Below are 56,185 nucleotides of genomic sequence, written 5' to 3' on the forward strand. Positions count from 1 at the left end.
AAGGGCCCCTCGATGTGGATGCCGGTGATCATGCGGCGGGCCAGGTCGTCCTGCTCGCGCAGTTCCACCAGCCTGCCGATGCGGCGCTCCAGGGTGGGGATTTGGTCCGTGATGAAGGTGGCCAGGATGGACTCGCAGCCGTCCTCGGCCAGGGCCTCACAGGCGTGGTGGAGGGATTCAGCGGTGAGATTGTCGCCGTTGAAGTCGGTACCGGCGTAGCCATTGACCTGGAGATCGAAAGGTTTCATGCAGGCATTGGAGCGGTTTCGCCAGAGGGAATCAAGAGGGGGAGGTGACGGGAAGTGGTATGAATGTCACGTGGGGCAGGGCGGCGGAGGAAGGGACATTCGCTCTCGTCCTTGCCCCCTGACGGCGCAGCCTTGACCTCTTGACCCCGCCTCCCCCTTGACCTCTGCCCCCGTATCCTGTTAAATTCCAGTGTTTACAAGCTATCAGTCTCGGCATAAAACATGCTTAGCATTTCACGCCTCTCCCGAATTCGCGTGTGGTGCCAGGCTTTACCCTATCACTCTCTGTTTCCCGGCTCATGATTGATCTTATCTCCAAAGGCGGACCGCTCGTATGGCTCCTAATCGGATGCCTGTGCTTCGCTGGAGCGATTTTCATGGAGCGGCTGGCCTACTTCCACCGGGCGAGCATGAATGTAGGAGAGTTTCTGGCCGGACTGGCCAGCCTGATCCGCCGAAAGAATTTTGCCGAAGCCCTGCAGGAATGCGTGGCCACACGAGTGCCAGCCGGCCGGGTCATCCATGCGGCGCTGCTGCGCCACCATGCCCCGCGCGAGCAGCTCAAGGAAATCGTGCAGGAGGCCGGCCAGCTCGAAGTGCCGAGGTTGGAGCGCTTCCTCGGCATCCTGAACGCCATTGCACATGCCGCGCCGCTGATCGGCCTGCTGGGCACTGTGATCGGCCTGCTGGACAGCTTTACCAGCCTCTCCTCTGCCAACGGCGTCGCCACCCAGGCGGACGTGGCGCGCGGCGTGTATCAGAGCCTCATCACCTCGGCGCTGGGCCTGGTGGTGGCCATTCCCGCCTATCTCTCCTTTGCCTTTCTCAGCGCCCGCGCCCGCTCCCTGATGCACGATCTGGAACGCGCCGGCATTGAAATTGTGAACCTGATCGAAGACGCCAACAGCACGGACAACATCGTGGAATTCCGCCAGGCGGAGGCCGCGCCGCCGCTGACGAAGAGCACGCGTGGACGCGGGATGAAAGGATAAGCGCCCGCAGCGTACTTTCGGCTGGCCCAACCACCCCATGCCGCCGATACTGCGCGCACCGCCGCCGGATCAACCATGAAGCTCGAGAGTCACCTCCCCAAGCAAAGCCCCTGGCTGTACACGGTGCCGCTGCTGAACACGATCCTGCTGCTGCTGGTTTATTTCCTCCTCACCAGCAATTTTGTGGTGCAGTCCGGCATCAAGGTGGAGCACCCGGAGTCGAGCTCCCGCCTCACCGGCTTTGACCGCGCCCACATCATCACCGTGCCGGCAGGGCTGGAAAATGCCGTGTACTTTGACGGCGTGCGCTCCAGCACGGCGGAGCTTCGGGAGCGGCTGAAGGCGAACCGCGAGGGCGAGCGCCGCGCCATCATTCATGGCGCCAAGCAGGCGCCGCATGGCCGCGTCATCGAGGTCGGCAACATCGCGCTGGAGCTCGGTTACGAAGTCGCCTATTCCACCGTGCCGCCGAAGTCGTAAGCGCCCTGGTCACGATGTCCACGAAACCTCCTCCTTCCACCTCAGGGCTGATCTTCGCGTGGGACGTGCACGACCACTCCACATGGCGGCTGGTGGGGGCGCTGCTGCTGCTCATGGCCACCATGGCAGGCTTCTTTTTCGTCTTCCGCATCGTGCATCCGGTCACGCAGCGGCTGCCCGTCACGCCGCAGCACGTCATCTCGCTGGATCCAGCCAATCCGGCGGAGCTGGCGCTCATCCACCGGGCGCAGGACCGCAGCTTTGCGCTGCTCAGCGACGCCGATTCCATGTCGCCGATGGAAAGCCCGCTGCTGGCCTTTCAGCCCTCCTATGCCGGACACGAGATCAAGCTGCGCGAGCTGGAGCCAGCTCCCACCCCCATCCGCCAGCCCCGCCTCTTCACAGCAGCCGCGGACGTGCTGCCACCAGTGCCGCGCCGCACCGTGGATTCCGTGGCGATGCCCGCCGGCGCGAAGCTCCATGCCATCCTCAGCCCAGGCCTGGCCAAACGCGGCCCGGCCAGGGTGGAGCTGGACGGCATCAAGCTCACGCAGCCCACCCGCGTGCAGTTCCGCGTGGCGGTTGGCAGCGCCGGGCAGATCGTCACCGCGCTGCCGCTGAGTGCCGTGGATGATGCTGAAATCATGCAGCAGCTCCATGCCGCCGTGCTGACGCTGCGCTTCACGCCCGCCGAGGTGAAGCGGGTGGAGTGGGGGGAAATCTCTTTCCGCTGGGAGGCGGCCGCCGCGCCATGATTCCCATTCCGCTGGGTGGCTTGATCATCCTCTTCATGGCCGTCGGTGTCACGGCCGTGGTCGTGCTTTGGTTCCACAGCTTCTGGCGCGACCGCAAGCGCGAGGTCTACCGCCGTCGCATCGCCATCCAGTGCCGCATCTGCGGCACGGCCTACGCTTGCGAGGCCAAGCGCAAGATCGATGTAACGATCTGCCCGGTGTGCCGGACGCCGAACGAGCGGAACAAGCTGCAGCAGATTTAGAAGTTCTCGGTTCTCAGTTCTCGGTTCAGAGTTGGATGTGCGGCGGCATTTTGCAGGCGGGCGCGAATGCGGGCTTGCTTTTCACTCGTCCCATCGGCGACACTTGCGCGTATTCCCCAACCCTCCGTGTCTTCACGCGCTTCTCACTCCTCCGCCGACGCCATGCTCCCCGCTGCCACCGCCCAGCAGGCGTCCCAACAAATCGAATCCATCATCGCCCGTGTGTCGCAGATCATTCTCGGGAAGGAGAATGTGGTGCGTCTGGCGGTAACCTGCCTGCTGGCCCGCGGCCATCTGCTGTTTGAAGACCAGCCGGGCGTGGGCAAGACGATGCTTTCCCAGGCGCTGGCGCAGGCGCTGGGCCTGGGCTTCCGCCGCGTGCAGTTCACCAGCGATCTGCTGCCTGCGGACATCCTGGGTGCTTCTGTTTATGACCGCGACACGGCGGCCTTTCATTTCCATCGCGGCCCGGTCTTCACGCAGGTGCTGCTGGCGGATGAAATCAACCGTGCCACGCCAAAGACGCAGTCCGCGCTGCTCGAGGCCATGGAGGAAGGAAAGGTGACGGCGGATGGCGCCACGCATCCGTTGCCGGAGCCGTTCTTTGTCATCGCCACGCAGAATCCTTCCTCGCAAATCGGCACCTTCATGCTGCCGGAGTCGCAGATGGACCGCTTCCTGATGCGTCTGGCGCTGGGAGTACCGGACCGCAGCGCAGAGCGTGCTTTGCTGGAAGGCCAGGAACGCCGCGAGCTGCTGCGCGCGATGCAGCCGGCGATGTCATTCCTTGAGCTGCAGCAGTTGCAGACCTGGACGCGTGCCGTGCATGCATCACCAGCCTTGCTCGATTATTTGCAGGACCTGCTGGCCGCCAGCCGTGTGCAGGGGCACGGGCTTTCTCCGCGCGCGGGTCTCTCCGTGCTGGCCGCCGCGCGTGCCTGGGCGCTCCTCAGCGGCAGGCCGATGGTGCTGCCGGAAGACATTCAGGCCGTGGCTGTGCATGTGATGGGGCATCGCCTCGAACATGCCGCCGACGGCATGACCGGTGTGGAGCTGGCGCGGCAGTTGATCGCCGAAACCCCGGTGCCCTGATGCCATGAAGGTGCGCGTGCGCTGGAACCGACACACGCTGGCGCTGCTGGCCATCGTGGCGGGCATGTGGTATGCGGCGGAGGCGCAGTCCAACGGAGCCGCGCATCTGATCGCCCTGCTCACGGCCACGATGGGCCTGCTTTCCTGGCTGCATGCGCGGGCCAATCTGCGCGGCCTGAGCATTCGTCTGGTCGGTGCCCGGCCTGCAGTGCAGGATGCCGCCCGGAGCATCCCGGTGGAGCTGCGTGCCACGGGCGCCGCGTCTCCCTGCGGGCTGGAGGTGTTTGTTCTCGGCGCCGCAGTGCCGGTGTTTGTGGAGCGTGTGCCCGCTGGAGAAGCGGTGTATGTGGACCTGCCGCCGCCTTTGCGTCAGACGGGCGGTGCTTTGCAGTTGCGGGTGCGCAGTGTTTATCCGCTGGGGCTGTTTACGGCGGAGTGCGTGGTGGAGACCGCATGGGTGCGCCGGGTGCACCCCGAGCCAGCCGGAGATCTGCCGCTGCCAGCGCCGGACACCGCCCGGCAGGGAGATCTCGTGACCACCGCCGCCTTCCGCGGGCATGGAGCCGGAGGGGACGATTTCGCCGGCCTGCGTGAATGGCGTGCGGGAGACTCGCCGCGGCACATCGACTGGCGCGCGGTGGCGCGGGGCGGCCCGCTGATGGTGAAAGCCTGGAGCAGCGGCGTGCAGGGCGTCGTGGTGCTGGACTGGACCAAGATGCCGCTGGAGGAAGGAGCGCGCGCGGCGCAGATCGCGCAGTGGATGGAAACCTGCGAGGAGGAAGGCAGGCCGTATGAGCTGCGCGTTCCCGGAGCCATCATCCGCGCGGGCCATGGCCCAGCGCATCTGCGGCGCTGCCTGGATGCCCTTTCCACGCAGACGAGCACCGGCGCGGGAGCCGCTGTGTCGAATGATTTGAAGGCTGCGAAGGCGGAAAGTCCGGTGAGTCTGGAGCAGTCCGTCTTTCTGCCCGCGCGTCCGCTGCTGTTTCTGAGCCTGGCATTGCTGATGGCCATTCTGCCGCTGCATGGCTACATCGCCATGAGCGGGCTGGTGGTCTGCGCCCTCTGCCTCATCTGGCGTGGCGTGCTGCGCATGGGCGTGCCGCACCTGCTGGTGCGGATCGCCGTCATCATCGCGGGGGCCGTGGCGGTTTATTTCAGTTACGGAGAGCTGGAAGGCATGGAGCCGGGCATCGCGCTGCTGCTCGTGCTGGCCGGCGCGAAGGTGCTGGAAAGCCGTACGCCGCGTGAGTTTCAGGTGCTGGCGCTCATCGGCTGGTTTCTGGCCTTCTGCGCGGTGCTGCTGGGCAGCCATCTCTCCCGTGCCGTGTGGACGGTGGTGATACTGCTGTTCATCACCGGGTGCATGGTGCGTTTCCGCCGCAGCATTCCGGGCGCGCGCGCGCCGCTGCGTGTGACGGCGGTGCTGTTTGCCCAGGCGCTGCCGCTGGCGGTGCTGCTGTTCTTCGTGTTTCCGCGCGGGCTGCTGGATCTGGGCTCCGCGCTGGGACGCAGCCGCTTCGGCCAGACGGGCATCGACAATGTTCTGGAGGCCGGCAACATCGCCCGCGTGGCCCAAAGCTCGAACGTGGCCTTCCGAGTGCGTTTTCCTGATGGAAACCTGCCCGCGAATGAAGCCCGCTACTGGCGCTGCCTCACCCTGTGGAATTGCGAAGGCCTGCGCTGGACGCGTGGAGACCGCCTCAGCTATCTGCCGCAGCTTCCACGCCTCAAAAAAGGCGGGGACGTGCGCCAGATCATCGACCTGGAGGCGCATGGCAAGCGCTGGCTGCCCGCGCTGGACCGGCCGCTCGTGGCCCGGCTGCGGGGAGAGGAGCTCTCGCCAGAGTTTGACCAGTCGCTCGTCTCTCCCGTGTCCGTGCAGAACTCGGAACGCTTCGAGGTCATCTCGCGTTATTTCCTGCCAGCGGAAGGCGAAGCGGTGCGTGATCTGCCCGAGGACCACCGCGAAGCCGCGCTGCAGCTTCCGGAAAACATCTCCCCCAAACTCAGGCAGCTCACCGACTACTGGGAGTCGGTGACCCAGACGGACGAGCAGCTCGTGAACCTCGCGATCAGCTATGTAAAAACCCAGGGGTTCAGCTACTCGCTGGAGCCTGGGGTCTATCAGGGACCGCAGGCAATGGAAGACTTTTTTCTACGCCGCCGCGTGGGCTTTTGCGAGCACTTCAGCGCCAGCTTTGCCACGCTGATGCGCATGGCGGGCGTGCCGTCACGCATCGTCGTGGGTTATCTCGGCGGCGAATACTCCGACCACAACGGCGGCTACCTCATCGTGAAACAAAGCGATGTGCATGCCTGGACGGAGGTGTGGCTGGAGAAATTCGGCTGGGTCAACATCGACCCGACCGCAGCGCTCGCGCCCGACCGTGTGAACATCGACCTCAGCGCTCTCCTCGCCGGCGGTGCGGAGGAGGCGGAGCGGCAGCGCCGCACCCTGCTGGGGCGCACTTTGCAGCGCCTGCGGTTGTGGTGGGACAGCGTCAACTATGGCTGGCAGAACCAGATCATTGACTACAACCAGGAGTCCCAGCGCGGCCTGCTGGAAAGCATGGGACTGCGGCAGAGCAAGCTGGTGCTCCTCATTCCGAGCGCCGCCTTTGTGCTGCTGGGCGCGCTGCTCATCACCTGGTGGCTGCGGCGTCCTGCGAAGCATGCGGACCCGTGGATGCGGCTCTGGCAGCGCCTGGGCCGGCGGCTGGCCGGTGCAGGAATACCGGCAGGCACTGCGAGCGAAGGGCCGCTGGCCTTCGCTGAACGCGTGGCCCGCACGCGCCCCGACCTCGCCGCGCAGATGACACGCATGACCGAAATGTATGTGAGCGGCAGGTATGGAGGAGCCGACCTCCTCGCCGTCTTCAAGCAGGAGATGAAGAGGTGGCGCATTCAGCCGCGCCATGCGCCGCGGGCAACGACCGCGGTCGTGCGATAGAGCGAATGGCGATCCAGGAGCGAAAAAGTCGCTCCAGCTTTTAAGGCGTTGAGAGGCTCTCCACCAGCTTTTGTGCCTTGAGGGTGTTCGGGTGGTCCTTGCCCAGCACCTTCAAGCGCCCATCGTATGCGCGCCGGGCATAAGCGAGGGCTTCCGCGGTTTTCTTTTCCGCCTGCAGGCACAGCGCCAGGTTGTAGCAGTTTTGCAGCGTGTCCACATGCTCCGCACCGTACACCCGCTCCCGGATGGCGAGCACCGCGCGGTGCTCCTGCTCGGCCTCGTCCGCCTGGCCTGCATCCAGCAGCGCCTTGGCGAGCTGGCTCCTGCTGCTCAGTGTGTTGAGATGCTCCGGCCCGAAGGCATGGGCCTGAAGTGGAATCAGGCCGCGGTTCACCTGCACGGCTTCGGCGAATTTTTCATTGTAAACCAAAACGGAGGCCAGAATGCTCACGGCGTAAAGCGTGGTGCTGTGTTCAGGGCCGAGGCGGCGCACGCTCACGGGGATCACTTCGCGGATGATGGCCTCGGCTTCGGCATATTTTTCCGCATGGATCAGGATCGTGGCCAGGCTGCAGCGCGCCTGCAGCGTCTGACGGTCATCCGGCCCGCTCATCTTCTCACGGCTCGCGACCACCGCGCGCTGCTCCTGCTCCGCCGCGGCATATTTCCCGAGTTCCAGCAGGCAGGTCACCAGCCCGCTGCGTGCCAGCAGGGTGTCGTGGTTTTCGGCGCCGAGCAGTCCTTCTTCCAGGCTGATCAAGCCGCGGAGTTCCAGCTCCGCCGCAGCGTGGCGGCCCTGCGCCATCAGGGCGCGGATGCGCGTGCCCTGGTCGAGAACGTAGTCACGCAGCTCGGCGCCGGAACTCTGGGCCAGAACGGGGCGCAGATTCCGCAGCAGTGTATCCGCCTCGGACCTCTTTTCCCGTTTCATCAAGAGTCCTGCCAGGGCGATCTTGGCGCGCAAAGTGTCAGAATGCGCAGCTCCGAGCTTCGCCTCACAGGCCGACACCTGCGCCCGTGCCGCCTGCTCTGCCTCCGCGTCTTTGCCGGCCTCCTGCAGCGGCTGCCTAATCCTGGTGTCCTCTGCCCGGATACCCCACGCGATGAGAAGGAAGAAGGTGAAGATGAGATAGAGGTTCATGCCAGAACGACGCATCATTAGACGTCATTTTTATGAAAAGTGTCAATGTCTGAATAGGTCAATAAGGATATTGTGGTGGTCATCGGGAAATATAAAACTTTTTTGGTCACAATCCCAGCCGTGAGGAGTACTGGAGGCGAGATCCCGCAGCGCGCGGCTTGATCTGAACCCATTTTATCCAGCAGACGACCATGAAACACCCGATCTACCACCCGGACGATGTGCCCGTCAACCTACCGCCTGCCCAGAGCGCCGAAGTGACCACCCGCGTCGGCTTGATCAAACCCACCGCAACCCCTGCGGCGGAGGCTGAGATTGGAATTCAGGGTTGTCAAACTTGGCCCGTTCTGCAAGCATTTACATAAATACACCTATATCCACAGGGCTGTCTGCCGTTTTTTCAGACATCCGGCTCCCTTGGCGAGAGATCCAACCCTATGCATTTCACTTCCATTAAAAAGGCATTTTATTTCACGCATGGCAGGTTTTCCCGAATCTGGCTGCTGTTTCTGGTGATGCCGTATCTGTCCTCATGCACCACCACGCACACTGCGGGGTTGATCAAAAGCGGGCCGATGGATTTTGACCTGGAGAAACGGGTGATGTGGGAAACGAAGCTGAGCGGCACCGCGGTTGGGGTGGTGGGCGGGATGGTGGCAGGGGCTCTGGTGGGGGGATTGATCAGCGCCGCGACCGGCGGCATGGGCGGCACCCAGCAGGCGGGACTCATTGGAGGCACTGCCGCCGCCGGCGCGGTGGCGGGCGGCTTTTTCGGCTACCAGAAAGGCAAGGAGAAAGGCCAGAAGATCGTGGCGACGGCCAAGGAGAAAGAGCAGTTCCAGCGGCTGGTGCAGGGCGCGAAGGAGTACAACAGCAAGGTGGCCGGCTACAATGCAAACCTGCGCCAGCAGCTCGCGGACGCCAAAAAGGCGAAGGACAAGAAGAAGCTGACCGCGCTGAGAAAAGACGCCGGGAGCAAGCTCCAAAGCGTCAGTGCCAGAATCCATGACCGCAGCGCCTTAGTGGAAAAGATCGTTCCCGAATCCCGCGCACCGTACTCGAAGACTGTGCCTGAACTCGAGAGAGAGCAGAACAAACTGAAGAAAACCCTTCAAGACATTGGTGCGGCCGAGGCCCCCATCAGCCTCTAAGACCTGAAAGCCCATGTTCCTCCTTCGTCTCGGCGGCGTTTTACTTTCCCTTTTCCACGTTTCCTGCGTGGCCGGAACTTCGCTGGTGAGCGATCTGAACCGCCAGAGCCGCGGCCTGCAGCTCGAGGCGCTGCGAGAGAACGAAACCGGGAAACAAATGCTCGCGGACCGAAACCGGCTGGCGGCGGAGCTGGCCGGTGGAGAAGAGAAGGAGGAAGCGCCGCGGCACGCGGCCCCCTTTTTCCCACCAGAACCGGCGCGCGGCCAGCCGAGATACGCGGAGCCTCAAATCAACGCCTCCTCCGCATGCAAGGCCGAGGGGTTGTGAGGGAAGGCCGATGCCAAACCCAGGCCGCCGGGTGAGGGCGTGCGACAGACTTTCGAAAACACACTTTTGAGTCACAAAGAAAATCCCCCAGCGCACTTGAGTCAGAACCCAGCAATCCATCCATGAAGAAACAATCCATCTCCCTGTCCTTCCTCGCCTGCCTCGTTGCATTTTCCCTCGTCAGTTGTGTCAGCGGCCCCATGTACCCTGAGGTGAAACAGGCCGGCCACCTCACGCCGAAAGCGGGCAAAGGACTGGTGGTGATTTATTGCCCCGGCGGCTTTGCGGGAAAGGCGGCCAAGATGCCCGTGTGGGTGAATGACCAGATGCTGCCGAAGCCCTACATGCGCAGAGGGGGCTTTTACACCTATGACGCGGCTCCGGGGGCTGTGACCTTTTCAAACACGCCGCCCAAAACCAAAGGCCAGATCGGCAGGAGCATTGTGGCTGGTGCCGTGGGCGGCACCGTGGCGGGTGGTCCCATCGGCACCGTGGCAGGTGCAGTGGGCGCCGCGGTCGGGGCGACGATTGGCAGCGCGCTGGCTCCCAGCAGAAAAGTCACCACGGTCAATGTCAGCCCGGGCCATGTCTATTATCTCAATACGTGGGGGCGCTATGTGAAGCAGACCACCAGGGAGGAGGCGGAGGAAGAGTATGAGCTGACGGAGTGCCACTGGCTGAACTCCTCCCAAAGATGACCGCCCCACCCCGGTGCCTGCGAAAACGACGCAGGCCCGGCTTTTCCACCGCGAGCCTCAGCGCCTCCCGTGCCTGCGCTGATGCCCGCCTCGTTTGATCATTCATCTCCCAGGGACCCGCATGAAAGGTGACAGTGAAATTCGAGCCCAGCTCCATGCTTTAACGCGGGAGCCTTGGTTTGAACTGATCATTGCCGACCTGGCCCAGGAGATCCCGGAAAACGAGGTGAATGAATTCACCGTCCTCAATGCGGCGGCCCTCTGGATTCAGCGCAATGTGGACCCTACCAGTGCCCAGGAGGCGCTGGCGAAGTTGTTTCTGGGCAGGCCCATGCTCATTCTCTCCCGCATGCTGCCGCAGGCGGACGCGGAGGACGTCGCCTCGCGGGCCCTGCTGGAGTTCCTGCGCAAATGGCCCACCGAGTCCCAGCGCCCGAAGGCCAATGCCACCTACCTGCTCAGGCTCATCGCCATGAACCGCGCGCGGGACGCCATCCGCCGCCAGAACCGCCAGCGCACCGAGCCTCTGGATGATGAAACGGCCGGACGGGTGGATCCGAGCGCCCAGACCCATGAAGCACCGCAGTTCAGTGATGAGATGATTGCGGCGCTGAATGAATGCATCCAGGCCCTGCCGCAGCCGGAACGCGAGCTGATCGCCGACTTTCACATCAACGGCCTGGACTACCAGGGAATCGCCCGCCTGCACGGGCTCACGGAGGAGGCCGTGCGGCAGCGCACCAGCCGCATCCGCCGGCTGAAGCTCAAGCCCTGCATTGAATCCAAGCTGCCTGCCGCATGAATTTTTTTGTCACATCGGCTGCCAGCCGGCGCCTTCGAGCCGGAGTCTTATCATTTGATCCACCATGAACCTTTCTGAAGAACGCCTTCTGCAGATGCTCCAGGAGTGGGGCCGGAGGGAGCGTGAACGGCTTGAACTGGACCGCCCCCCCGCTCCTGAAGAGGAGCGGGCCGGTGGCAGCATCGCCCCGGCCTCTGCGCCAGCGCCCCGCGCTGAAAAACTGACGCCTCGCCGCGTCGTCTGGTTCTCGGCTGGCATCAGCGCGCTGGCGGCCTGCATCGTCACCATGATGACGTTGTGGGTGGCGGTGCCCGGCGGGACCACGCGCGAATACGCGCCGCGCACGGCGGCGGTGAAGGCGGAGCAGACGCGGCTGGCGGCCACCGCCTCCTTTGCCAAAGGCTGGCGGCGCGCTGGCATGGTGGTCAGTGTCAGTGACTACTCGGCCTTCCGCTCGGCGGCCTTGCCGGATCTGGACCTGGCCCTGCCGGATGCGGCTGCGGCGCGCCGTGTCATGCACACGCAGATGCGCGCCCCGCTGGAAAACATATTGTCCCTGAGCAACCGCGCCGCGTCGGAGGTTGCAGTCATGTCAGGCATCCGCTGGCTGAGCCAGTTCAACCAGCCCAACGACCTTGTCGTCATTCATGTGGCCTGCCACGCTCTGGTAGGGCCTGATGGCCGGCTGCGCCTGGTCTTGAGCGACTCGCGGGACGAAAAGGGGAAGGTGACCGGCCTGCCTGCCGAAGACATGCTGCGTGAGCTGGAGTCCCTGCCCGGCATGGTCATCCTGGTGGCGGACACCTGCCACAGCGGTGCGCTCGCGCAGGTCAGGCTGGCGCCGCGGCATGCCATCGTGGCCTCCGCGGGGGAAAAGGAGCTGGCGTTCGATTCCGTTTTCGGGAACGCGTGGCTGGGCGGTCTGGAGTCTGGCAAGGCGGATGCCAATCTCGATGGCGCGGTGACGCTTCAGGAGGCGTTTGATCATGTGATTGCGGAGTTTGCCAGACGTCCCGGTACGCAGCGTCCGCAGCTCCTGCTCGGCAGTCCAGCTCTGGGGAAGGAGGCCGTGCTGGCGCTGCATCCCCAGCTCAGCGCGCTGCTGCCCCAGGCCGGTGCGCCGATGGCGCCGCCAGGTGTGCTCGAGTTCGTGCCAGATGGCGCGTGTGAGCTCTGGCTGGGCGGCCGCCGTCTGGGCGTATGCTCGGCACCGGTGGCGCTGGTGACCGGACCCGGTGTGCAGAGCCTGCGCGCCGTGCGCAATGAGTGGGGCGCGCAGCGTTCCGAATGGGTGGACCCCATGCCGGTGGAGGTGCCGCCCGGCAGGCGTGTGCAGCGTGCCGCGGTGTTTTCCGCACCACGCAAAACCTCCAGTGGTCAGCTCCCCCTGCTCAGCACCAATGCCGATGCCCGGGAGGGAAACCCCTTCCCGCAGATGCAGGCCTTTGGCGATGTGCCGGTGCGCTACGAGCAGCATCCAGACGGCAGCCTCCTGGTCCAATTTCCCAGCGCGCGCCGCGCCGCGCCGGCCGGCATGGTGATGCTGGCCAGCGATGCCGTGACGGGTGTGAACCTCGCCTCCATTCTCGGCGCGGACACCGAAGGAATGGTGAGCCTGACCATTTCCGCCAAGGTGGAAACCGGCACCCTGAAGACCAAGTTTTTCGTTGGTGGCCGCATCTCGGAAAGCCTGAACACACGGCTCGAAACGGAGACCGTCTTGGATGACCGCTGGCAGACCATTCAGATCAAGGTGCCGGCGGCGAAAGCCGACAACGTCGTGACCGGATTTGGCCTCGAAGTGGGGCCTTCGGATTCGGGCGGCGAAAAAATCCTGGTCCGTGATGTCACGTTCCGCCGCTGACCACGAACTCGCAGCGAACAGAAATTGTACCACCCCATCACTCACATGAACAAATCACTGATCACCGCCCTGCTCATGACTCTGTTTGCAGCCATGGCCTCCGCGCAAACCAGTCCGCCCGCGGCACCTGCGCAGGCCCCCGCGCCAGCACAGCCTGCGGCACCGGCGCCGGCGCCGGCTGCGGCTCCAAGCGCGGACGCCGCTGCTCCGGCAAAGACGCCGCTGGAAGTCATGACGGCCAGCCTTGAGGAGGCGCGCCCCAAAACAAAACTGGTGCTCAACTCCTTCAAGGGCCTCGGCATTGATGCGGCCACCCTGGCGAAGTTTCTCGGGGATGAAGAGCCTTCAGGCGCCTGTGACCTGAAAGCCTGGGCGTCTCATGTACCCAGCGGGGTGATGCCCATCCTCTGGGATGACAGCTCCAAGCTTTACAAAGCCAGCCAGGAGGCCTGGAGCGCGGCCTCTCCGGCCATCCAGCGTTTCACCTGGTATTATCTGCGCGCATATTCCGCCCTTCAGCCAGACCTGCGTGCCACTCATTCAGCCGTCGCCGTGGGGCTCGCGGCGAACATTGCCGCTGAAGTGGTCTATCCCGAAAACCTGGCCGTGCTGCCGGACGATGTCGTGGGGCCCGCGTCCATCGTCATGACGCTGCATCTCGTGGACCCGGAATTCTTTGTCAAAGCACGCACCAGCGGCATCGGCGCTGCCACCACCGCCGTCAGCGCGGCGTTTGGAAAACTCTGTGCCGTCGGTCTCTCGCACGAATTTCAGGACATTCACAAGGACCCCGCCGCGCTCGTGCGGATGGCCTGGGACCGCGCCGTGGAGGGAAAGGCCGTCACGCTCGCGCAGATCATCCCTGGGCACCCCACCTCCCAGCAGCGCCTTGCCGAGCAGGCGGCGAAACTGTCCAATCTCACATTGCGCGCCACCATCGAGGCCGCAGTGTGCATCACACGTTACTCGCTGCTGCCCAATGCAGAGGCGCGGGAGCGCTGGCAGGAGCAGTTGAACAACACGCTGAAGTCCCTCACCGCCGAAACGGGCGCGCGCCGCGCCGCTCATCTGGCTCCGCTGTATGACAAAGCCGGCGGCGAATTCACGTCAGGCGACTACACGGCCCTCCGTCCGCTTGCAGTGATGGTCGGGGCCAGCCAGGGCAAGGAATTGTTTGCAGCCTATGCGGACAAAGGCATCGAAGGCGCGCGTGAGCTGCTCGTCGGCAGCCCCGCCTACAAGCAGATGTGCCAGCTCGCGGGGCAGGAGCCCGAACTCCTGCTCATGCCCAAGCCGGAGGTCAGGGCGGAGAGCGTTGTGCTGGGCAACATGACCTTCCGCCATCTGGTGCGCATGGCCGAGGAGCAGGGCGCTCCGCTGAGTGAGAAGCTCACCGTCGAGCTCATCGCCATCATTCCCTCCGGTGATGCGGATCCCATCCGCGGTTTTGACGCCCAGGCCTTCGTCTGCGTCAAGGACCAGGGCTCGGACACTCCCCGCTGGGTGCGGGGGGATGAGGTCATCACCGGCATGAAGGTGCTCTCCCACATGCCGCTGGGAGACCCCCAGACCGGCGCCACCGTTCTCCTGCCCAGCAAGGTGCCCGGTGCTCCGCCCTCCACGGTGCGCCCCACCTTCTGCACCGTCACGGAAGTCAGGATACGTGACCAGGTGAAGGGGACCATGACGCTGAACTTTCAAAAAGGCTGGTCCGTGGTCGTGGCTCTTCCGGAGCATGTGCTGGTGAATGCCGCCGCCACCGGCGTCTGGGTCAGATCCACCAGCCTGGATGCAGGCGTCTTCTCATGGGCGGGAGAGAGCCGTCCCGTGGACGAGCTGAAGACGAACATCATTGATCACAAAACGCCGCGCAAGCTCGTCGATCTCGCGCTCACCCACGAGGAGGATGATCTGGCCCCGATGGCGCACAACTGCGTCATCGCCCGTGCCGGCAGCGACAGCAGCGAGGCCATGACCGTGGAGTGCCGCTCCGGAGACACAAGCCTCGTCGCCGAGGATGAGGAGCTCGCCACCACCACCGGACGCGTGCCGCTCAAAAACGTGGTGGTCAATCCCAATCCCGACCGCGAGGCGCCCAAGGACGCCACCGTCGTCAGCGCCTGGTGGGAGCGTCCGCAGAGCGCCGTCTGGCCCTACCCCCAGTTCACTCCGGGGGAGGCCTGGATCGCCCAGAAGGAGAGCGTCAGGCTCACGCAGGCGATCAAACTCCAGTTGAAGGAGAGCGATGGTGCCATCCGTCCCTTCCTATGCAGCGGGGATACGAAGCTGCTGCTCACCAATGAAAAAGGGGAGGTCACCCGGCGGCGCGCCCGCAACGCGAAGAAAGGCGAGCTCCTCGTGGCTGGATTCGCTGAAGACGGCAAGACCCCGCAGACGGTGGAGGTTGCTGATGACATCGAGCAGGTCGAAATGCCAAAGCAGAACTTCGTCGCGCTTTCGCTCACCAATCTCAGGATTGCCAAGGCCGGGCCGGTGCTGGTGGAATGGAATTCAGAGCAGTTCCACACCTTCAACATTGGGGTCGCCACCGACACCAAGCTCGCGCTCGCCTCCCCCTCCGATGCGGCTGCTCCGGCGCCCAGTGCCGATGCGGATGGCGCCACACCCCAGCCTGCCTTTTTCAAGGTCGCCGACTCCGCGCCCATTTCAGACACAGCGGGCAGACCGCTCGCCGTGTATGACCCCGCGTTGAATGTCATTGCAGCGGGCAGGCTCGGGCAGGCCATCCAGTTCACCCTTTCGCGGCAGCTCGTCATCAAGGCCGGTGGTCAGCAGCTCGTGGTGGCCGGCAGCCAGGCCCTGCTGGTGGCGCATGCAAACGCCGCCGCCTCAGACAATGCCGGCCCGCCTGAGCGGGACGTGGTGCTGGCCTACCAGCTCAAGCCAGAAGACAGCATCTACTTTGCCACAAAAAATGACACCAAGGCCAGGCCGGTGAAGGTGGAGTCCGTGCAGCCCACCTTCAAGGTGGCCGCGCCCATGGCGGAGCTCATTTCCGCTTCAGCGGAGACCTGGCACAAAAATCTCGCGGCCAGTTCGGACACCTGCCTGGCCAACAGCCTGGCCGTGGTGATGGCCGCCCCACGTGGGGTGAGAACGAAGATCGCCAGCATCAAGGACCCAGGCACCGAGCAGGCCGGGCCCGGCGCGGGGACTTTCAAAGGCAACAATGCCGGAACCAGCGCGCGGCTGCAGGAAGTGGACAGCGGGGCTATTCCCAAGCTTGCGGTGGATTCCCCCGAACGCCTGGACCTGCCGCCCATGGCGGTGCAGCAGCTCAAGGACCGCGCCCTTCTCATCAAACGTCAGTTTGAGGGGGAGCGCGGCCAGTTGAAGGCTGTTCCGCGCAGCGGCATGCCTGCCAGGCTTGAGTCAGGGCTCAAGCCCGGCAAATGGCCCTTCAATGTGGATGGCGCGCAACTTGGGAACGAACTCAATGGGTGGGTGACACAGGCTCTGCAACGCCGCGCCGCCTTTCTGGAAGCTCCCACCCTGTCAGACATTCCGGACCTCTGCCTTCAGGACATCGTGCTCGCCAGCTGGCTCAGTGCGGCTGGGGCCAGGGAGTCCGCCAATCTGTTTGCGCGTGATGCCGTGGATTTCGGGCTCTATGCGGGCTTCTCCAAACAGTCGATGAAGGATTTCAAAATGCCCGGCCGCCTCGGCCTCGGCCAGGTGCTCGCCGCCAGCAAGTCCGCCGCCCCCGGCTCAGGAGACTCCAGCTCCTATTCAGTCACCCCGCATGTCTCCAGTGTGATCAAAAGCTGGGCCGAAAGCCTGAAGGCCATCAAGAACACCACCAAGGTCGAAATTCCGGTCGAAGCCCCAGTTCCCAAGGCTGGAATCGTCGAGCTCGATGAAGTGTTCGCGCTCTGGGGCATGCTCGGCGAGCTCAACGACATCGAATGGCCCTCCACCGTGGGCAAGGACTTTGACTCGTGGCTTGATGCCCACAAACCCACAACGCAGGAAAAGGCCAGGTAGGCCCGGCATGGAATCTCCGCCTTCTCCTCTCATGAAACGCCCGCCGCTGTTTGTGCGCTCTGTCTCCGTGCTGCTCTGTCTCAGCGTCGCGTCACAGGCCTTCGCGGAGCGGAACAGCCTCATGAAGCTCGAGTACGGCCTCCGCATTGCCAATGCGCGCGTGATTCCTCCGGCGGATGTGCTCAAGCAGATGGCCGCGGGGCCGGATGGGGGCAAGGCCCGCACGGTGCTGCTTTCCTACTTTGACCGCCGCTGGATCTCCAACAGCCAGGGCAAGCTCACCCCCGCTCTCTTTGATCAGGCCGCCGGTCCCTTCGATGTCTTCGGCGCCGGGTACAAGGATCTGCCAAAACATCTCACCGCCTCGGGCGGACTGCCCAGTGCCGCCCAGGACGGCGACTTTCTGAGCTACCTCCGCCGCAGGCTGCCCGCCAACAGTGTCCGCGATGAGCTGCTGCCGAAGCTGGGCCAGGAGTCTGCCGGCAGTCCGGGAGTCATCGCCAACATGCGCTTTCTCGAAGATCTGGCGCGCGATGGCGAGATGTCCGCCGTCACCACCCATTTCGAAAAAAACTACTGGGATGTCTGCTCCCCTTCGGACGCCGCCGTTTATCAGCCGCTTCTCGCCCAGGGCCATCGCGCCTCATGGCGCGGCATCCGCACGCGCGTCGGCCTGCACGTCTTCGGTCTCGAAGTGGAATCCTGGCCCGGTGCCGGCAAAACCCTTCTCGCGCTCGCTCCAGATTCAGGCAAAGGCATTCCCGCCTTCCTCCGCAAAGCCGCCGGCGAGCTGCGGGCAAAGCAGGCGCTCCGCAGCGGCGCCACCGGCCGCCTGCTGGAGATGCTCGCCGTCGCCTGTGATGCCTCCACCGCCGCCGAGGCCCTCGGGCTCACCGCCGCGAACTGCGATGTGGAATGGTTCGTCTGGTGTCATCAGCAGTCCGGCATCATCAATCATCTTCTCGGCAGCGCCGACGCCGCGCGTGCGCTCACCACGCGCATCATCGCCTTCTGCCAGCCGGATGACGACGAGGTCTTCAGCCGCCTCTTCTCCATGGTGCAGGGGCAGTACTACGACCGCAACAATTTCCCGCGCAGCCTGCAGGACAAGCTCTTCGACGATCTTCTCAAACCCAAGGCCGTGCGCGGTGAAAAAGGCGGCGGCCTCGTGCTCGCGGCCGCTCTCAACGGCGGCTGGCGCGCGGACCACCGGCATGAACTTGCGCTGCACGTCTTCACGCACGGCGAGCCTGACTCACCGGCCTGGAAAAGCGCCTCCACCACGCGGCTCGTCTTCAGCGACTCCGTGTACCGCCACCTGCTCGATGGCGTTTCACCTCCCGCTGTCAAAGCCCACGTGGAGCGCCCCCTGCTTGGTCATCTGCTCATGGAATATCTGCGCCGCTTCAAGGCGGCCAGCGACAATGAAACCGCCATGGACAAGGCCGAGGCGGAGTTCCGGCCGTTGCTCGACCACCTCGGCGACTGCCGCCGTCAGGGCGCGGACCTCTCGCGCAACGCCAGCCTGCGCCAGTTCAAGTCCGCCCTCGCCGAGGCCACGCTGGAAGTGCTCGACACCCTCCAGCCCGGTTCCAGCAACACCGAGCCCGTGCAGCGTTTTGTGCGCCGCTTCAAAATGGCCCTGCGTGTGGACCGCCTCGTGCAGCCGCTCTCTGGTCCCGCCGGCAAGGTGCCGGAATGGGTCACTGAAGTCACCCATGGCATCCGCAGGCGTGTTTTCGATCTGCCAGACTCGCACACCGGCCAGAGCGTTCAGCAGCCAAAAGGGGCCATCCTGCGCTGGGATGAGGGAGCCCTATCCTTCCGCACCGGCGTGCTGAAAGACATCGTCATGGACAGGGACTTCCGCCAGGTGCTGGCAAACAGTCCGCTCGAAGAGCATGTGTTTGAAGAGCTGCTTCTCCCTCTCGCCCGGGTGCATGGTGTGCTGCGCCTGCTCTGCCCCGGCGCGCAGGAAAGCGCCTGGCCTCATGCGGACTGGAGCAAAGGCCAGCCCCGGCGTCTCGCGCAGCTCTTTAAAGTTCTCGACACCGCGGAGTCGCTCGACTGCCATGAAGCTGTGTGCAGCCTCGCGCGGATCACGCATCCGCAGATCTGGCGTACCAAGCCGGGGGAGATTTTTACCGGCGTCTGGAGCATCAATGCCGACCTCCGCGTGCTGCGCTGGCTGCTGGAACAGCAGCAGCCGACCACCGCCGACACCCGGCCCGCCGCCAGCGACATCCAGGGACTCACCCAACTGATCTGGTCCCACTGGCCGGAGGCGGCCGCCAGCCCCGAAATCTGGGAGCAGGCCACCTGGGTGGAGCATCTGCTGACTGCCGGAGAATGGCAGTCTCATCCGTTTAAAATCGATGGCAAGGCCACGGACTGGGACGGCCCGGTGCTGCCACTGCAGGGGCGCAAGCCCTCGCTGCCATTCCGCTTCGTACCCACCAAGGCGCAGCATGCCTCCACCCGCACGGTGGACGGCCAGTTCCGCCTCGTGCTGGTGAGCCGTCTCATCAAGCTGCTCGGTTCTGATGCGGAGCCTGCGCTTCTGGAATTTGTCTGCAACGCCACCGTGCTTCTGCCCAACAGCAAGATCAATGACGCTGGCGGCGGCGAAGGCCGCTCCTACGATGCGCCGAAGCTGGAGATGCTGCAGATGATTCACCAGCGTTTGCAGAGCCAGCCCGCCATCGAGACGGCGGTGCATCTCGTGCGCTGCTACCTGCGCCTGGGGGCTTCGCTGTCTCTGCCGGCGGGGGCCAGGGACAATCCCCGCGGCGGTCTGCCTGAGACTCTGCCCACTCCTGTCGAACTGGTCGCGCGGGTGTTTGCGCCGCATCCGCAGCGGGCGATGGAACGCGGCAGCCTTCTGGAGGAGCTGCGCCGTCTCCTCCTCAGCCGCGAGCGCCGCAATGAGAGCAGCCGGATGGAAATGCTGCGCGAACAGCTCGATGCCGCGCTGGGCAACGCCAAGGCCGACGGCTCCCTGCTTCCCGCAGCGTGGACGGGCGGGGACCGCGACATCATCGCCCGCGACTACGGCGACCGCCTCAAGCAGGTGGGCGAAAACACCGTGCGCGATTTTCTGCGCGTGCGCAGCGACCTCATCGATCTGATCAAGGCTGATCCGGACGGGCTGAATGCAGCCGACGCGCTCCGCGTGCAGCGTTTCTTTGGCTGGGTGGACTGGCTGCTCTTCTTCAGCCGCTCTGACTGGAAGACTGGAAACGGCTACCTCGATCTCCATTCCGCCGGCTCCAAAGGCGGCGACTGGTGGCCCGCGCTGGCTCTCCTCTGCGCAGGCACTCCCCAGGTGCAGGACGTCTGCCTGAAGGGAGACATGATGAAGAACCGCCCGCTGATGCTCGATCTCTTTCGTCTCAATGAGGCCGCGCTCGGCACCCTGGCCGCCATCATGGCGGAAAAAGACGCCGCGCGGCGCAACCAGATGCTGAACTTTGAGCACGAGCTGTTCTGGACCGAGCTCAATCTCGGCATCCTCGCGCGCACGGAGCATCATGACACGGCGGATGCACGCACTCTTTCGGAGAACGCCTTTCACGGCGCCGTCAGAAACATCGCCATCGCCACCCGTTTGCAGAAGGAGCCCGACGACAAGGTGGTGACGGACCGCCTCTTTGTCACCCTCGACTCCAGCCTGCGCAGTGACCGCCGTGGCGAGCCAGTCATCAGCCTGGATGGCGCGGTGCGCCTGGCTGCCGCCTGCGCGGAAGACCAGGGCCTGCCCGCGCAACTGCAGGAAAAAATGCGTGATGCTGCCAACGCCATGAAGACGGCCGCCGCCGGATTCCACGAGGCCGGCCTGCTGGGCGGCGCCGCCACGCCGGGAAAGGTGATGGATCTGCTCTTCCATCTGCATGAGGCCGCCCTGCAGGAGAAGTCCGCGTTCTGGCGCGGCTTTTATGAAAAGGCCCTCACCGTCCCAGGGGCGAAGAGCCAGTCCTTCATCCTGGCGCCTTCCTTCCGCAAGGCGCTGGCGCAGCCCTTCTTCCGTCAGTCGCTCGAAGGCCAGCGCACCGGCATCGACTCCGTGGTGGAGCGCTGGCGCGGCGTGGCCAGCACCGCTTTGCCAGAAAACGGCTGCGCGCTCACCTCTGCCTGCCGCGGCGGCTGGGGGCAGGCGATTGATGACCTGCTCAATGGCGAGGGCCGCGAAGACGCCAAGGCGCCCTTTCTGTGGCAGGTGGTGAATGAGTTTGAAAAAAATCACAGCGACATGCTGAAGAAGCCGCCCCAGGAGTTTCTCACCCTCTCGGCCTGGCTCATGCGTTTCTGGCGTGATGATGATCCGCAGGAGCTGAAGGACTATTTCAATCCGACCATGGAGGTGGCGCAGCCATGACCATGCATCTTCACCGTTGTCTGCTGGTGACGCTCGTGCTGGCGGCCTCATCCGGATTCTCCCAGGAGGCCAAGGCTCCGCCGCGGCTCGTCTCACCGCTTGCCAGAATCCGCAAAGTCTGGAACGGAGCCGTCGCCGACGACATCAAAAAAGGAAAGAAGGACCTGGCGGACATGGACGCGGAAATGCGCAGGCTGGTCCCAGCCGGCTCCGCGCAATCTGCAGCACCTGCCGTGGAGGCCGCGTGGAAATTGAGACCCAAGGCCCAGGCTGCGCTCGATGACCTGATCGGGAAGATCCATGCCTACAACACACTGGCGTATGAATTCAAAGCCAAGAATGCTTCTCCAGATGGACCGCAGGAGGGCGGTGTCATTGATCTGCTCTTCGTCGGCGGCATTCCCCTCGAAGGCAGCCGCTGGGAGAGCCTGCGTCCGCTGCTGCTGCCGGTGAAGCCGCCTGAGTTTGACGAGAAATCAGCGCCGTGGTCCTCCCGCCCGCGTGTTCTCAAGTGGAAGGAGAGCGAGACCAAGGGGATGACCCTCGGCGATCTCGGCTGGGCCACGCCTGAGGCCGACTCCGAGGACTGGAAACAAAAGAGCACGCGCTGGATCTACGACTTCTCCATCCTGCACCTTTGGCTCGCCCAGCCACCCGCGGGGCTGGGCGCGCGGGTGAAATCGGACTGGCTGAAACAGGAGGCCGGTCTGGAGGATGTGGCGCAGTGGAAGCAATCGCCCGATGAGCCGAAGCTCATGCTCAACGGCGACTACCCCTGGATGATCAAACAGCGGCCCGCCAGATCAAAAGCCAGCCGCCTGAGTGAAGTGAATCTTCTCGTCTGCCCGGAGAAACCGGCGGGCGATACGGACGCACTGCTGAAGACACTGGCCATGAAAAACGCCGTGCTGCACTGCCTGGCGGAGTCCGTTCTCGCGCGTGGGCCGGCGCCTGAAGCCGGGCGCTGGCTCGACTGCGCGGCGCATGCCAATCCTCCCTGGACCTGCTTTGAGCCGGAGCGGACCGGCGATGGCGCCGTGGGTGCGTGGAAAGACGCCGTCACCCTCGTTTCCAAAACGGGCAGGCCGTTTCAATTGCAGCATCAGGTGGCCGCGTTTCAGAATGATTTCACCTGGAGGCCGGCCGTGCAGGGCTGGACGGGATACATTCCTTTGCCCGCTAAAAGAGACGCACCAGCCACCACCAGGCCCACCGCCGCACCGGAAGCTCTCAAAGCACCCCCGCGTCCGCTGGACAAGGCCTGGTCCACTCTTTGCGATCTCGCCGCCGGCGAGATCGCCAAAGCCGCGCCGGGTGGCCGTGTGCGGGCGGCTCCGCCCAGGATCGACGGCTGGTGGTTTGCCTTTCCCCAGGAAAACTGGGCGCGTGCGCTGAAGGAGAAGGGGCTCGAAGTGGCGGATGACGGCAAGGCGGTGCAGGTGGTGCTGACGGACATCATGCCAGATGCTGGTATCAGGGCGCAGGCAATGCTCGATGGCAGGGCCGTGGGCGCCGTTTTGGAAGTGGCGCTGCCGGGGCCCTGGCCCGCCACCTTCGCCACGCCCAAGGAATTTTTGCGGGTGGGCCTGCCGCTCGCATGCCTCACGCTGGGGCTGCTGGTCTGGCTGGCGGCCTGGAAATTTCAGCCGCGCAATCAAGGCGACACCTGGTGGCAGTTCTTCAAGCAGTCGCCGCCTGCCGCGGCCTGCCTGCTGGCCCTGGTCTGCACGGGCACGGCATGGGCGCTGTGGTGGGCGGGGCCGGCCCTCACGCCCCTCCTGACTCCGGTGTCAGGCGTGGTGGAGATCGAAGTCGGTGCGCACAAGGCCGTGACTCCGAAGCAGCGGCAGGTGGTGAGAAGCACCTGCGATGAACTTTTCACCGAACTTTCCGGCCACGATTCCTCCGGCGCCTCCACCTGGCTTTCGCGCTGGTGGCGTGCCGTGAAGATCGGCGTGTTTTATGAAAAGGAGCCGCGGCCGACTCTCGCCGCCGCCGACACCACATGGCGCCTGCGGGCTGTGGCCGCCGAGCTCGAGTGGGTGAAACAGGGCCTGCTGAGAGAAGAAAACAGGGCTGATTTTGACAGCGCGCTCAAAGAGCTGGACGAGCTCTACGACGACGGGGAGAAGAACCAAAGCGGACCGAACCTCGGGCCCTCCCTGGCGTCTGGTCCCACCGCCGGTTCCACGCTCGCATTCACGGATGGTGATGACGGCGATCTCCAGGAGCTGCCTTCACTGGCGCACCTCAGGCTTCCCACCGATCCGGTGCTCACCGTGCTGCTGTGCACACCTCCCACCGATCCGCGCACAGCGGTGCAGAGCGACATCGCCTTCCGTCAGCAGCGGCTCAAGGCCTGCTCCACGCGGCTCATGTCGCCCTTTCCACTGGGAGACGGGCTCACGCTGAAGGAGTCGCTCAAACAGTGGCCCGGTGCTGGCAACACGCCACCGTCCGCCGCGAAGGCGCCGCTGAACATGGACACTGTGCGTGCGGAGTTTTGGGGAGGCATTACTGACAAGGACGTTGCGGTCTGGTCCAAGGAAATCACCAGCGCCTTCATCGAGCAAAGCAGGTCTGACAAATCCAAGGACGGCCCCGCGCGGCTGACCACGCGCTTTCAGGGGTGGAGTCGCTGGTGCGTGGTGGCCCTGGCGGCGGTGGGCGGCAGTCTGCTGCTGAGCATCGCCCTGGGCCGCGTGCTGGAATGGCTGCGCCACTTTGCAGCAGGCGGCCGCTCCGTGGCATGGATATATGTGGCGGCGGCGCTGGCCGGCTGGGGGCTGAGCTTTCTGGCGGGCACGGCAGCGCTCGCCGCGCTGGAACCGTGGATCACCAGCTACGGCGGTTCGCTGGCTTCTTCCGCGCGTGTCCTCGCCATCGGTCCCGCAGGGGTGCTGGCGCTGGCGTTTGCATGGCGCAGGCTGCTGCCTGAGGGCAGGAGCTTCTGGGTGCGCAGCAGCCAGGCGGTGCTCCGTCTTGCCTCCCTCGTGCTGGGTTTCATGCTGGCCGTCATGGCCCTCGCCTTCGGCATTCTGCTGCCTTTGAGCGCGCACGAAGGCACCCTGTGGCTGCCCGGTGGCTACAGCTTCGCCCTGCTCCTTTGCGTTCTGCTTGCGGACAGTTCCTTTGTCCTCGCCGCCTGGGGCGCGGGCACCTCGAAGAAAAACGCAAAAGGCGGTCACTCCGCCCGGCGCGCGACGACATGGCAGTAGCCAGGCAACTGTAAAACCGCTAACAATTCACCTCTCAAGACATCCCTGCCTCCCTCATGAATCTTTCCAAAAGCATCAAAATAGGAACCGTCGAAATCAACACGGATGCCTCCATTGATCTGCGCGAGGCCCAGCGCGCATTTGCCAGCCTGGAGGCGGCCATTCAATACAATGAAGAGGACAATCCCTCCGGCATTGTGGGACAAAAGGAGATGATTCGTTTCATGCTCGTGGCCCTCCTCTCCGGTGCGCACGTTTTGCTCGAAGGCAATCCCGGTCTGGCCAAGACAGAGACCTGCAAAAAAGTCGCCTCCCTGCTGGGGGCCTTGCAGTTTAACCGCGTACAGTTCGTACCTGACATGATGCCATCGGACCTCCTGGGTTCGCAGCGCATCGATCTTGATGGCGGCCAGACGAGACAGGTCTGGGCGGACGGCCCCATCTTCGCCAATCTGCTGCTGGCGGATGAAATCAACCGTGCCAGCGCCAAGGTGCAGGCCGCGCTGCTGGAAGCCACGGGAGAAAAACAGGTCAGCCAGGCGGGACGGGGCACCAAGGCACTCCGCACCGCCGTGGAAGTGAAAGCCCTCGAAGGCATCACCAGGATGTTTCGTCAGGAGATTGTTGTCACGCGGCGCTGGCCGCTCGTGTTCAGCACCATGGCCACGATGAACCCCATCGAAATGGAAGGCACTTATGAGCTGTCCGAGGCGCAGCTCGACCGCTTCATGGCGAAGGTGCTGGTGCCCTATCCGAACCAGGAGGAACTGGGAAAAATCCAGAAGCATCAAAAGCGCGATGAAGACCCGCCGCCCTTCGAAATCGCCACCGTGATCTTCCTTTCGATGCTGCGGGACATGCTCACAGGACGCGAGGCGAAGCGTCAGTTCATGGAGCAGAAGCCCGAACTGGCTGAACAAATCCGCTGGCTTGTCTGGTTCAGCCACGCTCGCCCGCTTGGCGGCGGCGCGGATGAAGGCGGCGGCTGGGCGGTGGAGGGCGGGGATCTGGCGGCTTCCGCGCAGGCGCGGGACGTGCGCATGAAACTCAAGGAGTGGGCCCGCAACAGCTCCGGCAACAAGGCTGAACACGAATTCGCCGGCCACATGCTGGAGGCTCTCTCCAGCGATGCCTATCCCGGCGTGCTTTCCGGTTCCAGCCCGCGCGGCATGGAGCGTCTCACGGAGGCTGTCCTCGTCACCGCCTTTCTAAACAATAACATTGACAACGGCTTCGCCTCACCCACGCAGCGTGATCTGGAGTCCGTGCTTCATCCCATCCTGCGGCATCGCATCCGTCTGAGCTCCTCCGCCATTGCCGGCGGCCGGAACTCGGACCAGGTCATTGATGCATTGCAGCATGCCCTGCGCGCCGCCTTCAAATCTTGAGACATCTGAGCCATGACTCTTCCCTCCACTCGTGGTGAAGCTCAGGAGCAGCTCGCGGCCTGGCGCAAGGTGCTGCGCGAGATGACCCAGCGCACGCGCAACTCCCTCAAGCCTCTGCTGGATGCGCCCATGCCGGGAGACACCCGCTCCCGCAGGCTGGTGCCGCGCGGCCCGGATGTGGATGTGCCGCGCACGCTCACCGTGGATGATGACATCGCATGGATCGACCACCGCAGCGTGGCGCAGTCCGCTCATCTTCCTTTTGCCCTCGCGCTGCAGAGCGGCATGCTGCGCACCATCCCCGCCCGGCAGGATGTGCTGGGCGAGTGTGTGACGCTCGTCGATCTCAGCATGTCCATGCTGAGCGATGCGTATGGCGCCATCGACACCGCCTCCATGCAGTCGCCGGTGAACAACAAGATCGCCGCCCTGCTGGCCGCCGCCGCTTGTGCCAATGCATTGGCCGAGGGCTCCGGCTTCGCGCTGCGCTCCGTCTGCATCCGCCGCGGCGGGGGCGTCACCGATGTGCTGCGCGCGCAGCGGCCGAATGGCTTTGCCCTCCGCGTGCTGGACCAGTCGGAGCGGCATCTCATCGATCTGTTTCGCGGGGCGCATCTGCGCGCTGACGAGCCCCACACCACGCTGCGGCAGGGCCTGCAGCATGTCATTCGCGAAGTGCGCGGCAAAGGCGTGGTGATCATCATCTCCGACTTCCTCGAAGGGCATGAAAGCTTCCGCAACGCGCTGCAGGAGGTGATGGTACGCCACAAGGTCGTGCTGCTGGATGTCGCCTCGCTGCGTGATCGTGCCTTTCCCGAGAGCGAGGCAGGGCCGGACCTCTACACCTTTGGCGCGCGCCATCTGGAGGACGGCCTGTTTGAGCGCGCCAATACCTCCTACCACATCAAGGAGTGGAACGCCAAAGTCCGGGCCAATTCGGCGCGCATCGATGCGCTGGTGCATGGCCGCGCGCGCCGTGTCCTGCTGTCCGGGCGCACCTTTCAGGACATCAGCCGCACGGTGCGGTCCGCCCTCGTCACTGTCTCCTAACCGCCACCCGTCATGTTCCGCGTTCTCGATCTCGAATTTCACCTGGGCCAGCCCCAAAAAGCAGACGGCCTGTCCTCGCGCCATCAGGGGCAGGGCATCCGGCCCGCTGATCTCGGCAGGCCGGAGCTCGCCGCCATCCGTGCCGCGCTGAAGTCCGACTGGGACAAGCTGAACACCCTCTGTCTGGCCGCTGACCCCATGGCTCCTGGCAAGGATGTGCTGTGCCTGGTCAATCCACGCTTCGGCAGTGAACTCATGGAGCTTTCCGAAAGTCCGCGCTGGCGTGAGGAACTGCGTGAGGGACTGGCAGCGGATGATGCGCTGCTGTTTCCGGACAAGCAGAAGAAAACCCGGTGGCGTCTCTGGGGTGGCGGCCGCACACCATCCGGCGCGGAGCAGGAAGAATATGCGCCGCCACCGGCGGCGCCCGAGGCGGTGCTGTTTGCCGCGCTGGATGTGGTGTTCCCACCCGGTGTGCATCCCAAGGCGAAAGATCTCGAAGAAATTCAGGCGACGCTGGCCCGGCTGCGGAGCACGATTAACGTTTCGAGCGACAAGCTGGGCAAGCGCGTTCCCATCCCCCTGCTGCCGGATCTGAATGGTGGTGCCATCCGCCGTCTGCTCAGCGTCGGCTCGGGCTGGCCCGCGGCGCTGGAGGAAATGCTGGACCAGGATGCGGAACTGCTGGCAAGTTTGAAGGACACCTGCGCGGAAAAGCCGCGCCCCGCTTCCGAGCAGGGATTCACCGGCGAAATCTGGACACCCAGATCGGAAGAGATGCTGCACGGCGCGCTGGCACTGGAGGCCGCACAGAGGGCCGCTTCCCAGCGACGCGAAGGTCTCGGCGCGGGCATTTCCATGGCCACCTGGCTGGCCGCGTTTGAGGAGACGGTGGAAGGACCTCTGCGCAGGCTGCCGGATGCCCGACTGCAGCGAGTGCGCACCTTCAGCCTGGCGGCGGCCAATGCCCAGGATGGACTCTGGGTGGGCGTGACCGCGCCTGGTTTTGTGCGGCTGGAAGTCATTGCTTCAGGTGTGTCGGGGTTGAAGCTCGTCGCGGACTGGCTGCCTTCGGAAAATCATCCCAGGGCGGCCAGCCGGCTGCTTGCCCTTTTGAAGAAGGCCGGACGCTATCCCGCACTCGGAACGGTGCGCCATCTGGCGCAGGCCTGGGCCGCGCTGGCTCCCATGAAGCCCTGGCCGGAGCTGGTGGCCTCCCTGCCATGGGCCAGTGCCAGCACGCTGGATGAACTCGCCTGCCACGGCGCGGAGCTCAACCATGCGGCGAACGCCGATGATCAGACATTGAACGCCGTGCTCGATGCCCTGCCCTCCGTCATGCTGGCCGCTCAGTGGCCCGGAGCTTTGGAAAACGCCAGACAAGTTTTCATGGCCTTGAGGCCGGCGGGAGAACGGCTGGAAAAGAGTCTTCAGGTGATTATTGACAGATTGCAGAAGAGTCCGGATTTCACCGTCAGTCATTTGAGTGACGTGGTGCTGCTGGCGCGGCTTTCCGGCCAGTCCGGAAGTGTGCTGGCCATCGCGCAGGAAGTTTGTCTGCTGGGCCGGCGCTTTGGCTGTCCGCCGGAGCTCGCACGGGGACTGCTCGCAGGCCTGGTTTCCGGTGCCATGCTGGAAGATGAAACGGCGCGGCAGCTTGGCAATCTCTGCCGCCGCGTGCTCAGCCAGGCGGGCAGCCACCATATCCGGCTGCGTGAGGCCCTGTCACAGCTTTTGCAGCCGCTGCTCCTGACCTGCCAGCCATTCGGCGGATTGGGCGAGTTTTTGCTGGAGGCCATCGCCAGTCATCTCCGCAGAGAGGCACCGTCCGATCTGCCGCAAAGCTGGACGCCCCCCGCGGACCTGAAAGCTGAAGCCTGGCTGGCGGCACTGCCCGCATTTTCGGAGCTCGCTGTGCAGATGGGCAGCCCGCGCTGGCCGGTGGAGCAGCTTCATCTCCTCTGGGGCTGGCTGGAGGCGCCGCAGCCGCTGGCCGTGCCCGCCGAGGCGCCAGGCGTGTTTTATCTCGCTCTCGAATCCTGGCTCGAAGGCCAGGAGTTCACGAACGGAGCGAACGCAAATCTGAAAAGCCTCGCGGATCAGGCCACGCGCTTGCAGTTTCTCCGCCTCCTTCACTCGGCCCATGCGGTGGCGGACGAGGCACGCTCCTCCTGGATCAAAGCCCACTCAAGCCTGGTGCCGTGGGGCGGGCTGGGACGCGAGTGGCTCTCCATCTGTGTCTCCGCCAGCTCTGAAGCGGAGGCGGCGCATTTGTGGTGCAGAGGCCTGAAAGTGCTCACGCTGTGGGGCCGGCTTGGCAGCACCTCCGCCTGGTTGACCGAGCTGGGCCATGAGGTGCCGTGGTGCCGGCCTGCATGGCGGGAACTCGTGCCCGCGTTCGTGGAAAATGACGACGGCGCCTGCCCGCCGCAGGTGGCCGAAGAGGTGGTCAGGGAGCTCTTCACCGTTCCCCATGAAGACAGCGCAAAACTGCAGCGCTGGAGACGCCTGCTGTGGCTGCTGCCCGCGGAAATGCGCAGGACGCACAGCGTGGCCGCCAGCATTGAAACCTGCACGGCAGGTGCTGTTTGCGCGGGCACCAGCGACGCTTTCCTTTCCGCGGAGAGCGTCCTTTCAGAACTCGGAGGCTGCATGCTGGCGGAGGATGATCAGAACCACGCAAAGCGGTGGGCGGCCCTGCTGCCGCAGGAGGCGGCACATGCGCCGGCACGGCTCACCCTGCGCTCGTCCTTCCTGACACGCAGCCTTCTCAAAAACACCCGGCAGGATCTTTTCCTGCAGCGTCTGGTTTCATTCTGGCCCGAACTCGTGAGCCGCTTGTTCGCGGCCTCGGAGCCGGTTCTGTTTGATGTTGAGATCTGGCAGTTGATCAAGCATGCGGGGGCTCCGGAGGACGACTACAAGCGCCAGGCGGCCGTGCGCCTCGTCACTGACATCTCCCGCCTTCCAGTCGGAGAGGCGGCGGGTGCACTGCTGCGGCTGCTGCGCGTGCTGCCAGAGGCCAGACGGCAGGTGCTGGATCACGCCACCCTGCTGCGCTCCCTGCTCACGTGGATGCTCTCCCGCCCCGGCGCCAGACCCGCATGGACCACGCTTTCCGAACTGCTGGTGGACCCCGTTTCAGAAAGCCTCGCCCTCGGAGTGGCCGCGGATCACCTGCAGAACACCAGCGGAAAAGTCTCCGCCGCAGATCTGGAGTTTCTGGCCACGCTGCGTCCGGCTCTTGTCAAAGTGCTGCCGGAGCTGAAGTCGAAAGTGGGCGAGGAAGGGCTGCGCAATCGTCTGCTGACCACCGTGCTTTGCACGCCGGGCTCGCAGATGAGCGTTTCCTGGCGCCGCCATGTCGCGGATGAATTTCACGCTCTGCTGCACATCCGTCCCGAGGAGGCAGCGGCCATTGCCCGGCTCTCTCCGCTATTGTCCTAGCCTGATGTGATGAACACACCTCTCCAAGACTTCTGGAATGAGCCGCCCGGGCCGTGGTTTCAGTCCATTTCCAGACAGCAGTGGCAGGTGAAGCTGGAGCATGCCAGGGCCGTGGTGGATGCCGTCTGCACAGTGCTGGATGCGGGTCGTGGCGTAGAGGCCTCGGAGTGGTCATTGATCACCGTGGGTGATGATGGACTGGTCCATGTTCCAGAGGGGTGGGGCAGTGGCAGCCTGGACACACCTGTGCAGCAGCCGCTGAACCGGCTGCTCTCCACCCTTCTCAGTGACAACGATTTCAACTCCCAGCATGGCCCCCGTGAATGGAAGCTGTTTTTCGCCGGCAAACCAAGGCGGCGTGATCTGGTCATTCCGCCCATCGCAGCGCCCGAGCCGGAGCCTGAGCAAAGCACTGATGAGATGGAGGATGATCCATCTCCTGTCTTTGAAACGATGCGTCAGCCGGAGACCATCGCACCGATTGAGCCGCTGCCACCCCAGCCTCCGCTGCCACCTCGCCTCGTCGCTGATCCGCCGAAACCACGCCGCAAACGCCTGCTGCCAGTTTGGATCACGGCGCTGCTCGTCATCGTCGTCGCAGCCGTGGGAATCATGGCGCCGCCGTCTCAATGGCTCAGAGGGTTCAGCAAAGAGAACATCCGGCAGGCTTCTGCCTCTGACACGCCGGATCTCGGAGTGATCGCTCCGCCCGGCACCCAGGGCTCCGCTTCTGGATCATCGCTGGCGGATCTGGCGCCGCCAGTGAGAATTCCTCCTCCCGAACCCGGCGCGCCGATCGAGGTGCTGGTCGCGACCTGGGAGGCAGACGCGAAGGGACGTGGGCGTTTGATATTGAAACGCGGCAGCCGCACGGCCTTCGTGGACTTCCGCATGGTCGAAGATCCCCAGTACCAGCCGCGCGGCGCACAGCAGCCCGTGAAGATTCCAGGCACCTGCCTCGCGGTGAGAAAGCTGAGCGAGGGCCTCTGGCATTTCATTCTGGACGGCGGCGGTGGCTCAGAGCAGCCCATGAACCATGTTTCCTGGCGGGAAGCACACAAGCTCTGCCAGACCCTGGATGCCGCCATCTCCCCGCGCGGCCGGTTGAAAGCGCGCCTGCCCTGGCAGTGGGAATGGGAGAAAGCCGCCAGCACGGAGGATGGCGCAGGCCTGGCGGACATCTTTACCGGCAAGGGCGAATGGATGGAGGACGCCTGGCAGGAAAACAACCGCGTCTGGCCGGGCATCGGCGTCACGGACGACCGCGGCTCCGGCATGCGCGTGATCCGCGGCGGCACCGTGAAAGCCTACGTGCTTCACACCACTTTTAAAAACGATGCGGACAAACAGCTCGCGGATGTCGGCATTCGCCTTTGCATTGATCCCTCTCCTTGATCATCATCCCGGCTTCTGTCACTGCAAGGCACCATGGCCAGACCTGTTTTAGCTTTCTGGAAAAATCCCCCCGCCGGATGGCTGGAGGCCGTGGGTGAGCACAGGCATGAGGTGCTGAACCGGCACGCGAAGACGATTGTGGACGCGGTGTGCCGGGCGTTGGACGAAAGACGCGGCATCGATGACTCGGACTGGGATCAGCTCACTGTCGGGGTGGATGGTCACGTTCATGTTTCCCCGGACTGGGGCAGCGGTCGTGCCGCTGGCACGGCAGCGATCAAGACCTCTCTCAACAGCGTCTTGAAGGAACTGCTGAGTCCGGAAGACTTTAATGGCAGCCGAGGGCCGGAGGACTGGCACGAGTTTTTTGCCAGTAGAACGCGGAAGCGCCATTTTTCGATCCCGCGCATCACCGACGCAGGTTTTGAAAAGGAGGAGCCGCCGCCTCCCGACACCAGGAAAGTTCGTGAAGTGCCGCCGGCGGTTTCTTTCCGCCGCGAGAGTCTCAGGGAGGCGCCCGAGATCGTGCAGCCTGTGGCCCGGCAGCAGATCATCCCGGACACCCGTACGCCAAAGCCTGAAAAGCTTCCGCCGCCGCCCCGGCCCCGCCGCAAGGCGAAGATGCCTTTCTGGGCAAAGTGCGCGGTCTTTGTGATTCTGGCTGTCGCGGGAACTGCCTCCTGGTATTTTCTGGCAGTGCCGAAACGGGAGATCGTCGCGCAGCCCAAACAGCAGGCTGAGGATCAGGCCGCGGCTGAAATCGCGCGCCTGGCGCGGGAGAAGGCCGAGGCCTGGCGGGCGGAGAAACAAGCGGCCGCCCAGGCGAAGGAAAAGGCCGAAGCTGAGGAAAAACAAAAACAGATGGCGGCAAAAGCCCAGGCGGAGCGCGTGGCAAAGGAGAAGGCGGAAGCCGAACAAAAGCAGATGGCTGCCAAAGCCGAAGCGGCCCGCCTGGCAAAGGAGAAAGCAGAGGCTGAGGAGAAAGCCAGGGCCATGGCCGCCGAGGCGGAGCGCAAGCGCCTCGCGGCGCTGGAGGAGGAGCGAAAAAGAAAGGCCGCCACGCCGGAGGGCATGCTCGGTGCCGCGAGCAAGGCCGCGCCCTTCACCAACACGCTGGGCATGAAGTTTGTACCCGCGGGCACACCGGGCCTGCTCTTCAGCGTGTGGGAGACACGGGTGCAGGATTTCAGCGCCTTCGTCAGTGCCACCAGCCACGACGCTGTCAGCGAGGGCAGTTTTGGCAAGGCGGCCTACACGCTGGAAAGAACCGCCGATGGCAGCAGCTCGGAATCGGTGCAGCGTGGCGGTTCGTGGAAGGACCCGCACTTCCCCGACAAACAGAGCGGAGATCATCCGGTGGTCTGCGTGAGCTATCTGGATGCGGAGGCCTTCTGTGCCTGGCTCACGAAAAAGGAGCGTGAAGCAGGAAAAATCCCCGCCGCCTCCAGCTATCGCCTGCCCACGGATGAGGAATGGAGCAGCGCCTGCGGCAGCGGCAGGTACCCATGGGGAGGAGATTATCCTCCCGCCAGCGCGGCTGGCAACTACAGTGGCAAGGAGGCCATGGTGGGAGTCCTGCAGGGCGGAGCCAATCCACTGGCCGAAGTGGGTTTCAGCGACACTGCGGCGCGCACCGCGCCGGTGGGACAATTTGCGGAGAACGGTTATGGCTTGAAGGACATGGGTGGCAATGTGTTTGAATGGTGCAGCACCTGGTATGAGTCACGGCTGAACGATGCTGACCTCCTCACGGATTTCCCCGGCCTGAAGAATGACGGCGGAGGACATGCTTACCGCGTGCTGCGCGGCGCTTCATGGAGCAGCAAGTCGGAGCCTGGACTGCGCACCTCCTGCCGCAACCGCGGAGCTCCGCATATGCGGAATGATTTCTTCGGCTTTCGCTGCGTGCTGACGGTGCCGCCTGCAGCGCCCGCCCCGCCCGTGATGCCGGCTTCGGGTGCTGTGAAACCTGCCGGTCCAGCCGCTGGGTTTGAAAACAGTCTTGGCATGAAATTCGTGCCGGTTCCGATCACGAAGGAAAAGACGGTGCTCTTCAGCGTCTGGGATGTGCGCGTCAAAGACTACCGCACGTATGCCACGGACCAGGGGGTGGGAATGGTGGCTCCCAGCTTTGCGCAGACTGCGGAACATCCGGTGGTGAATGTGACATGGGAGGAGGCGCGGGCCTTCTGCCAGTGGCTGAGCAAGAAGGAAGGCAAAAGCTACCGTCTGCCCACTGATGTGGAGTGGAGCTGCGCGGCAGGATTAACTCAGGAGAGCGGTGATACGCCGCGGGAACGTGCTGAAAATGCGGCGGGTGCTTTTCCGTGGGGGAACGAGTGGCCGCCGCCTGCCGGCGCAGGGAATTATGACGTGAGCCTGCGCGTGGACGACAGCCCGCACACTTCGCCCGTGGGGGCTTTTCCTGCTAATGCGCTGGGGCTGAGTGACATGGGAGGGAATGTTTGGCAGTGGTGCGAGGACTGGGATGAGCCGGGAATCAAGACGGATCATGTGCTGAGGGGTGGGTCTTGGGGGGACAGTGCGAAGGGGAATTTGCTTTCTTCCTGTCGCGGGGTGCGGCCGGCGCATCGGGATGAGTGCATTGGGTTCCGCGTGGTGCTTGATGCTGCGCCTTGATGCAAGGGGGACTACTGTGAGGAGAGGGGGATCCAGTCGGACAAAATGCGCAGGGTTTCGAGCTTTTCGGGAGTGATGTTTTGGGCGGAGTTTGTGTCGGATTCGGCAAGTTTGCCGGCGTTATCGACATTTTCCAAGGTGAGGGGGAAGATGAGGCAGGCGGGACTGGAGGTTTTTTGGGAACGGGCGGCGATGCGCTGGCTGTTTTCCTCGATTTCCTGGAGGCGCTGTTTTTCGTTGAGGCTGACGGTGTTTTTCTTGAGGCGCTCGCGCAGGCGTCTGCTGTCTTCGAGGATGGCCTGGAAGTCTGGATTGGTGGCGAGGCGGGCTTCGAGCATGCCGCCGAGGCGGCCGGTGGGAAGCGGGGTCTGGCTCCAGGGTTTGAAGGGGAGGGCGGGGATGGTGTCGTAGGGGAGGGGATTGGGCAGGGCGCTTTCTCCGAGCTCCATGACGTCGCGGGTGGAAGGGAGGCGGAGGTCCGGGATGACGCCGCGGAGCTGGGTGGAGTCTCCGGTGATGCGGTAGAATTTGAGGATGGTGACCTTCAGGTCTCCGGCGGCGGTTTTGTCTGCGAAGAAGGGCATGTAGCGTTCGACGGGCAGGATGGTCTGGACGACGCCGCGGCCGAAGGTGTTTTTGTCTCCGACGATGATGGCGCGGCGGTAGTCCTGGAGGGCGGCGGCGAGGATTTCGGCGGCCGAGGCGGTGTACCTGTCGGTGAGGACGATCATGGGGCCGTCGTAGAGGGGGGAGGGATGTTCGCAGGCGCGGGAGGAGATGGCTCCTTTGGAGTCCTTGGTCTGGATGACGGGGCCTGCGGGAATGAAAAGGCCGGGGAGCTTGATGGCTTCATCCAAGGAGCCGCCGCCGTTGCCGCGGAGGTCGAGGACGAGGCCTTTGATGTTTTCCTTGATGAGGCGCTTGAGGAGGCGGGACACGTCTGCTGTGGCGCTGACGGTGCCGCTCTCCATGTCCGCATAGAAGGAGGAGAGATGGAGCCAGCCGAGGCGGGTGGCGCCGCCGGCTTCCCGCGGGAATTCAATGAGCTCGGCGCGGGCGAGCTTTTCGTTCAATGCCACTGTCTGGCGGATGATGGAGAGCTCCTGGATGAGCTCGGGACCTGCGGCGTCGGTGCGGCTGACGCGGAGGCGGACCACGGTGTCTGGTTTTCCGCGCATCATTTCGATGACTTCCCGAAGCTTGCGAGAGCGGGCGTCCACCCATGCGCCGTCCGTGCCCTGGGCGACGGCGAGCACTTTGTCCTTCAGCTTCAACCGGCCGCCTTTGTCCGCGGGGCCGCCGGTGACGATGCCGGTGACTTCCGCGGCGTCGTCACGCATGGTGAGCTGCACGCCGATGCCGACCTGGGAATGAGTGAGCCAGGCCTTGGAGTCGCGCTTGGTGAAGTATTCGTTGGTGGAGTCGTAGGCCTGGGCGAGGCAGGAGAAGAACATGCCGGTGATGTCCTCCTTGTCGTTGCCGTTCATCTCGGCGGACATGCGTTCGTAGCGTGCGAGGAGGCGCTTTTCCGGCGGGTCCGCAGGGGCCTGGGCGGCGCGGTCGGCCAGACGTTCGGTGAGGAGCTCGCCTTCGATGCGGTTGAGCCAGAGCTGGTCGGCGGCGGCCTTGTCCGCGGGCCAGGGGAGCCTGCTGCGCTGGAGTTCCAGCGTGCGGTCGGAATCAAAGGTGAAGCGGCCCGCCTCCAGGTGCTTTTTGATGAAGGCGAGGCGCTCCGCGAGGCGCTGTTTGGCGACCTCAAAAATCTCGAGCGCCGGGGTGATGCTGCGGACGAGGATGCTGTCGTCCAGCGAGGTGGCGTATTTTGCGCGGAAGGCGTCCACATCCTGCCGGGTGAAGAAGAGATGCGAGGGGTCGAGGAAGGTGAGGTAGTTTTCGAGAAGCCTTTGTGAAATCTCGTCATCGAAGGGGTGGTTCGAGAGGTGGTGGTTCTGCAGCATGTAGGCCAGGTGCATGGCCACCTGGCCGAAGTCGGTCTCGGCGTGAACGGGGGTGGCGGAGGCCAGCAGGGATGCGAGGGACAGGCCGGTCAGGGAAACGAGATGCCTCATGGTGGTGGGTTAACGGTCTGGCGAAAATCCGTCTTTCGGAGGGCGGGAAGGGTACGAACGAGGGGACGGGCTCTGTGGCGAATGAAGCAGGCCGAGGGGCTGGGGCTGTTTACGATGGGGTGAGATGACCCGAATGGCTGGTCAAAGACCGGGGGTAAAAGATGCTGCGGATGTGTGGTGGCGTGGGCGTCTGGAGGGAAGTTTTGAATTTGCTTGTCAATTGAGTGTTTTAGGTGATAATCACCTGTGATTTTGATGCGGGTTGTTGGACGGATTTCAAGAGTGGGTGGCTGCGGGTGCTTTTGGGGTTTCGGGAGCCGCGGCGGGGAGGGAGCGATGGCCCACGGGTTGTGCGCTTCCTTCGGTTTCTTTAGTTTGCTGAGGTGGAATGTATTGCAGGGGTTAGGCCTTCAATAGTTATAAAAGTGAGCGCTTTACCTAACAAACGTCTTACAATCACAATCTCGACATCCTGGGGTGATTATCGTGACAGTAGTGAAATCCAAGAAATTCCATTACTTGCATGAAAGGCACTCTCTTATCCTCACTGCGCCGGGCCCGTTGGGTACATTCGGTCCAAATCCTGGTTCTTATCTCGTGGGTGATGAATCCTTTCCCTGGTGCTTTCGCTTATTGGACTCTGAGCAATGGCGCTAAGACGGAGGTGGCCAATCCTGCGGATGGGGATGACTGGTACAATCAGGACAGCGACAGCGACGGCCTGAGCAACTCCCAGGAGGTGACCTTTGGCAGCGATCCGTACCGCCTGGATTCGGACTTTGACGGGCTGGCGGACAGCGTGGAGTATCAGTATTCGCTGAGTGCTCTGGAGGGGGGGCAGGCGCTGCCGTATGATCCGTGGAACTGGGACAGCAATGGGAACGGCAACTCGGATTTTGACGAGTATTATCAGCAGATTCAGAATTACATTCCCCAGGTGAACTATGCCAGCCTGCAGCAGGGCAGCTATTACAGCTACTCGGACGCGGATGGGGACGGTCTCAAAAACTTTGAGGACAGCGACCCGCTAAACTGCGACCGGGACGGAGATGGCATTCTGAACTGGAACGACAGCTACATGGATGATCCCTACAATGGCATGGGACCTCAGGGAGAGAGGGACAGCGACGGGGACGGCGTGCCCGATGCGTCGGATCCTTTCCCCTACGGCAGCTACTTCTACCAAGGGATCGAGTACGGCGGCTCGTGGAGCGACCGTGACAATGACGGCGTGCCTGATCCGGCGGATCCGTTTCCGGATGGGAGCTACTGGTATAATGCGGTGGAATATGCCCTTCCTTATGTGGACCAGGATGGCGACACCATCCCAGACGTGGTGGACCCCTGGCCGACGATCGCGGGGAGCTATGAGTACAACGGAACGACCTATCCTGGAGCGTGGAGCGACCGGGACAACGATACTATTCCCGACCCGGCGGACCCGTTTCCGGATGGCAGCTACTGGTGGAACGGCACGGAATATGCCGGGGCATGGATGGATAGTGACAATGACGGCACCCCCGATGCCCAGGATCCTCTGCCTTACGGCGATCCGGACAGCGATGGCGACGGCACTCCAGATTCGCAGGACGCCTACCCCAGCGACCCCTGGAACGGCCAGCCGCACTACAATTACAACGGCACCGAATATCCCGGCGTCTGGGTGGACAGCGATAACGACGGCATCCCTGATTCGTTCGATGAGACACCCAATGGCGACCCTGACAGCGACGGGGACGGCACCCCTGATTCGCAGGACCCCTACCCGAATGACGCCTGGAACGGCCAGCCGCACTTCAGCTACAACGGCGTGGAATATGCCGGCAACTGGGCTGATGCGGACGGGGACGGCATCCCCGATGTGGTGGACCCGATCTTCTCGGGCCTGGGCTACAGCTACTGGTGGAACGGCGTCGAGTATGCCGGCAACTGGGTGGACGACGATGGTGACGGCACGCCGAACGACTTTGACGCTTTTCCCAATGGCAGCTACTGGTATAACGGCACCGAATACGCGGGCGCGTGGAGCGACAGCGACGGCGACGGCATTCCCGATGCGCAAGACTCCTGGCCCAGCGACTCCTGGAACGATGCGCCGCACTACACTTACCAGGGAAATGAATACCCCGGTGTGTACAACGACCGCGACGGCGACGGCATTCCCGACGGACTGGACGCTTATCCCGATGATCCCACCAACAACGCGGACACGGACAATGACGGCATCAGCGACTACGATGAAAACACGCAGTATCACACGGATCCCGCCAAACGAGACACGGATGATGACGGTCTCTCGGACTTTGACGAGCTCTTTACCTATCATACCGATCCGCTGCAGGCGAAAACGAATCCGAACCAGCTTTATCCGGATTATGACATGGTGGATCAGACGGACACCGACAGCGATGGCATCCCGGACCGGGTGGAGCAGTTCTACGCCAGCCAGGGCTATGGCATGAATCCGAACGATGCCTCCGATGCCAACGGCGATTTGGACGGAGACGGTTACACCAACGTGCAGGCCTGGCGGAACGGCTGGAGCCTGATCGCCAGCCTGAACGGCTATGATGATGACCATGACGGCATCCTGGACGTGCTGGAGGATGCGTGGAACGCGGCCTACCCTGGCATCCTGAGCAATAGCAGCGCCGCGGATGCGACGCAGGACTTTGACGGTGACGGGCTCATGAATTTTGAGGAGATCGCGCTGGGGCTGAACCCTGGCAGCGCGCACAGCCGGGTGGCGTCCGTCAACGATCTGCAGGAGTGGGCGTGGCGCGGGAAGGTCACTGGCAGCGGTGTGGCGGTGTCATTCCACGGCGCGGTGCTGAGCAGCGCGGTGCTTCCTGAATGGCAGGTGACGACGGATGCGGACCATGACGGCGTCCCTGATGGCCTGGCGACTTTCGTGGCCGCCTTGCAGTCGAGCCCGGGTCTTCTGACGCTGCCCGTGCGCATGGCGAGCGGGGACTATGATGGCGACGGCATGCGGGACTGCTGGGAGCACCGCTACAACCTGGACCTGCGCAATGCGGCGGACGTGCTGGGAGATCCCGATGGCGACGGCCTGACCAACCTGGTGGAGTACCGCTTTCAGAGCAATCCGCTGGTGCGCAAGACCAACAACAACCCGACGGATGATGACGACCGGCTGTATGACACGAGCATTGCGGCGTATGACCTGAACGGACAGACGGTGCGCTACCAGCCGCAACTCGTGGCGGATTATACGGGGACGCGGGATGATGTGCCGCAGTCGTTTACGGCTTACCGGACGGGGGAATCGGAGGATCCGCCGGACGATTCGCTGCCGCCACCGAAGCTGTATGTATTGGTCCAGCCGTATATTCAAGACATCAACCAGCCCGAATCCGATCCCGCTTCTGCTGCGAACCAGTGGCGGCCTCTGGGTGAGAATGAGTCAAAGGTTGTAAGCGGAGACTCCCTCCGCATCCAGGGAGAAGCCAATGCGGCGCCGTTTTATTGGGACGCGCAGTCAGGGACTACCAAGCAGGCCCTGAGCCTCGTGGGCGATGACTACTGGATCCAGGACCAAATCAAGATGAAGGTCGTTTTGACCGAGACGGTGGCGAATGATCAGACCTTCAAGTTTTTGGTGACGAACTCCAATGGAGACTCCAATACCATCACAAAAACCATCTTTGGAGGGCAGACGAGCTGCGAAGTGTCCGCGGAGGCGCCGTCACCGCAGGGAAATGGATATGGCTACCCGGACGGATATGGCTGGGCGGAGATTGAATTTTTGGGAGCTGATTCCGGGGACGATCCACCCGAAGACGAAGGCGGCGCGCCCGGCAGCGTCTCAGGTTCTGACGGCGCGGGCTCACGCTACCGCAAACTCAGCCTCATGGGCATTCCATTGCCGGATGCCAAACCGCAGGTGCAGGATGAAAGCGGGGAGCGCGAGGAGGAGACACACATCGACGCCTTCAACCGCCACCTGCAGCACGGTGTCACGGACATCTATGCCACCGATCCCTCGACGCTGCTGCCGCTCTCGGTGAGACGAGATGCGACTTCTGAAAGCTGGACACGCCAGGGCGGGCTGCGTCCGAGTGAGCGGCCGGACCTGCCGTTTGGGCCGTGCTGGTCTTCCAACCTGTGCGCGTTTGTGAGGTTTGAAATTGACACGCTCAAACCGCTGATTTCCGCGGAAATCCACGATGAGCAAGGGGCGGTGCAGCGGTTCCTTACGGCAGACGCAATCAACTGGGAGCACTCGCGCGAAGAGATGAGCAATGCGCGGACGCTGGGCAACAGCTTCGACGGGGTGGTGCTGAAGAAGAAATTTGGCACGACCTGCACCTACACGATGTGCAGCCTGGAGCAGGACATGACGCGCAACCGGATCGAGGGCAGCGACGAGGACCTGGTGTCCTACCTGTATGCGCGCCTCACGGAAGTGAAGGACCGGCTGGGCAACCGGCTGCTGTATGAGTATGCCAATGACACGACGCTGATCCCGAGCCGTGTGTATGATCCGGACCGCCCGGGCCGCCAGATTTATGTGATGCACCAGAACGGGCGCGTGACGTCTGTGCGTGGGCCGGCTGGTGAGGAAGTGACCTACAACAATACTGACGCCGGCCTCACCAGCGTGACGCGCGGCGACGCGACGGTGCAGTATGGTTATGTGAACCGCACGGAGACCAAGAGCAGCGTGAACAGCCCCGACACCGACGGGGCGGACACGCTGGACGCGCACTACCACACGGAGCTGGCCTCCATCACCGATGAGCTGAACCGAACCTACAGCTTTGGGTATGAGTATGACCACTCGGTGGTCTATGTGCACAGCAGCGCCGGTGGCAACCCAACGGAGCGCTATCGACTGGGGCTGCCGATGCAGATCAAGCAGGTGATGTTGCCGGATGGGCAGACGGTTACTCTCAGCGGAAACCGGCTCTTCACCTCGCCGTATGGGGTTAATCCGACGGTGAATGCCACTGCCACGGCCACGACGGATGTCACGGGACCGGCGGGCAGCTTCCATTATGCGTTTACGGAGCCTTTTGTGTTTGTGCCGACGCAGGAGGGGCCGGGCCTGGATGATGACACGCGCTCGCTGAACATCACGGTGACCTACACGCAGCTTGCGATCACTTCGCCGGGCGGGACGGAGAGCTATATCTTCAATCCGAATGCCATGTTTGCGCTGTCCTCCGCCACGGACCTGAGCGGGAACACGCACAGCTTCACCTATGGCGCGGACGGCTTTGACGATCCAGTGCGGGAAACCGATGCTTTGGGCTACTTCAAAGATTTCACGTATGACGCCACCACGCGGGTGATGACCTCGATGACGGACCAGACGGGGGTGGTGACGAGCTACCAGATCCAGCCGGTGACGGGCCTGAAGCTGTCTGAAACGGTGACCGGTGCGGGTGGGGCGGTGGAGCGGCAGTCCACGTTTCAGTACAATCATCCGACCTACAAAGGGTTCATGACGCAGTCCACGGTGGATGCTGCCGCGGACGACACTGCGCCGGCGACGGTGACGAACTTCACGCTAGGCAGCGGCAGTGGGGGCTGGGCGGAGGTGACGACGAGCACGCCGACGGCCACGGGGGATGTGAGCAGCACGATGGTGCATGACTTCTCTGGGAACAAGCGCAGTGTGATCGACGGGCGCGGGATGGTGACGAATTTTGACTATGACGCGCATCTGCGCCTGACGCGGGTGACGAACGCGGACAACACGCACAAGGATCTGGTGTATGATGCGCATGGGAACCTGGTCAAGGAAACCAATGAGAACGGAGTGGCGACCTTCCACGACTATGACGTGCTTAATCGGCGGATCAAAACCACGCTGGACCTCAATGGCAATGGCAGCGCTGACAGTTCCTACGGCACGAACCTCCCCGGTGTCGATGGAAGCAGCATCACCTACGGTGGAGACATCGTCGCGACCACCACCTATAATGCCAGGGGGCAGGTGCTCACGCAGACGGACCCACGCGGCAAGATGACCGCCCACACCTATGACGGCGCCGGGCGGCTGATCAGCACCGATGACGGCGGGCTGGTGACGACCATGGAGTACGGGACGAACTCCGGCGGCAGCGTGTTTGACAGCAGCGGGTTCAAGCCGACCAAGATCACCGATCCGCGGGGCACGGTGACGCTGCTGACCCACGACAAGATGTACCGTACGACGGAGCAGACGGTGGACGCCGAAGGCATCGCCGCGAAGACCTGCACGCACTACGACGCCGCCGGAAGGCCCACACGGGTCAGGGATGCGCTCGGGCGTGTGACGCTCACGGTGTATGATGTGTTTGGGCAGATCCAGCAGGTCACGCATCCCGACAGCACGATCGTGAGCACGGACTACACGCACCATGGGAAGCCGTGGAAGGTGGTGGATGAACTGGGGCACATCACCAAGACGGAGTTTGATGAGGCGGGACGCGCGGTGAAGAGCATTGCGCCTGCGATTGGTGGCGTGAGCGCCACCACGAGCACGGCCTACGATGCCGCGAGCAACGTCATTCGTGTGACGGACCCGCTGGGCCATGTGACGGAGTCCCAGTACGACGAGCGCAACCGCGTAGTGGCGACCTATGCGCCGCCGGTGTGGGATGCCGAAGCTGGTGCCTTTGTGCGGCCTGCCACGCAGTCCACTTACGATGCGCTGGGACAGGTGCTCACCGTTACTGATCCGCAGGGGCATGTGACGACCAAGCTCTATGATCGTGCGGGGCGCAACTGGCAGGTCATTGCCCCCGCTGTGGATGGCACTTCGCCGACAGTAGTGACGCAGTTTGATCCGGGCGGTCTGGCGCGGGTGGTCACCAACCCGCTCGGCCAGACGGTGACCAATGCGTATGACATCCACGGGCGCATGACGCAGACCACGGATGCGGTGGGCATCGTCAACACGTTCGCCTACGACGCCGCGGGCAACCGCACCAGCGTCAAGGACGGCAAGGATCAGGAGACGACGTTTGGCTATGACGGGCTGAACCGCCTGACCTGGCAGACCTTTGCCAATGGCGACACGATCAGCCACACGTATGATGCCGTGCGCAAGCTCAGCCAGACCTCGCCACGCGGGATCACCACCACATATACCTATGACACGCGTGACCGTGTCACCGCAACCAGCGCGCCGGACCTCAACCGCACACATGGGTATGATGCCGCCGGGCATCTGCTGAGTGTGACGGAGGCCACCAACACGGCTGCCAACGTGAGCTATACTTATGACGCGCTGGGCCGTGTGCTGACGGAAACCTCACGCGGGGTGGAGCACAGCTACGGCTATGACCTGGCCGGGAACCGCACCCAGGCGGACTACGGCACCGGCCGCAGCGTGCAGACCAGCTATGACGCCCTGCACCGGCCGGAGAGCCTGGTGGAAGGCGACCGCGCCACCCGCTACGGCTACGACCTCGGGGGCCGCGCCGTCATCCTCATGGCCGGCAACGGGCAAGTGACGCGCAACAGCTACGATGCGCTGGGCCGCCTGACGGACCGCACGCTGTTCCGCACGCAGGCGATGAGCGGGGGTGATGTGATGGCGCAGTTCGACTGGCAGCATGATTTGCTTGGCAATGTGACGAATCAGAGCGAAACATGGCCCGGCGAGCCGTCCCGCAGCGGCGTCCGCACCACCACCATGGCCTACGATGGCAACAACCGACTCACGACGGAAACGGTCACTGACCCGACCGCTGGGTTGACGATGACGGCATACACGTATGACAGCGCCAACAACCGGGTTAAAAAGCAGGTGACGGGCGGCACCGATCCGGGGGTGTGGAACTATAGCTACAACAGCGCCAACCAGCTCACCAACTGGGATCAGTGGAATGCCCCTGGTGGCGACCAGCTCAAGACAGCGACCCTGACCTACGATGAGTCCGGCAACCGAGTGTCACAGAACATCGTCCGAATTTCTGGTGGCAACGATGGCAGCATCAACCCGGTTCCTACTCCTGACGGCCTCACCACCTACCAGTGGGACGCGCAGGACCGGCTGAGCGTTGTGACGCAGCCGGACAGCACGAAGCACACCTATGACTACGACTACCGCACGCGGCGGATCGGGATGCAGAGGGAAAGGTTGTCGGTAAGGCAAACAATGACGGCCATCGTGTTCGCGGGAGGATTGAGCGTCGCGGAGTTTGAGAGCGGGTCGGACACGTTTCCAATAAGCCCTTCGGTGGAATACGTCCGCGGTCCTGACATGGGCGGCGGTGTGGGCGGGATGCTGTACTCTATCCGCGCCGAGGGGCCCAAATACTCCCTGAGCAATGGTCGCGGCGACATCGTCGCCCAAGCCGACAGCAGCGCCACGTTAACGTGGACGGCAAGCTACGAAGCCTATGGCCGCCGCACGCAGGAAACCGGCAGCAATTCGGACAAGCAGTGTGCGAATACGAAGGATGAGGACCCGACGGGGTTGCTCAACGAAGGGTTCCGCTATCGGGATCTGGAGACGGGCGTGTGGCTGAGCCGTGACCCGGCGGGGTTTGTGGATGGCCCCAATCTCTATGCTTATGTGACTCAGAACCCGTGGACGAACTTTGACCCCGATGGGTTGTATCAAGAGGCAGGACACTACTATACGACCTACATGGTCGCAGTTGCTGCGGGTTGGTCAAAATCGGACGCGTACGATCTTGCATATCATTCTCAAATGCCAGACGAGACGCCAGAACTCACTGCATTCGACAGCGTTTGGAAAACTGGAGCAAAAATCCTTCGAGGAGACAGTCAACTTCGAAGAAACCAGCAACATCTACACAGTCTGACAGGAGGTAAAGGAAGGGGGGCTGTTGCAGAGCGGAGAGCACAGTTGAAGGGGTTAGCTTCCACAAAAGGTCTTTCAATTGAGATGCGGGGGCTGATCGTGCATGCATTTGGTGACTCTTTTGCACACACACGCACAAGAGGTGTTGAGGTTCAAAACGACCGTTCAACGAATCAAGATGCTGCGTACGGGCGGCCTTTTGGACATGCAGGCGCGGGGCATCTTCCCGACCTCATCTCAGCTCGCCCAGAGCTTTTTAACTCCTATGTTGATAATCTGGCGGAGGCTTTATCGAAGGCGAATGGCACGAAGATAAATTCAGCAAAGCTCAATGCGATCAAAAACCTTGCCATCTCTCAAGCAGAGGCTAACCGCGCGGGATTGGCTTCACCATTTAGGCAGGGACTGGTTGGCCGAAGTGAAACCAATGCATTTGAATCGTTGGCAAACAGCCAGTTTGGTTTGGCTGATCACATGAAAAAAACGGGCAGCACCTATGATCCTTCCCCAAATGGAAAAGACACCATGTCCTTGGATCCGAAGCGTCCGCCTAATTTTTCAAAAGCCAACGAGGCAATTGACCTTATTGAGAGACGAACATCCAAGAAGAAATAGCTCATTATGAAATCCTTCTTTTATTGCTTAATTTTAATGGGTGTTCCCTGCATATTCTCAGGGTGCGAGACTAAAGGTGGCCAAGGTTCAAGCAATCCATCTTCATATGGAGCAAATCGAAGCGCGCGCGATGTTGTTATTATTGGCTTTCAAAGTGCTTTTGGAACCCCCATTCCGTTTCCGTTGGGAAAAGAAGCACCGCAGTCTTTTTTTGACCCGCCTAAAAGGCTTATTGAAGTGCGCTTCCAATGCAAAGTCAGTAACGACATATTTGCCAAACACTTTGGAGCAGGCAACTGGCGGAAAACCAGTGTTCCTCGATCTATTGCTGAGCTTGCGCCGGGCTTTGATTTTCCAACATCTGAACGAGTGGCAACGAGCTTCGAGCGCACTGTTTTAGGGTGGGATTATCGGATTATTAGAGCTTGGGAATCCGAAGAGGTATTGATGATCGCTGTGCTCTCTGAAGCGCACGGCAGCTACAAATCAAATGGCCTGGATTATTAAGACTCTGGAAAATAAACCCACGAGCCAACCAATGGCATTGGCCGTGCCAACCCATTTGGAAAAAATGAAAAATGAACCCACGCGCCAACCAATAGCGCGGGACGTGCCAGCCTATTTGGAAATTTGAAATCAGGCCAGCTTCTCGGTTCCGAACGCTCCTATGTTGAAGCAGCTTCATGCATCCCCCGCAGCCTGCGTTCTCACACCTGCGACTGCGGTTTGCTCATGTCCCTGACGACGCTTTTGACGGAGAAACGTAAAACTTACTTCCAACTGAACACCCCAACGCCTTGCCCGCCTCGGAGCGGTTGATTCACCTGCTCCCCGCAGGTTCGCCCCTTCGGGGCAGTGTTTCACACTGTCTCAAACGCCTCCGTCCCTCGGCGTTTGGCTCCCTGATCACTCTTCCGAGGTGCCGGCAACGCGCATGTGATGGCCGGATTCGGAAACAACTTCGGTAGGCATGCGACTGTCCTGATGATGTAGGCTTGCTCTTTGCCGCAGAAAGGTGGCGTGAACGAGCGCCAAGGCGCATTCTTTTCGGCATGCAGGCAACGGTTTGCCAAATGGGGAGTCGCAGGACCCCTACCCGAATGACGCCTGGAACGGCCAGCCACATTTCAACTACAACGGGGTGGAATATGCCGGCAACTGGGCTGATGCGGACGGGGACGGCATCCCCGATGTGGTGGATCCGATCTTCTCGGGGGCTGGCTACAGCTACTGGTGGAACGGCGTCGAGTACGCCGGCCCATGGGTGGACAGCGACTGGGACGGCACGCCGAACGATTTTGACCCGTTTCCCGATGGCAGTTATTGGTATAACGGCACCGAGTATGGGGGCGTATGGAACGACCAGGACGGGGATGGCATTCCCGATGCCCTGGACAGTTATCCGAATGACTCTTGGAACGGATCGCCGCACTACACCTACCAGGGAAATGAATATCCTGGCAACTCCACGGATGACCGCGACAGCGACGGCATTCCTGACACGGCGGACACGTATCCCGATGACCCCACCAACCATGCGGACACGGACAATGACGGGATCTGCGACTACGACGAAAACACGCAGTATGGCACGGACCCGAACAAGCAGGACACGGATGATGACGGCCTTTCGGACTTTGACGAGCTTTTCAACCACCACACCAATCCGCTGCTGGCGAAGACGAACCCCACGCAGCCTTACAGTGACTTCTACATGGTGGACCAGGCGGATGCTGATGGCGACGGCATTCCCAATGGCGTGGAGGAGTGGTATCGCGACCAGGGCTACGGCATGGACCCGAATGATGCCTCTGATGCCAACGGCGACCTGGACAGCGATGGCTACACCAATGTGCAGGCGTGGCGCAATGGCTGGAGCCTGATCGCCAGCCTGAACACGTATGACAATGACAATGACGGCATCCTGGACGTGCTGGAGGATGCGTGGAACGCGGCTTATCCGGGCATTTTGAGCAACAGCAACGCGGCGGATGCGACGGAGGATTTTGATGGGGACGGGCTCATGAACTATGAGGAGATCGCGCTGGGGCTGAACCCGGGGAGCGCGCACAGCCGCAACGCGGGGGTGACGGACATGCAGGAGTGGCTCTGGCGGCTGTGCATGGGCTGGAGCACGCCCAATGTCCAGCTCACCGGCGCGAGCTGGAACACTGGCATACCGCCTGAGTGGCAGGTGAGCACGGATGGTGACAATGACGGCCTGCCGGACGGGCTGCTGGCGCTGGCGACGGCGCTGAATGCGGACGCGACGCTGATCGTGGTGCCGGCGCGGGTGGCGAGCGGTGACTACGATGGCGACGGGATGCCTGATGCGTGGGAGCATCTGTATCACCTGGACCCGCGCGATGCGAGTGATGCGCAGAGCAATTCCGATGGTGATTCTTTGATCAACTCGCTGGAGTATGCGCAGGGGCGCAATCCGCTGGTGGTGGATGATCCGCCGCTGCTGATCATCACCGAATCGGTGCCGCTGGGGCTGATGGGGGAAAGCTACAGCGCCACCATCGAGCTCAGCGGCGTGATCACCACCCCCACATTCAGCATCATCGCGGGAGGTCTGCCAGATGGGCTGAGCCTGGACAGCAGCACGGGTGTGATCAGCGGGACGCTGGCGCAGGAGGATGGCCGCACGTTCACGGTGCAGGTGGTCGATCAGTCTGGCCGCAGCGCTCAGCATGACTACTACATCTCGGGGACTCCTGAAGACACGGGTGGCGGTGGCACGGGAGGCACCGGGGGCGGGGGAACTGGAGGAGGTGGCGGCAATCCGCCGCCTCTGGGCATCACGACGACGAATGCGCAACTAGCGATGGTCATGGGGGTGCCGTTTACAGCGACGATCACGGGCAGCGGGGGGGACGGAGGTTCGTATGGATTTAACCTGTCCGTGGCCTCTGGCCAGACACTGCCTCCTGGGCTGACGATTTCCGATGGCAAGACGATCAGCGGTACGGCGACGGTGACGGGCTCCTGCAATCTGAGCGCGCAGGTGTATCAGGGCTCTTTGAGCTGCACGAAGGTACTGCAACTGACGGTGAGCGCGCCACTCACTTTTACGACGGACTCCCTTCTTCCTGACAGTGACACCGACAAACCCTATTCAGAGAGACTGACGACAACGGGGGGCTACGGCCAGCCAACCTTTACCGTGAGCGATGGAAGCCTGCCTGAGGGCCTGACGCTTTCAGCGGATGGTCAGCTAGCCGGCATGCCCACAACCGCAGGGACTTACACGTTTACGGTGGCGGCCATGGATGCATCGGACACCGACGACATAGGCGGGCATTTCAAAGAGAAGGTTTTCACGATAACGATCAACGCGCCGCAGCCTCCGCCGCTGCTCGTTTCGACACAGTCGCTGGGATCTTGGAAGGTGGGCGTGCCGTATACTGGCAATGGAGTTTCCGCCAGTGGTGGAGACGGCATCTACACTTTCTCCGGTGGTGGTGCCGGGCTGGTCATCAACGCTGATGGCAGCATCTCGGGGACGCCCGGCATGGCGGGCAGCTACATGGTGGACGTTACGGTGACGGACTCTTCGGGAGCGAGCCAGAGCGCCAGCCTGCCCTTCGAGGTCATGGTGGCGTCGATCCCTCTGGAGATTTCGGGTGCCTATCAGGCCTCTGGCGGAGCGGGAGACTACCACTGGTTTATCGTGTGGGATGATGGAAGCCAGGATCAAAAGGAGGACACCATCGACGGACAGCACGTCCTGATCCGTCTGCTGAATGACACGGGCAGCAACACCAGCCTCGACGTGCCCAACAACGAGAGCTCGCAGGAGGACGCGCAGACTGTGACCTACGCGGGAACGATTTATGTGGCTGATGCGGACACGAACACGGCGAGCACCCAGTTCAGTGTGACGCTGAAGGTGGACAAGCATACGTCCCAGCAGGCCAATCTCGATGCAGAGGAAGTCCCGTGGAAAAAGGAGGTGGGCACGAAGCCGACGACCGAGCCGGACGAATCCCACCGTGTGAGCACGACGGATGGAACGGGCACACGTTATCGCAAAGTGGGGCTCAACGGCATGCCGCTTTCCGACGGCAAGCCACAGGCGAAGGATGAGAGCGGGGAGGTGGCGGAGGAGACGTACGTCGATGCCTACAGCAGTGAACTGCGGCATGGGGTGACGGACGTGTATGTGAGCGCCGATGGCGCGCTGATGCCGCTGAGCGTGCGGCGCGACGTGACCGATGACATATGGGACGAGGGCTTTGGGCAGCAGCCGCACGAGCGTGCCGACCGGCCTTTCGGCAGCGGCTGGAGCACCAACCTCTGCGCCACGGTGAAGGTGGACAGCTCCGGCTTCCACGCGACGGTGACGGACGAGCAGGGAGTGAGCCATTCGTTCTACCGGGTGAAGTCGGACTTCGTGGACTACTGGCGCGCGGCGAAGGACACCGGCGGCGATGTGAAGGCGCGCAGCAATGTGCTGGAGTATTTTGGCAGCGATCCGCGCCTGGGCGGGACGTTTGTCTATACCAAGCTTTTCGGCACGCAGTGCGTGTATCAGTACGCGACGACGCGGACCAACGGGCGCAATGCGACCCGGGACCTTATCCAGTATTACCGCCTGACGACGGTGACCGACCGCCTGCAGAACCGGCTGGTGTATGCGTATCCCGGGGCGCAGGAGCTGGTGCCGGACAGCATTACGGACCCTGACCGCGCGGGGCTGGCGGTGTACATCACGCAGGATCTGGCGCGCCATGTGATCACGCGTGTGATGGGGCCGGACGGGACGGTGACCAACTACGATTACACGCCGCAGGTGGTGGGGGTGGAAAACCCGACCACGGTGCAGAAGCTCACCAGCGTGACGCGCGCGGGCGGCGGCGGCACGGCGGCCACGGCGGTGCAGTATGACTACAGCATCGCATTGGAGGACGGGGAGGGCCCGTGGCATGCGGCGGTTAACCAGATCACCGATGAGCTGGGGCGGCAATACAGCTTTGCGCTGCAGGACAACCACCTGGTGTTTTATGTGGAGATCCACAACGGGGTGGAGACGACTTTTGCCCAGGGCGGCATGCCGCGGCTGGTCTCCAGCGTGACGCTGCCCGACGGCGGGGTGACGACCTTCCAGACGACGCGTGACGCGGTGATCCGCACGCACATGACCGAAGAGCCGTTTTCCCAGACGGTGGTGAATGGGCCGGTGGGGCAGACGACCTACCGCTTCAGCCTGCCCCACGTGGAGTACAGCCCGCCGCCGCCGGAGGACGATGAGACGAACCTGCAGGATCCGTTCCGGGACACGACGCTGAGCTTCAAGCGGCTGGAGATCACCACGGCGGCGGGTATGGAGGCCTACACGTTCACGCCGACGGCGGGGATGGCGCTGGCCAGCGCCACGGATGTGAGCGGGAACACAACGGGGTTCACCTATGCGGGCGGCTTTGACGACCCCGTCCGGGAAACGGATGCGCTGGGGAACTTCAAGGATTTTACGTATGAGCCGACGACGCGGGTGATGTCCTCGATGACGGACCAGACGGGCGTGGTGACGAGCTACGAGATCCAGCCGGTGACGGGCTTGAAGCTCTCTGAGACGGTGACGGGCGCGGGTGGCACGGTGGAGCGGCACTCGACGTTTGAGTACGAGCACCCGACCTACAAGGGGCTGATGACGAAGTCCACCGTGGATGCGGACGCCGGAGACACGGCGCCAGCGACGGTGACGACCTATGCGCTGGGCAGCGGGCCGACTGGCTGGCTACAGACAACGGTGAGCACCGCGACGGCCAGTGGCGTGGTGAGCACGACGACACTGAACAACCTGGCGGGGGGCAAGGTCCGGGTGACCGACCCGCGAGGGAAGGTGACGAGCTTTGGCTATGACGCGCACCACCGACTGACGCGCGTGACGCGGCCGGACGGGGCGCACAAGGACCTGGCGTATGATGCGCATGGGAACCTCGTCAGTGAGACCAACGAGAACGGCGTGGCGACGCTGCATGAGTACGATGTGCTAAACCGCAGGGTGAAGACGACGCTGGATCTCAATGGCAACGGCACGGCCGACGCCGGCTACACCACGGCGACGGTGAACGGGAACAGCGTGAGCTATGACGGGGACATCGTCACAACGACGACTTACAATTTGCGCAACCAGGTGCTGACGCAGACGGATCCGCGCGGCAAGGTGACGACGCACACTTATGACGATGCCGGGCGGCTGATCAGCACGGATGATGGCGGGCTGGTGACGACGCTGGAGTACGGGGCGAACTCCGGGGGCAGCGTGTTTGACAGCAGCGGGTTCAAGCCCACCAAGATCACCGATCCGCGTGGCACGGTGACGCTTCTCACCTATGACAAGATGTATCGCACGACTGAGCAGACGGTGGATGCCGGCGGCATCGCCGCGAAGACCTGCACGCACTATGACGCGGCCGGGCGGCCCACCCGTGTGCGGGATGCGCTGGGACGTGTGACGCTGACGGTGTATGATGTCTTTGGGCAGATCCAGCAGGTGACGCACCCGGACGGCAGCAGCGTGAGCACGGACTACACGCACCACGGTAAACCGTGGAAGGTGGTCGATGAGCTGGGGAACCTGACCAAGACGGAGTTCGATGCGGCGGGGCGTGCGGTCAAAACGATCGCACCCGCCATCGGCGGCGTGAGCGCGACGACGCAGACGGCCTATGATGCCGCCGGCAATGCGGTGAGCGTGACCGACCCGCTGGGCCGGGTGACGACGTCGACTTACGATGATCTCAACCGCCCGGTGCTGGTGACAGCACCCACCGTTTGGGATGCTGAGGCCGGGGCGAGCGTGCAGCCGACCACGCAGACGACGTATGATGCGCTGGGGCAGGTGCTCACGGTGACCGATCCCCAAGGCCATGTGACGAGCAAGCTCTACGACCGGGCGGGACGGAGCTGGAAAGTGATTGCTCCCGAAGTGGACGGAGAAGCGCCGACGACGGTGACGAAGTTTGATGCAGGCGGCCTGGCGCTGAGCCTCACCAATCCGCTCGGCCAGACCACCACCAACAGCTATGACACGCATGGCCGCCTCACGCAGACGACGGATGCGGTGGGAATTGTGAACACGTTTACTTATGACGAAGCCGGCAACCGCCTCACGGTCAAGGATGGCAAAAACCAGATCACGACCTTTGCGTATGACAAGTTCAACCGTCTGACGCAGCAGGTGTTTGCCAACGGGGACACGTGGACGCACAGCTATGACAAGATGCGCAAGCTCAGCCAGACCTCGCCGCGCGGGATCACCACGAGCTACACCTACGACACGCGCGACCGCGTCACCGCCACCAGCGCGCCGGGGCTGAACCGCACGCATGCCTATGATGCTGGAGGCCGCCTGCTGAGCGTGACGGAAGCAGACAACGCCGCTGCGAATGTCAGCTACACCTACGATGCGCTGGGCCGGGTGCTCACGGAAACATCACGCGGCGTGCAGCACAGCTACAGCTATGACCTCAGCGGCAACCGCACGCAGGCCAGCTATGGCACCGGGCGCAGCGTGACGACGACGTATGACGCGCTGAACCGCCCTGCAACTATTGTGGAAGGCGGGCGCACCACGAGCTACGGCTATGACCTGGGAGGGCGTGCCATCATGCAGCAGGCCGGCAACGGCCAGACCACGCGCAACGTGTATGATGCACTGGGCCGCCTGACCACACGGGTGCTCTACCGCACGCCGACCATGGCGGCGGGAGATGTGCTGACGAAGTTTGAATGGACGCATGATTTGCTCGGGAATGTGACCAGTCAGAGCGAAACATGGACCGGCGAGCCGAACCGCGCCGGCACCCGCAGCACCAGCATGGCCTACGACGCGAACAACCGACTCCTGAGCGAAACGGTCACTGATCCGACCGCCGGGGTGACGACGACGGCGTATGGCTACGACCCTGCCAACAACCGCGTGAGCAAGCAGGTGACGGGCGGCACCGACCCCGGCGTGTGGAGTTACACCTACAACAACGCCAACCAGCTCACGCACTGGGAGCAATGGGACACGACGGGTGGCAGCATGCTCAAGAGCGCGGAGCTGGCGTATGACTCCGCGGGCAACCGCATCGGGCAGACGGTGAGCGGTTCCGCAGGCGGCGGCATCAATCCGCCACCTGCCGCCAATGGGACCACCACCTACCAGTGGGATGCGCAGGACCGCCTCAGCAGCGTGACGCTGCCCAATGGAGAAACGCATGCGTATGAGTACGACTACCGCACGCGGCGAATCGGCACGCACAAACTTGTGGGTGAAGAGCAGCAAGCGCAAACCGCCATCGTGTTCGCCGGAGGACTGAGTCTCGCGGAATACGACAGCACCACCGGGACCCTTCCCACAGCTCCGACGGTAGAGTATACTCGCGGTCCCGATATGGGCGGCGGTGTGGGCGGCATGCTGTATTCGATTCGCGGGGGCAGTACCAAATACTCGCTGAGCAATGGACGTGGCGACATCGTGGCCCAGGCTGACAGCAGCGCGACGCTGACGTGGACGGCCAGTTACGAAGCCTACGGCCGCCGCACGCAGGAAACCGGCAGCAACCAGGACAAGCAGCGGGCGAACACGAAGGATGAAGATCCGACGGGCTTGTTGAACGAGGGATTCCGGTATCGGGATCTGGAGACAGGCGTGTGGCTGAGCCGTGACCCGGCGGGGTTGGTGGATGGGCCGAATGTGTATGCTTATGTAAAGCAGAATCCCTGGACGGCTTGGGACCCCCAAGGTCTAGCTCTTCAGGATGAAATGAACGCTTGGGCAGCTCAGTTCGTTGCGGAAGACTCCATAATGGCGGGACCAGCCTGCGTAGGGGTTGCCAGTCTCGATGCCGTTTTCAATTTCTTCTCATTGGGGGCTTGGCAAAAAAATAATGACCTCGCCAGGCAACAGGAGCACGGTGAGATTACCACAGAGGAAATGCTGCTAAAATCAGCGGTTAATAGCGGCAAGGCTGCAATGCAGGCCGCAAATCGAATCGCCGCACTTCAAGCCCTCACTGAAGTAGTGACGGCACCGGATCCCGAATCGACTGCTTTGGATCCCGCGCCCGGCGTGGATGCTGATGGTAACAGTGAGCCACCCAGCAGCCCGGCCAAACGGGGGCCAAAGACTGATCCCGACGCCCCACATAATAAAACGATTCGAGAAGAGGCTGACAAACTCGAAAAAGAGGGGAACAACATCATTGGTGGAGGTGGTCGCGAAAAAGAAAAGCTTATTCCGACTCCAGGTGGCAAAAAAGATGGACGTAGGCCGGACATTTTGTATGAAACACCGGAAGGCGAAATGAAAGGACGCAATATTGGAAAGGTTGATTCTCAAGGTCAACCGGTGAAACGTGAACGGGAAGCTCTTGACGATTTGAACAATGCAGGAGGCGTTCCCACGGATTTTGTCCCCTATGTGACACCCCAAACAAAAAAATGAGCACTATATCGATCCAATTTCATGTCTTGCCTCAAGAATTAATGTCATGGTTAATGGAGTGGACGAAGACTCACAACCTGCACGTGGTTCTTCTCGAACATGGCCCATATAAGGCAACACCGCTCTCACTGGAGGAGTTATGTATGTTGGATATAGATGATCGCACACGACGTTTCTCGTTGACGTTAGGAGAACCCAATTTAGGTGCTGATAATTCGGGAGCTTTTTCCGATTTAAACCCAAATCGCCTAACGGTTGATGTCGGTGGATTGTCCGATTCAGGACTCAGGGAGTCTTGGTTCACCACACGTGCTTGTGACCCTGTTGCGATTCATGTATGGAAGTCGTTGGTGGCCGATCTAAAGCGCCGCACCAAAGCTGGGGCAATTGCAGTGCACCCCGTTAGTGGCGCCACTTCGTGTCTACGTAATCATCGTTATTCAGTAGGTGCATTTAACATCGCGTCCACAGGGACTCCGATTTTGCCCGCGGCTGGAGTGACTAAACTACACCTTGGAAAGCGCCAAGAAATGAACCCACCAGCCAACCAATAGCGCGGGACGTGCCAGCCTATTTGAAAATTTGAAATCAGCCCAGCTTCTCGGTTTCCGAACCCTCCTATGTTGAAAATGAACCCACGCGCCAACCAATGGCATTGGCCGTGCCAACCCATTTGAGAAAATAAAATCAGCCCAGCTTCTCGGTTTTTGAACCCTCCTATGTGGAAGCAGTTCTATGAGTTCCCCGCAGCCAGCGCTTTCACACTTGTGGCTGCGGATTGCTCATATCCCTGACAACGCTTTTTGACGGAGAAAAGAAAACTTACTTCCAACTGAACACCCCAACGCCCTGCCCTCCTCTTGGCGCTTGTCGGTATGAACCGGGAACATAGGTAACAGATTGACCGGGGACATAGGTTACACTTTGCGGGTGGTCTATGCCATGGAACACCACCCCCACACCGGAACAGCGATTGAAGTTTGTCACCCTCGCCAACAGCGGCAGGTTCA

General features: G+C 62.8%; 26 protein-coding genes (1 of these 26 only partly in view). 23 read left to right on the plus strand and 3 right to left on the minus strand.

Annotation, left to right across the window (positions count from 1 at the left end):
* Nucleotides 1-248 carry the 5' portion of an N-acetylglucosamine-6-phosphate deacetylase gene (locus ACILSQ_RS24245; protein WP_395746258.1) on the minus strand. 661 nt of this gene lie to the left of the window's left edge, so 248 of the gene's 909 nt are visible here — the first part of the coding sequence; its start codon is at nt 246-248; its stop codon lies off the left edge, out of view.
* A 299-nt stretch (nt 249-547) separates the two neighbouring features.
* On the opposite strand from ACILSQ_RS24245, the gene ACILSQ_RS24250 reads away from it, so the two are divergent.
* From ACILSQ_RS24250 to ACILSQ_RS24275, 6 genes are all read left to right on the plus strand, one after another.
* On the plus strand, nt 548-1,240 hold the full coding sequence (locus ACILSQ_RS24250; RefSeq protein WP_395746259.1) for a MotA/TolQ/ExbB proton channel family protein: 693 nt from the start codon (nt 548-550) through the stop codon (nt 1,238-1,240).
* A 75-nt stretch (nt 1,241-1,315) separates the two neighbouring features.
* Nucleotides 1,316-1,720, plus strand: a complete 405-nt coding sequence (locus ACILSQ_RS24255) for a biopolymer transporter ExbD (protein ID WP_395746260.1) — start codon at nt 1,316-1,318, stop codon at nt 1,718-1,720.
* Nucleotides 1,721-1,734: 14 nt separating this feature from the next.
* Nucleotides 1,735-2,475, plus strand: a complete 741-nt coding sequence (locus ACILSQ_RS24260) for a hypothetical protein (protein WP_395746261.1) — start codon at nt 1,735-1,737, stop codon at nt 2,473-2,475.
* Nucleotides 2,472-2,717, plus strand: coding sequence for a hypothetical protein (locus tag ACILSQ_RS24265; protein WP_395746262.1), 246 nt, complete (start codon nt 2,472-2,474; stop codon nt 2,715-2,717). Before ACILSQ_RS24260 ends, ACILSQ_RS24265 begins: the two co-directional genes overlap by 4 nt.
* A 162-nt stretch (nt 2,718-2,879) precedes the next feature.
* Nucleotides 2,880-3,809, plus strand: coding sequence for an AAA family ATPase (locus ACILSQ_RS24270; protein WP_395746263.1), 930 nt, complete (start codon nt 2,880-2,882; stop codon nt 3,807-3,809).
* Nucleotides 3,810-3,813: 4 nt separating this feature from the next.
* Nucleotides 3,814-6,762 (plus strand): transglutaminaseTgpA domain-containing protein, encoded by a 2,949-nt coding sequence (locus tag ACILSQ_RS24275; RefSeq protein WP_395746264.1) that lies wholly within the window; start codon nt 3,814-3,816, stop codon nt 6,760-6,762.
* A gap of 40 nt (nt 6,763-6,802) precedes the next feature.
* Here the strand turns inward: ACILSQ_RS24275 and ACILSQ_RS24280 are convergent, their stop codons facing one another.
* The gene (locus ACILSQ_RS24280) at nt 6,803-7,903 is read right to left on the minus strand and encodes a tetratricopeptide repeat protein (RefSeq protein ID WP_395746265.1); all 1,101 of its coding nucleotides are present in this window, start codon (nt 7,901-7,903) and stop codon (nt 6,803-6,805) included.
* Nucleotides 7,904-8,094: 191 nt separating this feature from the next.
* Here ACILSQ_RS24280 and ACILSQ_RS24285 point away from each other — a divergent pair, with 191 nt between their 5' ends.
* The 14 genes from ACILSQ_RS24285 (at nt 8,095) to ACILSQ_RS24350 (ending at nt 34,264) form a co-directional block, all read left to right on the plus strand.
* Nucleotides 8,095-8,268 carry a hypothetical protein gene (locus ACILSQ_RS24285; protein WP_395746266.1) on the plus strand — a complete coding sequence of 58 codons (174 nt, stop codon included), beginning with the start codon at nt 8,095-8,097 and terminating at the stop codon, nt 8,266-8,268.
* Nucleotides 8,269-8,340: 72 nt separating this feature from the next.
* Nucleotides 8,341-9,054, plus strand: coding sequence for a hypothetical protein (locus tag ACILSQ_RS24290; RefSeq protein ID WP_395746267.1), 714 nt, complete (start codon nt 8,341-8,343; stop codon nt 9,052-9,054).
* A 13-nt stretch (nt 9,055-9,067) separates the two neighbouring features.
* The gene (locus tag ACILSQ_RS24295) at nt 9,068-9,382 is read left to right on the plus strand and encodes a hypothetical protein (protein ID WP_395746268.1); all 315 of its coding nucleotides are present in this window, start codon (nt 9,068-9,070) and stop codon (nt 9,380-9,382) included.
* A 122-nt stretch (nt 9,383-9,504) separates the two neighbouring features.
* Nucleotides 9,505-10,080 (plus strand): hypothetical protein, encoded by a 576-nt coding sequence (locus ACILSQ_RS24300; RefSeq protein WP_395746269.1) that lies wholly within the window; start codon nt 9,505-9,507, stop codon nt 10,078-10,080.
* 121 nt (nt 10,081-10,201) lie between these two features.
* Nucleotides 10,202-10,882 (plus strand): RNA polymerase sigma factor, encoded by a 681-nt coding sequence (locus tag ACILSQ_RS24305; RefSeq protein WP_395746270.1) that lies wholly within the window; start codon nt 10,202-10,204, stop codon nt 10,880-10,882.
* 64 nt (nt 10,883-10,946) lie between these two features.
* Nucleotides 10,947-12,746 carry a hypothetical protein gene (locus tag ACILSQ_RS24310; RefSeq protein WP_395746271.1) on the plus strand — a complete coding sequence of 600 codons (1,800 nt, stop codon included), beginning with the start codon at nt 10,947-10,949 and terminating at the stop codon, nt 12,744-12,746.
* 45 nt (nt 12,747-12,791) lie between these two features.
* Nucleotides 12,792-16,751: a hypothetical protein gene (locus ACILSQ_RS24315; RefSeq protein ID WP_395746272.1), complete on the plus strand. Its 3,960-nt coding sequence runs from the start codon at nt 12,792-12,794 to the stop codon at nt 16,749-16,751.
* A gap of 31 nt (nt 16,752-16,782) precedes the next feature.
* A complete protein-coding gene (locus tag ACILSQ_RS24320) occupies nt 16,783-21,126 on the plus strand; it encodes a hypothetical protein (RefSeq protein WP_395746273.1) in 4,344 nt (1,447 codons plus the stop codon).
* Complete coding sequence (locus ACILSQ_RS24325) at nt 21,123-24,344, plus strand: hypothetical protein (protein WP_395746274.1); 3,222 nt, start codon at nt 21,123-21,125, stop codon at nt 24,342-24,344. Before ACILSQ_RS24320 ends, ACILSQ_RS24325 begins: the two co-directional genes overlap by 4 nt.
* Before the next feature lie 56 nt (nt 24,345-24,400).
* Nucleotides 24,401-25,732 carry an AAA family ATPase gene (locus tag ACILSQ_RS24330; protein WP_395746275.1) on the plus strand — a complete coding sequence of 444 codons (1,332 nt, stop codon included), beginning with the start codon at nt 24,401-24,403 and terminating at the stop codon, nt 25,730-25,732.
* Nucleotides 25,733-25,744: 12 nt separating this feature from the next.
* On the plus strand, nt 25,745-26,782 hold the full coding sequence (locus ACILSQ_RS24335) for a hypothetical protein (protein ID WP_395746276.1): 1,038 nt from the start codon (nt 25,745-25,747) through the stop codon (nt 26,780-26,782).
* A 12-nt stretch (nt 26,783-26,794) separates the two neighbouring features.
* On the plus strand, nt 26,795-30,229 hold the full coding sequence (locus ACILSQ_RS24340) for a hypothetical protein (RefSeq protein ID WP_395746277.1): 3,435 nt from the start codon (nt 26,795-26,797) through the stop codon (nt 30,227-30,229).
* Nucleotides 30,230-30,238: 9 nt separating this feature from the next.
* On the plus strand, nt 30,239-31,624 hold the full coding sequence (locus ACILSQ_RS24345) for a hypothetical protein (protein WP_395746278.1): 1,386 nt from the start codon (nt 30,239-30,241) through the stop codon (nt 31,622-31,624).
* A 33-nt stretch (nt 31,625-31,657) separates the two neighbouring features.
* Complete coding sequence (locus ACILSQ_RS24350) at nt 31,658-34,264, plus strand: SUMF1/EgtB/PvdO family nonheme iron enzyme (RefSeq protein WP_395746279.1); 2,607 nt, start codon at nt 31,658-31,660, stop codon at nt 34,262-34,264.
* 11 nt (nt 34,265-34,275) lie between these two features.
* Here the strand turns inward: ACILSQ_RS24350 and ACILSQ_RS24355 are convergent, their stop codons facing one another.
* The gene (locus ACILSQ_RS24355) at nt 34,276-36,333 is read right to left on the minus strand and encodes a carboxy terminal-processing peptidase (RefSeq protein WP_395746280.1); all 2,058 of its coding nucleotides are present in this window, start codon (nt 36,331-36,333) and stop codon (nt 34,276-34,278) included.
* Nucleotides 36,334-36,937: 604 nt separating this feature from the next.
* Between ACILSQ_RS24355 and ACILSQ_RS24360 the strand changes: the two genes are divergently transcribed.
* From ACILSQ_RS24360 to ACILSQ_RS24370, 3 genes are all read left to right on the plus strand, one after another.
* Nucleotides 36,938-45,733, plus strand: coding sequence for an RHS repeat-associated core domain-containing protein (locus ACILSQ_RS24360; protein ID WP_395746281.1), 8,796 nt, complete (start codon nt 36,938-36,940; stop codon nt 45,731-45,733).
* Nucleotides 45,734-45,739: 6 nt separating this feature from the next.
* The gene (locus tag ACILSQ_RS24365; protein ID WP_395746282.1) at nt 45,740-46,240 is read left to right on the plus strand and encodes a hypothetical protein; all 501 of its coding nucleotides are present in this window, start codon (nt 45,740-45,742) and stop codon (nt 46,238-46,240) included.
* Between the two features lie 559 nt (nt 46,241-46,799).
* Nucleotides 46,800-55,175, plus strand: a complete 8,376-nt coding sequence (locus tag ACILSQ_RS24370) for a putative Ig domain-containing protein (RefSeq protein WP_395746283.1) — start codon at nt 46,800-46,802, stop codon at nt 55,173-55,175.
* The last annotated feature ends 1,010 nt before the right edge of the window (nt 55,176-56,185 follow it).

This window comes from Prosthecobacter sp. (assembly GCF_044227185.1).
GTDB lineage: Bacteria > Verrucomicrobiota > Verrucomicrobiia > Verrucomicrobiales > Verrucomicrobiaceae > Prosthecobacter.

Bases quoted from the DNA above. Each gene is read 5' to 3' on its own strand.
- ACILSQ_RS24250 (WP_395746259.1), top strand. From the start codon at position 548: ATGATTGATCTTATCTCCAAAGGCGGACCGCTCGTATGGCTCCTAATC.
- ACILSQ_RS24255 (WP_395746260.1), top strand. From the start codon at position 1,316: ATGAAGCTCGAGAGTCACCTCCCCAAGCAAAGCCCCTGGCTGTACACG.
- ACILSQ_RS24260 (WP_395746261.1), top strand. From the start codon at position 1,735: ATGTCCACGAAACCTCCTCCTTCCACCTCAGGGCTGATCTTCGCGTGG.
- ACILSQ_RS24265 (WP_395746262.1), top strand. From the start codon at position 2,472: ATGATTCCCATTCCGCTGGGTGGCTTGATCATCCTCTTCATGGCCGTC.
- ACILSQ_RS24270 (WP_395746263.1), top strand. From the start codon at position 2,880: ATGCTCCCCGCTGCCACCGCCCAGCAGGCGTCCCAACAAATCGAATCC.
- ACILSQ_RS24275 (WP_395746264.1), top strand. From the start codon at position 3,814: ATGAAGGTGCGCGTGCGCTGGAACCGACACACGCTGGCGCTGCTGGCC.
- ACILSQ_RS24280 (WP_395746265.1), bottom strand. From the start codon at position 7,903: ATGAACCTCTATCTCATCTTCACCTTCTTCCTTCTCATCGCGTGGGGT.
- ACILSQ_RS24285 (WP_395746266.1), top strand. From the start codon at position 8,095: ATGAAACACCCGATCTACCACCCGGACGATGTGCCCGTCAACCTACCG.
- ACILSQ_RS24290 (WP_395746267.1), top strand. From the start codon at position 8,341: ATGCATTTCACTTCCATTAAAAAGGCATTTTATTTCACGCATGGCAGG.
- ACILSQ_RS24295 (WP_395746268.1), top strand. From the start codon at position 9,068: ATGTTCCTCCTTCGTCTCGGCGGCGTTTTACTTTCCCTTTTCCACGTT.
- ACILSQ_RS24300 (WP_395746269.1), top strand. From the start codon at position 9,505: ATGAAGAAACAATCCATCTCCCTGTCCTTCCTCGCCTGCCTCGTTGCA.
- ACILSQ_RS24305 (WP_395746270.1), top strand. From the start codon at position 10,202: ATGAAAGGTGACAGTGAAATTCGAGCCCAGCTCCATGCTTTAACGCGG.
- ACILSQ_RS24310 (WP_395746271.1), top strand. From the start codon at position 10,947: ATGAACCTTTCTGAAGAACGCCTTCTGCAGATGCTCCAGGAGTGGGGC.
- ACILSQ_RS24315 (WP_395746272.1), top strand. From the start codon at position 12,792: ATGAACAAATCACTGATCACCGCCCTGCTCATGACTCTGTTTGCAGCC.
- ACILSQ_RS24320 (WP_395746273.1), top strand. From the start codon at position 16,783: ATGAAACGCCCGCCGCTGTTTGTGCGCTCTGTCTCCGTGCTGCTCTGT.
- ACILSQ_RS24325 (WP_395746274.1), top strand. From the start codon at position 21,123: ATGACCATGCATCTTCACCGTTGTCTGCTGGTGACGCTCGTGCTGGCG.
- ACILSQ_RS24330 (WP_395746275.1), top strand. From the start codon at position 24,401: ATGAATCTTTCCAAAAGCATCAAAATAGGAACCGTCGAAATCAACACG.
- ACILSQ_RS24335 (WP_395746276.1), top strand. From the start codon at position 25,745: ATGACTCTTCCCTCCACTCGTGGTGAAGCTCAGGAGCAGCTCGCGGCC.
- ACILSQ_RS24340 (WP_395746277.1), top strand. From the start codon at position 26,795: ATGTTCCGCGTTCTCGATCTCGAATTTCACCTGGGCCAGCCCCAAAAA.
- ACILSQ_RS24345 (WP_395746278.1), top strand. From the start codon at position 30,239: ATGAACACACCTCTCCAAGACTTCTGGAATGAGCCGCCCGGGCCGTGG.
- ACILSQ_RS24350 (WP_395746279.1), top strand. From the start codon at position 31,658: ATGGCCAGACCTGTTTTAGCTTTCTGGAAAAATCCCCCCGCCGGATGG.
- ACILSQ_RS24355 (WP_395746280.1), bottom strand. From the start codon at position 36,333: ATGAGGCATCTCGTTTCCCTGACCGGCCTGTCCCTCGCATCCCTGCTG.
- ACILSQ_RS24360 (WP_395746281.1), top strand. From the start codon at position 36,938: ATGAATCCTTTCCCTGGTGCTTTCGCTTATTGGACTCTGAGCAATGGC.
- ACILSQ_RS24365 (WP_395746282.1), top strand. From the start codon at position 45,740: ATGAAATCCTTCTTTTATTGCTTAATTTTAATGGGTGTTCCCTGCATA.